Origin of the sequence: Bacillus cereus group sp. BfR-BA-01347 (genome assembly GCF_022663835.1) — a bacterium.
In the GTDB taxonomy this organism is placed as follows: domain Bacteria; phylum Bacillota; class Bacilli; order Bacillales; family Bacillaceae_G; genus Bacillus_A; species Bacillus_A thuringiensis_K.
This window is the reverse complement of record NZ_JAKUGG010000007.1, coordinates 173015-230685: the sequence shown is the minus strand read 5'-3', so window position 1 is coordinate 230685 and position 57671 is coordinate 173015. Positions and strand designations below refer to the sequence as shown.

Below are 57671 nucleotides of genomic sequence, written 5' to 3'. Positions count from 1 at the left end.
TAAACAGCTTCATATATACCTCATTTCTAATCTATTCCCAGATAAAAACGCCTCTAGTTCACATGAATGCTAGAGACGTTTCGTCCATTTTAATTCTCTTTAGAGTCATCTGTTTTTGGCGCTTCACCAGTTAATCGCTTATTTTTCAAATCAAAATAAGCATCTAAAACTTCTTTTCCAATATCGGAGTTAATGCCTGATTTATCATTTTTAACCCACGGTACTACAACAGAAAATGCTACTTCTGGATCATCATATGGCGCATATCCAGCTAATGTTAAATTATAACATTCTCTACGGTCGCCTTTCTCATTTCGCCCAATATCATTTTCTCCACCATATACAGTTTGTGCGGTCCCTGTTTTACCAGCTGGTTTATATGGTGCTTTTTGGAACGCTCTTACTCCCGTTCCATCTCCTTCTTGAAATACTTTTCTAAATCCTTCTTTTACTTGATTAATATATTCTTGTTTCATATCAATTCTATTTAAAACAACGGGTTCTATTGATTGTACTACTTTACCAACCTCATCTTTTTGAACGGTTTGTTCTCTAATCTCTTGAACAATTTGTGGTTTCATTCGATACCCTCCATTTGCGATAGTGGAAATATATTGTGCAAGCTGAAGTGGTGTATACGTATCATATTGTCCAATAGAATAATCTAATAAGAAACCAGGCTGATTATCTTTTCTTCCAATTTGTCCTGCAGTTTCATTTGGTAAATCAATACCAGTTTGTACGCCTAGTCCAAATTGCCTGAAATAATACCTCATTTTATCAAAATATTCTTGTTTAATATCTAGTGAACTATTTTTCACATAATCCACGCCAGCAATTTTTAATGCTATATTAAACATATAAACGTTTGAAGAAACTTGTAACGCTCTTAGATCGTCTATATCACCAAAATTTTTCCAAGACTTCTTCTCCTTAGTTCCTTTAAACTTCATAGGTGCATCATAAAAATGTGTTCCAGGAGTTATTGCATTTGTTTCAAACCCTGTTAACACTGTCGCACCTTTAACCGTTGATCCAAGCTCATAAGAACTAGTCAGCGTGCCTAAAGCATAATCTTCTACTTCCATTTTCCCGTCTTTTTCTACAAGCTTTTTCCCAGCCATTGATAATACTTGGCCATTTTTTGGATTCATCATCACTACGAAAGCACGGTCTAACATTGATTCTGATCCTTTATATTGTTTTAATATTTTTTCTATACTCTCCTCTACTTTTTTTTGCAATTCCATATCTATTGTTAAAGTTAAATTTTTACCGCTTTTCCCTTCAGTAACAGTTTCCGTTCTAATAGTATTTCCTTGTTTATCAGCAATGCTTCTTACTTCTTTTTTTGTACCATGAAGTACATCTTCGTATTGCTGTTCTATATAACTTTTGCCGACCCTATCATTTCGGCTATAATCACGCACTAAATAATAATCTAATCTTTCACGTGGCAATCCTTCATCAGCATTTGAAACGTTACCAAGGACAGAACGGAATAACCCATCATTTACATAGATTCTCTCCCAATCAACTGATGCATCTACCCCTGGAAGGTTCGCTAAATTTTCACTAATCACCGCATATTCCTGTTCACTAACGTTCTTTTTAATAATTTGAGGTGCCATTTGAAAACCTGAGTTCATTTTGCTTTTAATAGCTAACACTTCTATATCTTTAGCCGTTAATTCTTGAAGATTTTTATCTGTAACGCGCTTCCTTTTTAAATCTTCTATTTTTTTGTCTAGCTCTTTTCCGGTAATATCCTTATCTCGGAACTTATCTATTTCTTTTTTTGATACTAAGTCTTGAGTAAGTTCTGGATTTAATTGCATCCAAAAGTCTTTCTTATCAGTCTCCGTTAACTTATCTATATCTTCTTGTGGCATTTCAATAATATCTGCAAGTTGTCTTGCTGATTTTAATATTTCTTCTTGTTTTACACCTTTCACCTTTGTATATGTAATTGTACGTAAAGACTTATTATCAACTACTGGATTTCCTTCACGATCAAATATTTTCCCACGTGGTACAGAAAGACCCACGGTTGTATTTTCTCTCTTCTCTACTTCATTTTTATATGTTTCTCCATCAAAAATTTGTACTTTCCCTAACTGAATAATAATGCCAGAAAATAATAAAAATACACAAAGGAATAAAATATTTAACCGGAGAGGTACTACTCTCCCACTTTTCTTCTCTTGCTTTTTCACCTTGTCATAATCTCCTCCTTACAATATTCCAAATAATAATCACATTTCTATATTAAAAGTAATGTACAATTTCTATACATTGCTTTGTACAAATATTAATATAATGTTTAAAACTTAATAGAAATTAAAACAAAGGTAAAGAAAAGGTAAAGTTTACTAAATTAAATATAAAAAATACCCAATAACAAAAAGCTTAGTTTTCACTAATCGCTTTGTTATTGGGTATTAATTCATTTAAGAATTACTACTAGTGGGTATCGTTATACATTTGTCGTCACAATTAGAAAGAGATTGTTTACTTAGTACTTTCGGTAAGTGAATAGTTACTGTTGTCCCGACACCAACCTCGCTCATGATACTAATTGTCCCTTGATGACTTTCAATAATTTTATAACTTAACATTAATCCAATACCAGTCCCTTTTTCTTTCGTACTATAAAAAGGTTCACCTAATCTCTTAATTCTTTCTTCAGGTATTCCTATTCCTTCATCTATTACATGAATGATGACACCATCATCATTTATTTCTTTTATGTGAATTGAAATTTCCCCACCATTTGGCATAGCTTCGATTGAATTTTGCAAAATATTAATAAATACTTGTTTCAATTGATTTTCTGAGCATTCAATAATTATATCTTTGTCATCCGTAAATAGTTCAACTTGAATATTTGTCATAATTGCTTTTGTATTCATTAACGATACGACATTTTTAAAAATTTGATAAATATTTTTCTTTTCTGTATTTATCTCATCTGTTTTAGCAATTGATAGAAATTCTTGTAGGATTGCTTCTATCCTTTCAATTTCAGAAAGCATAAGATCAAAATATCTTTCTTGATCTTCTTTATTAATTTGGAATAACTGTATAAAACCTTTAATTACAGTTAAAGGATTTCTTACTTCATGAGCCACGCCAGCTGCTAATTGACCAATTGCTGCAAGTGTATCTGATTTGTTTAACAATTCTTCTGTCTTTTTTCGCTCTGTAATGTCGCGTACAATAATCATAATTTTATCATGTAATAATGGTAAGCACCTCGCTTCAAAGAAATCAATACTTCCATTAAGTGTGAGTGGATATTCTACAATTACATTCGTTCCTTTTTCCTTCACTTGATTAATGGCTTCCTGAAACTGCTGTGCTACTGAAGATGGTAATACTTCGTAAAACTTTTTTCCCATAAAAGCTTCTGCGGGTACGTAAAACTTTGTAGGAGATCCTGCCTTGTAATCTATAATTGTACCATCATCTTCTGTTAAGAAACATAAATCCGGTAAAGCTTTAAAAATTAATTCCAGTTCAGATGTTTGTTGTTTTAACTGCTCTTCTATCGCTTTTAAATGGGTAATATCTACACCAACAGCCCAATAACTATATCCTGTTACAGGAAACTGTTCTGATATATTCGACCACATTATTGTTTTGATTTCACCATTTTTACATGTTAAGTGCATTTCCCAATCTCTGAAATTTTTTCCACAAGTTAAAAATTTCTTTTGTATTTGATGGCGATAATTATGATTAGGATACAATAATTGCAGTGCATTGGGATTTCCAATTATTTCTTCAGCGGTATAACCGGTTACAATTTCACATTCTCGATTCCACAAAACAAAATCTCCATTATAATCAAGCGCATCGACCATAACAGGCATGTTTTGTAAAATCGTATGTAGTTCCTCCTCTTTCCGAGAAAGCAACGTTGTATTTTTACTTTGAAATATTTTTATTGCACCATCTAAAATTAAATTCGAGAGCATTTCAAAGTATTTTTGACAACTGAAAATTTCACTTTTTTTGGACCATACAACAAAAGATCCTAAATGTTGATTGTATAAGAAAATGGGGATTTCAATCTTTGGAAGTTTACTCTTTTTTATCTCATTCATTCCGAATGAAAAAACACACTCTTTTTCAGCATCAAGAAGTTGATGTGATATGTTAGTTAATTTATAAAATTGTTCTGCCATGGTTTCTATTGTACTCACATCAATAAGTTCCATTAGCCGCGAATTCATTCCTTTTTCACCTCAATATGTAAAATTAATACAAATGTAAAATTCATACTTCTCCATTATACGAAGAAAGCTAGTGTAGGTATATAGCTGTAGAATAATTATTCGAACAAATTTTATTTTTCAATTAAAATAAGAAAAGAATATATATACTGAATATACCTTTAATTAGTATATATTTCGTTGATTCCTCACTTATTGTCTAGGTAACTTGAATTCATCCTTATATTCACTGAATTTTCACTTGAGAGTCATACGTGTCACTAATAGCGGTATAAACATGCAATAAATATAAAGTTCATAAAATATTCACAATTTTTATGAAAAATATAAACATTTATTCCAATATATTCTATATAATAAAATGTAATAAGGCTTCTATGAATCTCATAGAATACCTTACCCCTAATAAAAAGAAAAAAGAATCCATTTGGATTCTTTTTTCTTTTTTAATTACATTACATATTTATATAAAGCATGTGCCACACCATGTTCTTCATTTGATAACGTTTCGTATTTGCACATTGCTTTTATTTCTTCAACTGCATTCCCCATTGCAATTGATATGTTTGCTTTTTCCATCATAGAAACATCGTTTAGCCCATCACCTATCGCTACAGTGTTTTCAACCGAAATATTAAGATGTTCTGCTAAAGTATATAATCCATTCCCTTTTTGAGCATCTCGATGATTAATCTCTAAATTGTGCCAATATGAAGATGTAATTGCTAAATCTGTATTATGAAGAAATGTTTCTTTTAGTTTTTTTAATTTCTCAATATCATAAGAAAATGGTAATAGTTTATGCACATATATATCTGTTTCTACAATTGGTTTACAACTTTCCGCACTATGAAACGCTGTATGCTCAAGATATAATGCTGCGATTGTTTCTAACTCTTTCAAGTCGAAATTTTCTTTTGAATTCTTCACATACTCAATTTCATTACGTACACTCTCTACTCCATAATCCGGCACATACACACCTTTATCAGTATAAAGCTGATAATATAAACCATTCTCTTCAAGATATTCTACAATTTCAAGTGCCTGCATATTTTGAATTGGATATCTCTTCATCATTTTTTTATCTTTATATATAAGGGCGCCATTTTCCGCAATGATTGGACACTCTAAATCAACTTCTAACAATAATCGCTCAATGTCAACAATAGAACGTCCTGTACAAATTGCTACAACATGACCAGCTTCTTGACATGTTCGAATTGCTTCTGCATTTTCTTTACTTATCATTTTATTCCCCGAAAGAAGAGTTCCATCTAAATCAATTGCGATTAATTTCATTATTTCTTCACCACTTTCTATAAATACACGAGTTTTAATTAATTATTAGGTATCGTTTTCATACAACCCTCGTGAGGTACTTCTTATTTATAATTTATGAAAAGCGTTTCAGGTCAAGAAATAATTAAAAATAAAATCCAAAGCTTTTCTTTTTAAAAAAGCTTCGGATTTTAAACTATGAATTATAACTAATGTATTTTGTCTCACACATGTACACATTTTTTTCTTCAGTTGGGATATATACTTTAAACTTTTCTAACCGTTTTCCATAGACATGAATCGTAATAACGCTTTCATTTTTGCTGATTTCAAGAATATGACAATCCGCTGGTGGAATTACTTTATCAGTTTCTCCTTCTCCCAAATAAAGATTTCCTGTATGTGTTAAATAAACAAGTGAATTTCCAAGTTGTTTCGTTTGTATAAAGTTCTGCACCATTATCCTTCCTGAAAATACGCCTTCTACTCCCCATGTGCCGTCATGATCATGTAAAGGTGTAGATTGTCCATCTTTCCATACGAGAGCTAGTACTTCAAAACGTTTGAGCGGATCTTCATACAATAAATGTCGTGCATATTGAGTCAAATTGGCCTTCTGTTTATCTAACGGAAGCCATGTTTTCTTTTCTAAAAGTTCTTCTAATAATTTTTCAATGCCACACACTATTTCTTCTTCAAATAAACTGTTTTCCATAAGATCTGTAACACCTTTAATAAACTTTTGAAATGATTTACTTCCATTACAAGTCAACATAAGAATCCTCCTCTACGCTTTATATAATTCCATATTAAGGTAATTTTCGAAAACTCACAATTGAGAAACAAAAAAACAAGATGCAAATGTATGCACCTTGTTATGATTTTTATTTGGCTTTCAATCGAATAGGTAAGTATTTTAATGTTTGTTCATTTTCTAATATACATGTTTCTAAACAGAAAGATGGAGATAGCTCTATTTTTTCAAAAGCATTTATAAAGGTAGTTAATGCAATCTCAGCTTCTAAACGTGCAAGTGGTGCTCCTAAGCAAAAGTGAGGACCTTTCCCAAAGGTTAAATGTTTTTCATTTCCTGTTCGATGTACATTAAATTGAGAGGCTTGTGAAAATTTTTTCTCATCTAAATTCGCTGCACTAACCCACGCAACAATCATCTGATCCTTTTTCATTAAAGGACCAAATATATTTGTATCCTCTGTAATCCTCCGGGCCAATGTAACAGGAAAGCGATAGCGTAATACTTCCTCAATCGCTTTTGAAATTAAGTTAGGTTCTTTTCTTAACTCTTCATAAATTCCAGGTGAATCTACTAAAAAGCAATAAAAGCTATTAATAATTAAATTTGTAGTGGTTTCATTCCCAGCCGCTAGTAAACCTAATGAAAAGGTTACAATTTCCTCATCGGTTAATCTTTCGCCTTCATATTCAGCTCGAATTAAATCAGATATGATATCATCGGTTAAATGATATCTCTTTTCCTGAACAATCGGTAGAAGGTATGCTTTGAATTCATTTAATGCTATCCCTTTCTCGGCATCCAGATCATTAAACTTTTCTTTACTATACGGCATAAATAAAATATCAGACCATTCTTTAATTTTTTTACGATCTGTTGTTGGGACTCCTAATAAATCAGAAATAACGGTAACAGGTAAAGGTGCAGCAAACTGTTCAACGATATTAACTTCACTACATTTTTCGATATGTTGTACAAGTTCATCTGCGATAGCCTGTATTCGAGGTTTCCACTGTCCTAAACTTCTTGGAGTAAATGCCTTAGAAACAATGGAACGTACATTGCGATGTTCTGGTGGATCTGTAGAGTTTATATTTATTCTAGTTTCTAAAGGAGGAATTGAGAATTGTCTGCGCTCCCTTCTACTTGAAAATAAGCGATAATCTGATAAAACACGATTTACATCATCGTATAAAAAAACATTCCATACATCCTGCTCTTCATCATAATGAACTGGGTGATTATCCCTCATCAAACGATACCATTCATATGGATTCCATAACTCTTCTTTTGTTTTCAGCTTTGAAATTTCATGAACTAAAATAACATTTTCAGGTGAAGCCATAGTTCTTTCCTCCCTTTTCTTTTACAATAAAAGTGATAGGTCGGCAGTTCAAAGTTGTATAAACTATCATATGTTATTTTAACATATACAAAAGGAGAGTTTTCATTAGAAAACTTGAGAAATATATAAGGGGGAGTTTTATGTACGTTGACATTTTACTGCTAGCTGAATTAACGACAGGACCAAAACATGGATATGAAATCAAAAAAAATGTTCAAAATCGTTTAGGTGAGAATTTTGAATTAAATCACAACATGCTTTACCCTGCCCTTCGGCGCTTTGAAAATATGGGTGCTATAACGAAAAAAATACATAAACAAGTCGGAAAACCAAACCGAAATATGTACGATATAACAGAAACAGGAGAAGAAATTTTTTCTGAAATGTTACGAGAGTTTCCTGAAAAACTTGCGACAAACAATACAGAATTTCTAGTTCGTATTGCGCTATTTGAAAAACTTGACTATGAGGATAGAAAAGAGATTTTGACTGTACGTCAAAACGTACTACATAATCAGCTTACTGCTATTCAGACTCTAGATGTCACCTCATCTTTTATTACTGAAGTCATTGAATTTAGTAAATCACGAATTGAACATGAATTGAGTTGGATTACATCACTTATGAAAAAAATATGAAAAAATAACAAGAAAAGTTAAAAACAATGAATGAAAATGATATTTATTATCAATACTATGATTAATAAAAGGGCAACCACGATTTGGCTACCCTTAAAGAAATTACACTTCTGGATCAAATGTTTTGCAATCTGTTTCTTCCGTTGTAGATGCATGTTTACCTTTATGACTTACTACGTAAATTGCCTCTGCACTACATTTATTACCGTTTGCCCAAAATTTACAGTTGTTTACTTCACATAAAACGTCTTGTGCCATAGTATCACACCTCCTTGTTCTATTATCATTAACAAAATTCGGAGGTATGATACTATTTGTCATTCATTTTTTATTCCCTTTTTAGCTTTCTTAATGGTTCAATATCTCCTCGGACAATAGCATCAATATTTTCAGTTATTTTTTCAATGTCAAAATGCCACCATTGAATTTGCAATAATTCTTGGATTATTTCATTTGAAAATCTCTCTTTTATTTTATTTGCAGGGTTTCCACCAACAATTGTATATGGTGCAACGTCTCTAGTCACAACAGATTTAGCTGCAATGATTGCACCATCCCCTATTTTTATTCCGGGCATAATTGTTGTATCCATACCAATCCAAACGTCATTTCCTATAACTGTATCACCTTTATAAGGTAAATCAGACAAACTAGGTGTATACTTCTCCCACCCATTTCCAAATATATTAAATGGATATGCTGAAAATCCATCCATTCGATGATTCGCTCCGTTCATAATAAAGTTAATTCCAGATGCAATACTACAAAATTTTCCAATTGTAAGGCAATCCCCTAGAAATTCATAATGATGTAATACTCGATCTTCAAATGTTTCTCCATCTTTCGTATCATAATAAGAATAGTCACCAACAAGTATATTAGGTTTTGTTATTGTATTTTTTATAAATTGAACGTTTTGATTCCCTTCAATAGGGTATTTAACATTTGGATTAGGATTCATTTTGTACAGCACTTCCTTTACCACTTATTTCACTTTCCACCACTATTACTGGCTTTAAATTGTATATAGGTAAAATAAACAATAATCCAATTATAAAAAGTAAAGCCGTCCCTTCATACATCATACTTAATGAAAACATCTCTTTTAAAGAACCGGCAATACTCATCGTTACCACCATTGAACCAGTAAAAAGCGGACTTAAAATACCATTTACACGACCTATAAAATCAGTATCGCTATTTTGAATAATAAGCGTATTAATACCAATTTGGATACAAGGAAGAGCTAAACCACTAAAAAGCTGCGCTGTAAGTGTCACCCATAAATTTGTAGAATATCCTATAATGCCAATACCAATTGCTTGACCAAGCATACCGATAATTAACATCTTTTGCGGAGCAACGTTTTTCGCAAATACCATCGCTAATGCTCCGCCAACAATCATTCCTGCACCATTTACTGTTAATAGCCACTGTAAACTCTCTTTTGATAACCCTAACTGCTCAGTCACAATAAATATACCTAATGGCTGAATTAATCCTATACCTAGTCCTGCAGCCATAAAACAAAGCCCTAGCAAAGTTAATGCTTTTTTCTTTTTGACATACTTAATACCATCCTTCATCTCCTGCAACAGAGTGATATCTTTCTTTTCTACGTCGTTTTCAAGATCTTTTGGAAGAAATAACAATACAACTGCCGCAAGTAAAAACGAGATACCTGTTATGATGATTGAAATATAAATTCCAAAACTATGAAAGATAAATGTCCCTAGGATTGGTCCTAATACCATAAATATTGCAAATATCGTTTGATATATAGACATTGCTAATTGAATTTGTTCCGTTGATAAATGTTGTTTAAACAACTTCATTCCAGATGGTTGTGAAAACTGTGAAAGGATTGCAGAGATGAGTGTCACAAAAAACACAATTTTCCACGTTCCAAACATAAGCGTAATTAATACAGCGAATACTGAAATGGAACTTAACGTTTCACACCATATCATTGTCTTCTTTGGCTTCCACCTATCAGCAAAAGTACCGCCAATAAATGAAAAAATAAAAATTGGAGCGAATTCAGCAACTGAAATCATCGAAATAGCAAAAGCATCACCTTTTGTCATTTCCATTACATATAGTAATACCGCAAAGTTTCGAACCCATATTCCTATTTGTAAAAATAATGCTGATGCTAAAATCCCTTGAACAAACCGATTTTTTAATACTTGTGATACCCCATTGTTTTGTTTCGTTACTACATTTGTCGACATAAAAAAGCCTCCTATTTCATGTTCTGAACAGGAGGCAGCACAAATCATATAAAAAGACTATATATTCGCAGAGCGAAATACATCCCTTTTCTATAAATGTACAGACTAACCCTATTCAGAAGAATATTTCGTTTTTTAACGAAGATCTCTTATAAATAGAATTAGTAGATCATCGGGATGTCTTCACCCTTCCGTTTCGAATTTAAATAATACATACATACTCTATGTAAATCATTTTCGATGTATGCATGTCTCCTTTTAACTATTCTAGAAAGTTAAAGGTAATTCCTCTAAAGAACGCATTAAATAGTTACCTTGCCATTTAATTTCTTCACGATTCCCTTTTATTTGTAGTTCAGGCATTCGATTAAACAAAGTAGTAATAGCAATCTTTGCTTCCAACCTAGCAAGTGGGGCACCTAAGCAGAAATGACTACCATGACCAAAGGCAATATGACGATTATTTTCCCGAGTAATCTCGAATACTTCTGGGTTTTCAAATACAGTTTCATCACGGTTTGCAGAAGCTAAGGCAATGACAACCATATCTCCTTTTTCGATTGTTCGGTCGTGAATTTGAAATGGCTCCGCTGCCCATCTTGAAGTTGTAACCTCAACTGGAGAATAATATCGTAATCCTTCCTCAATAGCAGCATCAATTAATTTTGGGTTTTCTTTTAATAACTGTAATTGATTTGGATTTTCAAGAAGTGCTAATACCGTATTTGTAATTAAATTCACTGTCGTCTCGTGTCCTGCTACAATTAATAGCATTATCATTGAATATAGTTCCCGAGCGCTAAGTTTATGCCCTTCACTCTCTGCAAGTATTAAAGCACTCACCAAGTCTTCTTTTGGCTCTTTTCTTTTAATATCAACTAAATAATGAAGATATGTAATAAACTCAGATAGTTGCTTTTCAGTTTCTCTTATTTCTTCTGGTGTTTCTGGGTAAGCAATGACAGCATGAGACCAAATTCTAAATTTCGCTTGATCTTCTTTTGGAATACCGAGCATTTCACTTATTACAATGATAGGTAAAGGGAACGAATAATCATCAACAAGATTTAATGAACCCTTTCGCTCGACTTCATTTAACAAACCATCTGCAATATCCTGTATTCTTCCTTCCAATTGCGTGATCATCTTCGGTGTAAAAGCTTTTTGTACGAGTGATCGTAGACGATTATGGTTAGGTGGATCTGAATTTAACATATGAGTAGTTAAATAATCACTATTGTCAACCGTAAGAAACACATTCAATGCATCTTGAGGAAATATATTGGCTGGATCTTTTTTTAAGCGACTGTCTTTTAAAAGCGGCAAGGCATCTTCATATCTTGTGACAAGCCATTCCGCTCCTAGTTCAGTTTTATTCACAAATAAGATAGGTTGCATTTTTCTAGATTCTTTATAAATTTCATACGCATCTTCTTTAAATTGAGCTGAAGCTAAATTAATGCCATCCTCTATTTTTAGTCCAACTTTGTTTTTCATTGACATTGTATTCCCTCACTCTCATTTGTTTTTGAAAACCAACCCAACATATGCATTATACTCTAATAAAAACGTGAAAATTGTAAATTTTTAATCAAAATCTTACTTCGTATATTGAAAAATAAAAAAGTGAGAGAGTAAAATCGTTTCACTCTCTCACTTCTCTTTATGCGAAGCACATAAAATTACTAATTTGTTGATAGCGATAACTTACTTTACGACGACGACCACCTTGCCACGTGTAACCTGACACTCCATTTCTTCTCACTTCAGTCGGGAAGAACCATAAATCCCTTCCGAAAGGACCAGGACGATGTAAGCGTAAATAGCCCCATCTTCCTAGACAGTTACACATCCATGATTTCATATTACCTGGTTGTGCTGGAGAAGCAAATGTAGACGGTAACGACGGCGCTTGTGACGGTGGTGGTGACGTTGGAGCATCTTCCGCATCATCTGGTCTGTAATCTTCTTGTTCAATATCTCTCACTTCATTTGTAGGTTCATACCCGTAGTTTTGTGTATTGTAATACATCGCTTGATCATATGGATAATTTTGTTGATTATACATATTAACAAATCACCTTCTTTTCATTCATTACCTTTACCATTCATATGTGATATGCCCTCGCTGGGAAGCTTATGTATAGCCCAAATTCAACTTAAAAAGCTCGTATTATTAAAAATACGAGCCTTTCAAAAATAGAATGTGTTTATTATTTCCTTAACTTCACACTATAAAAACGCATTTCATCTAACGTACCTTCAAATTCAAATACTTCTTGTTTAATTAATTGTTTCAAGCGATATTCTAAGAAAGTATCTCCAACCAATTGTTCAACAAGACCAAGTGCTTCACCAATTACTCTAGGAGCTTTGAGGAACTCTCGATCAGCACCCACACTTTTCGCGCATTCAATTATAAATTGATCAAAATAATCTTCTTGTACAGAATGCACTTCATTTTCTTTCCACACTCTTAAACATTCTATGCTTTCCGATAATCTATCCCACTCATGTTCAAACTTCATTCGCTTCTCTTCAGTTAAATAAGGTAACTTTATAAAACTTTTTTGGAATAAAGCTAAACTTTCAGGTGGTAATTCTCCCGTTCCACGAATATCATACTCTTGTTTTAATATTTCTCTACTTGCTTCAGACGTATTAACAACTCGAATGTTTTTCTTATTCTTTAATTGTGCTATTACAAAACTTAGGCCTACATGTTCATGTGCATTATCAGCCTTCCAAATTGTAATAGGCGTTTCAACAGGAATAGTATGTAGTTCTTCTATAGTTGCTATAAATCTTGATAAATATTCTTCTTCAAAATAACTATCATAAGCAGTTAAATTATTTATTAACCACTTCTGTCTTGCTAGTTGCCCCTCATTCGTATGCAACTTATATATCGGTCCAATTGAAAAGAATTCAGAAAAAGCAACAACACTCTCTTCATATAACTCTTCTTGGCTTAACATATATTTTAAGCAACCAGCCGTTGAATCATCAAAAGCAATATGTACGTGCGTACTTTCTATTACATTCCTTTTATAAGTAGGATTACTCGTTAATTGTTTCGGAATATCCATCAAATTTTTAATTGTATCTTCACTATAGTTTTCTTCTAATAAGTTTAACTGTATGAGAATACTTTGAAGTAAATCTTTAGCCTCATCTTCGTACATATCCCCTACAGCATTTTTAATTTTATCTATCACACAAATCCCTCTATTCATTTCAAAAATAACGTAGATTATAGTGTATCATTTTAGTATAGTTCTTTAAAGTCAAATTCACATTGCTACAGCAATCTGGATTTTCAACAAAAGCTCTCCTTATATTTTTGAATTGCTAAATATTTTTACTTTGAAAATCCTTGTATCTAAATGTATAATTATATAAAAACAAAAATATAGGAGCTATATTTATGGATAAAGTACTTACAAATTATAAACATTACTTAAAAAATTGGAGATTTATATTTATTTGCATACTACCTACTATTGCTTTATTCGTTACTTTCGATGTCATCTTTGAACTATTGTTTCATCAAAATTTCTACTTATCTAACTTAATTTCTGCTATCATATTATTTTTAATATTTATTAACATTAAAGATAAATTTAAAATTAAAGGCTAAAGAACAATATTTCAAAATAGCCTTTTATTATTGCATCCTACTATAAAATAAAGCTCGTAGTAGATTTTTATAAAAAATAAGAGCACCCTGCAATTGGATGCTCTTATGTGATTAGAGGTTTTTTCTGAGTATTAAGTAGGACACAAAGATCTTGTCCTACTACATAATATATGCTTATACTTATTATTTCGTGCATGTATTAAGCACCATGTTCAGGTACTTAATATATGCATAGTCATTACTAAAAAATCTACTCAAATATTCACTGTACAATTTCATATTTATAAATTAAAAAACATCCTCAATGGATGTTTTTTATCTAACGATTTTAAGCTTCCATAAACTTAGCCGGTACACCAATTTTTTCAACTACAGAAGATATATTAGTAGGATTAATCATTACATTTTCAATACATACTAATTTATTTTCTAATATCCCATTCTCTGTAGTAATAAGTTCTTCAAACCGATCTAAAGTCATTGAGAATTTGTGTTCACTTCCACCATTCATACTAACTTTTACATACTTCATAGTGTCACCGCCTTTCATAATAATTTACATTTCGACAAGAAGGCGCTTACATCCTTTTATTTACTCTTAGATTTCTCACGTTTACATGTATTTTGAGAAAAGAAACTACTATTATTTACTCACAAAGTTATTGCTAATAAGAAAGATAAAGATAACAATGCACAAAGTGGAATATATAAACAGGTATCCATTCTAGCAAAGTGCGTATTTTTTTGTCGTTTAAAGATACCAAAATAATTAAACTCACCAATTACTCTAATAGAAAAGATGATCATACAAATCTAGGAACCGACTTGAATAATAAAATTAGGAACTGCAAAATGAACAATTTTTGCTTGTTGCAACAAAATTATTGCTATCATACTTAATAATAATGCAATGAACATTGTCATTCCGGCGCGAGGTGTAAACGCCTTTTCCCCTGATTTAGTTGGAATAACACTATTTGTCCCCCAATTACCTCCGAAAGCCCAATATACATGTAAAAAGCTAACTAAGAATAATATACAAGCAGATATATATGTAATGATAAGCATTTTATCCTCCCCTTATTTTAGTTCCTATCTATAAAATATGCTATTCCTCTCCGCAATAGCAACTTTCATTTCATTACATAAAAAAACCGTAATGATTTATCAATATTAAGATAAGTCATTACGGGGTTATTAAACTTCATTATGCATTATACCTATTTCTTCGGCGTTCCATCCTTGTTTGACCTTGAACTGCATTTTCTTTGTATGGATCTATTTGCTCTGTCATTTCATATGTTGCAACTGGTCCTTCGTACTTATGCTCATTTATCTTTTCTGGCATTTTACTTTTGGATTCTTTCCCACCAAACTTAAATAGTTTCATCTTTAATTTCGGTAATCTTGGAAGACGAATCTTAAATGATAATCTTTTGCGTTTCTTTTTTGGTCCAAGTAGATTTATATTTTCTTTATTATTATCTTTCTCTTTGCGGTGAATGAACATCGCAAGTAATCCTCCTATTACAAGTCCTCCAATTAATAGTAATATATATACATAATGGCTTGTCATTAAACTCGTTATGCGTTCAAGTATGACTAACGACTGTACTTCTTTTATATCCCATAGTAAAGCGGCCCATAATGAGAATAAGCCCAAAGTAAGTCCATATGTACGAAAACGGAATAAACATGGTATTAACGCGACACATGCTGCAATTTTCGCATTTGCTATGATTGAGCTTGTTGAAATATCCTGATGCCAAATAACTAACAGTAATGTTATAAATGGCGCATACGCTATCCAGCTACATATACGTGAATACATCTTTTTAGCAAAATAACTACCGAAACTAGTAAAAAATAAAAGTCCTCCAATATATATAGATTGTTCTAGAGGGATTTGCTTTATAAGTCCTGCAATTGGAAAGAGGACGCTCAATAGCATTAAGAGCACATCTAATTTCTTCACAATTCCCCATTCCTTTCAAATTTTTTCAATTAATAAAAATCGTTTTTCCATATGATATAGTTTTTGTATTTCTAAAAAACATATTAATCCTGTCTGCACATAAAGTAAATATGTAAACGAAAAGATACTTGACAAAGGATATCCTTATTTACATAAAAAAATGACAAATCCTAATCGATATAACGAGCAGGATTTGTTTACTAGTATTTAAAGTAGTGTAATTGAATCTTACTTTTCTACTTTTACTACATCTACATCCAATTCATCATCAAATTCTTTGAACTCTCTTGCGTCTATGTCAGTAATATAACTCTTTATTACCTTTTCCATATGCATGGAATATGTCATGTGTACATTCTTTTTCGAAATCATACTAGAATTACAGCACATGTAATGTATCATTTTAGCGATATAATCCCTTTCTACAGGTTTTACACCTAATGGTAGAATTTCAAGTATATATCGATGAAAAGTCCCACTACAATTAAGTGAATATTCACCAGTGCTATAATACATCCCTTTTTGATCTGCATATAAGCCAATGCTATCTAGAGCATCATCGCGTACTATTACACCGTAACTTGGTACATCAAAACCTGTATTTATTCTAATAATATTTAAATTTGGAACCTTTAACACCTCTGGAACAATATCAGGTAAAATATCTGTATTAATTTCTTTATTTTGTAACTCTTTTATCCAATATTTTCTCAAATTTGCATCTACAATGAAGTAAACTTGTTCATTTTGTTCTTTTGCATATTGTACAATTTCCATTAATGTTTCGAAAACATATTGTTTAAAAAGAGCCCCCATATCATTTCTCTTTGATGGTTGTGGTAAAAATGCATTATGTTTATTTATATTTAATATTACGTAATCAATCGTTTGCCACTCTGTATTCCCATATAATTTATATAAAATTTCTTTTCCTTTTATTTTTGAAAAAATAGGTAAGAAATCAAATTTCGATATTCGTTCAATTGATAAACTAACATATGTACAAGGTAAATTTATCTTATTCCAACTACGCTTCAAAAATCCTTTTTGTTCTAATAGACTAAAAATACTATTTACAATTGTTTTACGAGATACACTTTGGCCTATAAATAAATTAATAAATGTTGAAATACGGTTTGTTCGTGCAAATCCCTCTCTAATGATTTGTTTTGGATCAATTTTTTCGCGTCCATCACAATTTTTCATTGCGATTAATGCTAATGTCGCATCACTGCGCTTACCCGCGGTAGCATAGACAGCTTTCTTAACATCATCTACAAGATTTGTTTTATATTTTTGGCAATATTGCATTTTATATGGATTTTGTAACACCTTTTCAATATTATATCTCACAATCTTTAATAACACTGGAAAATCTGTATTCAATACATAAGAATTTTCACCAACTTTAGTCAAAACAATTTCACTCTCAAGTAATGCTTGTTCTATTTCCAGCGCTATATTTTCAGACCAAACTTCTAATGTTAATGCCTCTAATCCTTTTGGTGCAAATAAAGGAAATAATTCATTTTTGTTATTTGTTGCTATCTTTTTACATTCTGGAAGTATTGTGAAATAAGAGAATTTACGCTGAAATTCTTTAAATAAATACTCTCTTTCCTTTACCTTTATACCCGGTTCTATTTTAGTACCTTGAACTTTATAAATTCTCTCATTGTATGGAAATAACACCCTTTTATTTTCTCCTACAATATAATCTTTCGGATATTGGAGAATATGGTCTAAATCCACCTCTCCCCCTATTTGAAAATCATCTTTTAAATTTCTAAATATCTTAATCCATTTCATACCGGTTGTAGCTTGTTGTATTTTTAGCTTTACAAACCGGATTTTTTTATTATTTGACGCAAACTCTGAGGTAGAAATCAATATCATGCCTCGTTTCCGTCTTAAAAGTAAAGGAATATCTGGATGATTATATTCTTGATAAAATCTCCGGATCCCTATTGAAATATTTAATAATGGAGCGTTCTCACCACCGCGGGTTATGCATTCGAATCGATATACATAGGAGAAAAAATCTTCTGTTTTTTCATCTTTTATCGGTCCTGACATCGCCTCACAAATATTTTGTGATCTAAGAGGAGAAAAATAGATTTCTTCTTCATTTGTATTTTCTAAATATATAGGGCGCTCACAAAAAATATGTGAGATTAAAGCGGGCACCCACTTAGAATACGTTTCATTATCATGTAGTACTGGCAAATTAGAAATCAAATCGGATTGCCATTCATATTTTGGTGGCTCTACTAATCTATTTGGCTTCCAATCATGAATAATCTCATACCAACTTTGAAAAATATAATCGAGCTGCTCTTGTTTAATAGGTTCTTTCGATACAATCCATGGTGTATTTTCATTTAATACGTACGGATTATGCTGAATAAACAATATATCGGAAAACATATCATACAATCTTTCATTTAAACGTTTCAACTTACTCGTTAATAAAAACGTCTTATAATGTATCTCTACGATGTCAAGCCATTCAATAGGAAAGTATATAAATGATACCTCTTCATTTAAAAGGGGTTCTACTATATTTTCAAATGTTAACAGCCTTAATTTTTTCATAAAATGATTCCTTCCTTTCTGTAGTTGTCTTGATTATCAAAATGCTAGAACAATAGTTACTTAATCTAATCCATTCAAACCAAGTATTTAAAAGAAAAGTAAAAACTGTTTATATAAATAAAATTTTATCAAAACAACTCTTTTAAAAATTTAAAGTAATTATCATTTACAACACCTCTGTATATTTGTATTTCAATACATTTAAATTATACATTTTATGTGATGTATTGTACTTATCATTTACAATAACTTTACAGAAAAACAAAAAAGAACACCTTAAATCGGTGCCCTTTTTACAAATATTAACCTTTATGTAATTGAACATATAGATAACATGAATCCTCCAAATGAAATTGCTCCTAGTAAACCTACTACAAATCCTGTTAAACAAATACAATCAGCAAGACAAATAGAAGACTGCGATAATGGAACAAATGACCTACTTGTACTCGACCCATATTGTTTTATTTTCTCATAATTCATATCTAACATTAAATGTAGACATGTTACACCATCCTCAATAGTATGTAGAGATTCTTTTTCTAACCGCTCCAATAATTTACTATCAAAAGCAACTGCTAGAGGGTACTGCTTATCTAATTTCATATTTTGATAAATTAGTTGCAAACGAGATAATATATTGTTTTTCTTCTTTTCAGATGTTACTGTACATTTCATATTATTAAATTCATTTAATAATAGTGTCAATTCATCTCTTTTTCCGTATAAATCTTTAGCTATTTTTCTCTTTAGTTTATACGAATGGATAATAGATTTTAGTTCAATCATATTCATACACTTCCTAATTACATATTATTTACCCAATTATTTTATAGATAAACAGTACTTTTTAATCTTATTTAAATTACACTCAAGCATCTTCATTTACTATCGATTAACATTACATTAACCTTACAAAGTTGTAATAAATTCATTAGCTAGAAGAAATCAATCGCTAATCTAGACAGATATTTGATAGTAAAACCATAAAAAAAGCAATGATTAGATTTTAAATCTAGTCATTGCTTTATCCATCACATCTTGATTACACCTATATATCTTATTGTTACTCTTTCACTTGAATGATTGAATATATCCATTAATAATGGCTATATTCTTTGTTGGCACGTACATATATAAAACTAATGTTTTTTAATTGATAAAGTGAAACTTTAATTAGTCCTCACCAATCGGGCTTTTACGGACAGCCCGATTGGTGGGATAAATAAAAATTAAAAAATATAAATTCTAGTTTCATATCTTTATACTTACTAAGTTCAATTAATTTCTCAATAATTATGGTGCCATTTCCTATATATTTCCGTCTGCCGCTTAGATTTTTCTGTACTATAAATGCCAACACCTCCTAGTAACCGGTTTCTATGATGGTTAAGAAATTTCTACAAAAAAAGCCCTGATTAGGGCTTTTTTTTCTATTTCTCCAGCAAAGCTCTCTATGAAATTGCTAATCAAAAAAGACACACTTAGATTGATGCGTCTTTTTGTGATGCCTCTTTTGTGAAATCATATAAAGCAATTGCGCCTAAAAGGACAAGTATACCTTGAGGAACATCTAGCAAAATAGTTTTCCAAATTTCTGGAATTACCCATTTGATATCTGCTGCTGTTTCAAGATATGTTTGGAAATAGCTTATTGTAAAATTAATTATCCCTAAAAACACAAACAAAGATAAACCAAATCGAATTAATTTCTTATTTGTAAACATATAACACCTCTCAAAATTCATTGGATATTCCTGCTTTTGCTTCTTTATATTTCCATATCCCTATATTTAATTTTAACACATAAAGAACTCAAAAAGATACAATATGCATATTTGCATATTGTATGAACAGCATTCCATGATGATTTAGAAATTCCCGTAAAGAAAAAGTAAATCCGTTACAATTAACAGAGCCGGTTTCTTTTCTTATTTAACTTCATACCACCAATCTTTACGTTCTTTGATTGTAAAATAAGTGTGACAGAATTTTATCCAGTTAATTCGTAGACAATTAAATGAGCTAACTTATCGATATTCTATTTCGCCATATCCGTAGCACTAATGACTTTACGCAAATTTGACAAGAAAAAATATATAGCTAGGTATGATCCATACCTAGCTATAACATTACTTCTATTCTTTATCCAATTACATCTTTTACGTCTGTATCCACTGGCCACTTTTCTAATGTATAAGCCATTTCCCAAAATGAATATTCATATTGACTGCTAATAATAAAATGCTGTTTCATACGCTTGCGGTCTGCCTCTGTTACTTTTTCAGCGATAGTATCTAAACGTGTAATTTGTTCTTCAACTAGCATACGGAACCAATCAGATCCATAAGCAGAAATCCATTCGTTATAAATTTGCTCTTCTGGCTGACACTCTTTTAAACGCTCACCAATTTCATAATATAACCAATAGCAAGGTAAAATTGCTGCAATGATATCTCCTAAATGCCCTTCATACGCAGCACGATACATATGTGAAGTATACGCATATGCAGTTGGCGCAGGAATAAAATTATCTTTTTCTTCTTTTGTTATCCCTAGCTTTTTAGCAAAATTCTCATGTAAAGATAACTCGGCCTCATATGTATTTTGAGCATGATGTGCCATACGAGCTGTCGTCTCTAATTCAAGAGCTTTTGCAGCTCCTAAAGTTTGTACTCTAGCAAAATGACTCAAATAATATGAATCTTGAAGCACATAATAACGAAAACTAGCTAAATCTAACGTTCCTTCACCAAGTTTTTTTACAAAAGGATGGTTAAAACTCGCTTCCCAAATTGAATCTACTTCTTTACGTAATGATTGTGAAAAAGTCATTTAAATCCCTCCAATAATGTATAAAATATAAGTATTTATCCACAATTATTAAAGCTGTAAAATAAAAAAACTTTCTTTACAGGCGTAAAGAAAGTGAAATTGACAGTATTTATTTACTCATTAAATAGCAACGTCTTTCCCACTTCCCTACGCTGGCATTAACCAGATCAGGTACTAAGAGTCTCAAAATCACATTTGATCTCAGCCTATAAAAGGCCCCCCTAGTGGATAAATATTTTGTTTTTATAATGTATTCATCATAGCATACTTCGTGAAACTGTCAAAAGAATTCGTTATATGATTCCCTTAAAATCCTTCTTCTTTTCTAACTTTTAATGATGTTTCAATAATCATATCTAATAGTTTGCTATAACTAATTCCCGCTGCTTCTGCACTTTTTGGCAATAAACTTGATTGTGTCATCCCTGGTAATGTATTAATTTCCATTACATATGGAATTCCGTCCTTCACCATCATATCAACTCTTGCATAAACACTACATTTTAATACTTTATAACAAGCAAGTGACGCTTTATTTACACGTTCATTAATTTCTGCTGGAAGTTCGATAACTTCCTCAACTGTACTAGTATCATCATATTTTGCATTGTAGTCAAAGAACTCGGCTGCATGTCGAATTGAAACTATAGGTAACTGTTTTCCATCCAGAATTGAACATGTAATTTCATCACCTTTTATATACTTCTCAATTACTACTTCAGAATCCCATTCGAATACAGTTTCTAGCATTGAGATCAATTCATTTTTATTATAAACGATTTTCACTCCGACACTCGATCCGCCAGAGTTTGGTTTTACTACTAATGGAAATCCTAACTTATCTAACTCATCAAGATTTAGATCCTCCATTTTTGTAAGTTCAATCCAATCTGGTGTTTCTACACCTTCATAACGTAAAATCTTTTTCGAAATATTTTTATCCATACATATACTACTAGATAACATATTACTTCCGCTATAAGGAATCCCTAAACTCTCCAGTGTTCCTTGAACTGTCCCATCTTCTCCGTATTTTCCGTGTAACGCGAGCAACGCAAAGTCAATGTCTTTCGCTTTTTCAATTAAATCCACTTTTTCATTTAATGTAATTGGAACTATTTCATACTTATTTTTATCTAAATGAGCAATCATTTCATTCCCCGTCATAATTGAAACTTGTTTTTCAGACGATACCCCGCCCATAATAACACCGATTTTCATTTTCTCAACTCCAAATTTCATTTTTTAATGTATCACCAATTATTTTAATTCCCCGAACTATTTCTTCTTCTTTCAAGCGCGAAAACCCTAATCGGAAAGTGTTCGCTCCTTCTCCATCAGAGTAAAAAACATCTCCAGGTGAAAACGTAACGCCTTTCTCATAACACTTTTGTAAAAGTGTGCGGGCATTCATATGCTCTTCTAGCTCTATAAATAAATGAAGGCCACCATCTCCAGTCATTCTTTTGAAATGAATGTACTGGTTACATGCCCCGACAGCTAACTCATATTTTTTCTTATAAACCGATCTTGCCTTTTTTAAATATTTTTCAAAATATCCCTCATGTAAATATTGAAACAGAACAGCTTGATCTAACGTAGATGTGTGGATCGTTCTTGCTCTTTTTACGCTTTCTAAATAATGAATCAGCTCTTTATCTGCAATAATCCAGCCTACACGTAAACCAGGGAAAAGTACCTTTGAAAAGCTACTAATATAAATCACATTATTGCCAGCCCCAGCAAAAGTTAATAATGGAGCTAAATGTGAACCTGAATAACGTAATTCTTCATTAAATCCGTCCTCTATAATAGGAACCTTGTATTTTGAGAATAACCTCATCAATTCCGTTCTTTTCTCTGAACTCGTAACAATACCAGTTGGATTATGATAAGAAGGAATTAAATAAGCAAAATCAAAATCTTTTTCACGCAAACTTTTTTCAACTTCATTCGTATCAATACCATCCTCATGCATATCAATCCCATGAACTTCAAGTCCATGTAAACGGAAAAGCTTAAGTGCAGCGTGGTGAGTTGGATTCTCACAAATGACACGACCGGATTTTTTTGATAAAGAAGAGAGTACAATATCCAATCCTTCTGTAAATCCATTTGTAATTAGAATATCTTTATTTGAAATGTCTACACCTTTCATTTCCATGTAATGAAGTAAATAATTCATTAACGGTCTATATCCCTTTGCATATCCGTAGTTCAATACGATGTCCCCTTCAATGGACATACGAGTAAGAAAAGCTCTTTTGAAATTTTCAACATCAAATAGCTTCTCATCCGGGGCTATACTATTAAAAACAATCATTCCCTTTTCCCAACGAACACCATGTTTCATTAAATCTAATTCATCCGCTAATGCGGTCACTGTATTAAGTTTATTTTTCCAATCTATTTCAACAGACGAATTGTTAGATATATCCACCTTCTCAACAAAGTTCCCTTTTCCTTTAACTGCATAAATGAGTCCTTCTTGCTCTAAATCTGCATAAGCAGCGAGTACAGTGTTTCTACTCACACTTAGTAATTCACTTAGTTCCCTTGTTGATGGGATTTTTTGATCCCCGAGCAAATGCCCTTTCATAATCATCTTCTTCAAATAATCTTTCAATTGAATATAAACGGGACGATCTTTAACAACTTTAAAATCCTTAAACAATTCCTTACCCCCTGCAATCATTTTTGCATATTTATTTCATTCTCAAAAGGTCCACGACATATGTATTTTTTATAAAGGGCGGTACGGTCTTACAAATCTTTTCGATATAAGTTAATTACATCTTTTAAAGCTGCAGCTGCAGCGCCTCGTGGATTAGAAGCCCCGCCAATTGTAGTAACTTGCCCCATCGTATCTGTAAAGAACGTAATTCCTTTTTCGGTCCCATTTACTTTTGCTAACGGATGATCTTTTTCTATTTCGCACGGTTCAACATTTAAATTCACATTGCCACCCTCATCCTTATATATTGATGCTATTAATTTAATAATTTTATGTTGTTTCTTAGCATTTTGTATTTGCTGTTTTGTAACGTGCTCGATTCCTTTTATATGTATATCAGTAAGTGTTTTCTCTATTTCCATTAAGCTGTTAGTCAAAAGTAACAATTTACACGCACTATCTGAACCACTTATATCTAATATAGGGTTTGTCTCAGCAATCCCTTTATTTTGTGCTTCTTTCAGCGCTTCTTCAAATGTCATATCTTCCTCATACATTTTCGTAAGAATATAATTAGTTGTTCCATTTAATATTCCTTCTATTTTATCAATACTGCAACCGGCTAAACTAAATTGTCCAATATCTAGTGTCGGTAGTGCAGCGGCTGTTGCACCGCTATATCGAATTCGTACATTTGCGCCTCTTGCTGCTTCATTTATTTCTCTCCAGTTTGTAACGAGCGCACCTTTAGAAATTGCTACTATATCCATCTGTTTCTCAATCGCTTGTTTCATATATTGTTTCCCTGGATTTCCATCTTTAAGATTTGTAACCGTTGATTCTACCAATACAGTACCACTTATGCTAGTTATTGCACGTTCCTTCGGATGATACTCTAAATATTTTTCAATTGCAGCGGTACCGCCACCATACATCAATAAATGATGAAGAGATAAGCCTTCTTCATTATGTATTGCAATATTTCTCCCTAATACGCCACTTACAACTAATTGAATCCCATATGTTTCATATATATATGAATATTTTTCATTTAATAATTTTATAAACTCTCTGCCTACTGTTCCGTATCCTGATAATACAACTTGAATTTTCATAATATCCCCCCATATTTTTCTACCAAATCCCTCTTTCAATATAATATAAAGCGCTCTCGAATTCCATCGAGAGCGCTTTATTATTACCTATTTCGGTAAACGTGATAGCTTTTCAGCAATTGTTCTATAAAACTCTTGAATGCTAGAAAAACCTAACGAGTCTGAAACACTTAACCCTACCATGTCGAGATGGTCCCAATTCGCTTTCGTTTCGATATGATTCCATTTTCCAACCTGTAATGACTCATTATTATTTACAGCAACATTAGAAGTTGGTGCGATCATAGAATTTGTATTTACTACACCATCATTTTGCCACCAAGAAGTATCAACTAACGGACGGTTTTCTTCATATCTCGCATAAGAACCTAAGAAAAATGCATTCCCCATCAACACTTTATTCATCGTAATATGCGGTAAATGTAAACCTGTTATAGGTGCTGCTTGTGATGCATGTCCACTATAAGATAAGTAATACACATCCGGTTGCGTCTTTACCCAATTATTTAACTCCTTTGCACCATCTGTACTTAAATCCCATTGACTTATATCTTTTGTATTTTTCCAAAGTGAACTATTTAGAATACGATTACTATATTGGAAAAAGGACTCTCCAGCATTTTTCTTTATACCCCATTGATCCAATTTAAAATCATATAATGATAAATTATTGTTTCCTCCAAAGCTTGCAGCTGTAATGAGTAAATCTTTAACGAACGGCAGTAGAAGACTACCATCCGCAAGTGTTGTACCGTTGTGAGGGGTTGCTAATGTTGTAACACTATGAACATATGATTTTCCGCCTTCAAATAGTGGTGATATTTTGATGTCTGGGTCATTTTTCACATAATTCTTTTCTTCAAAACTACCTTCTTTTAATAGCTGTACTAATGTTCTAATCGTTTGTCCACCCATGCTATGTCCAACTAAATGAACTTTATTTGTTTCACTCCAATTCGGCGCAAAACCACTATAAGTTCTGCCAAAACGATTATGTCCATGTTTCTCAGCATGTACTGCACCATAGTCTACTGTCCCACCGCTAATTTGTGCATACAATTCACATGCACGATCCCAGTTACTAGAAACAGGTCCAACAGCTGCGGTATGTACCGTATAACCATTGCGTTTCAAATCTTCCTGTATATCATGAACACCACCCCAATATTTTACGCCAAGCATTTCTTCTCTACCCCATCCAGCAAATCCATTCACCAATATGATAGGATAATTATTTTGTTGCCTCTCTTCAGCGTATGATATTTTTGCTGCGAATGAACATACGGTCACTAATGCGAAAAAACATATTTTTAAAAATAACTTCCCCATACTTCCTCCCCCTAATAAAACGTTTACATGTTTCTTTTTTAAAAAATAACAGAATAATTTAACAACTTAAACATAATGTAAAGTATTTTATATACGTTGTATATATAGAAAACACATACAAATGTTGATAAATATTAATTCAAGTAAATATTTACTTTTTACAATGCAACTTGTAAATCTATTTATTTGGATTTATAATTAGATATAGTTTCCTCATGTTAAAAAGATTTAAAAACCATAAGAAAACTAATCTCATTGCTTGAAAAGGAGGAAAAAGCATGCAAATCGGATCAAATATTCATACATTATCTCAACCTACTAAAATAACTCCATCTACTCTTGAGCATAATACTATCTCTTCTACTAAACTTGAAAGTACGAAAGTAAATGATTCTATCAAGTTTGATATTCGTTCATCTGAAAAAGAAATGAAACAGCCTGAGCATAAATTTAATGAATTAGATTTATGGAAGATGTTAAAGGATAAAGGTGTTCCTTTATGGATTATCCTTGAAATGCTACAAAAGGCTCGTAAAGAAAAAGAATCCCAAAATAATTCAGTTCAAAATTCAAATGCGATTGAGGAAACAAACGAGACTCGATTAAATGAAGTAATGTAAAGCATAATAATTGATTTGTCTATAGACTAAAAAGAGTTCGAAGCTGATGAAATTTTTATCAACTCCGAACTCTTTTTTAAGGTTTTTCGCCAATCGTTACAAATTGAAAAGATACTTCTCTTTCCAAACCTTTAATTAACTTTTTTACTTTGACATTTTCATTAATCAATGTATTATCTGTCGACATTTTAGGTTTTTCGTCACCTAGAGATTTTTTCAAATGAAGAAGATGCATTTTCATTTCATTTGCCTTTATTTCTTTATAAACACTATTTTTTGCTACAATCATATACCATTCCGTTGAATATTTACGATTGTTGCCTATCCAAGCATCACTATCGTATGTAACAGGAATCTCTTCCCCTCCTATTTTAATACTTTTCATAGTCTTATCGGCTTCACTTGTAAATAATAGTGCTCCTTCTTTTGGGAATTTCGGTAACGTATCTATAATATAATTGGAGCCATTATCTTGTTTTCGAAAAAGTTTTTCTTTAATCAATGCTTGTGCTGTAGATTCATTTAAAATTAAGACATTTCCAACTTCCCCTTTTTTCACAGAAAACACTTCATTTTCTTCCGTAATTCCCTGATAACGATTAATAATTGGTGAAATATTATTTTCATCTCCAATAATTAATACACCGTTTGCAGGAAATGGATTCTCCTTTTTAGAACATGCACTAAAACTTATTAATAGTAGTATCGTTAACATAAAAATAGTTAAAGTTCTTTTCATCTCGTTTCCTTTCATCATACAGTTCATTTTTCTACATACTTTATTGTAGTCTTACAAGCTAATAAATTCTATTGCTCCATAACCTTATAAAGCTTTTGCAGATAACGCCAACGGGTTATAAAGAAATATAAAACTTGTATACATATAAATGAAATTAAAATAACGATAGAACTATTTATGATAGAAAAATCGACTAATTGCTGTAATGCTATATAAGCGACTACAGTATGAATCACTGCAACGACAATTGGTAAAAAGAACATTAATAATAACTGTCTCGTTACAACTTTTTTTAACTCACCTTTACTTAATCCCATTTTCGAAATCATTTTATATTGCTGCTGATCGCGATCCAAATCTGTATATAATCGGAAATAAATAAAACTAGCAGCGAATGTAAAGAAGACGATTCCGACTAAAATACTTACCATAAGTAATAAACCATTCTTTTGCTTTGCTTCCAACAAGTTTAATGTTAAAGCTTCAAAGTAGAAATCTCTGTCCCTAAGATCTTTATCGAATATACTCTTTAATTGATTGGAAATCTCTTTCGTTTTTATCCAATCATCTACAACAAATCCGTAAGTACGATATGGAATTTCTTTATTAACTGGGTCACTAGTAAGAGGCATTCCATCATATACCTGATCTTGAACAGCGATATAAATAGTTCTAGAATCGTGTGGTAAAACTAAATTTTCTACAGCTTTTTTCACATGAAATGTCTTTGTCCAGTCACCTTGAATGACTTCTATATTCTTTTTATACTCGCCATTTTTAAATTCTTGTTTTTGTGATACGACTCCAGGAATTAATAAAATTTCATCTTCTTTTTCAATTGTTTCTTGTTGATAACCTAGTGCTTTAGCAAGATCGTTGTATTCACTTAACTTCATTACATTTACGCCATTTTCTGTGTATATATATGAAGATGAAGCCATTCGATACGGAATATTAGCATCAGAAAGGTGCTTTTTTATAATAGAAAGATTTTTATTCAATACTTTGTCATTTTCAAGACTTCCATACAAAAATGTATACGGATTTGTCATCCTTACCAAATCCCTATTTCCAATTGCGGCTGTTGTACCAATTGCTGTAAATGCAACTGCTGAAACAATAGATACTATAAAAAACATCGTTGCATTATCTTTCATACGGTAAATTAATTCAGAAAATGTTAATATATTTGTTCTCTTTAAAAAGAAAGAGTCCCTCCTTTTAGCAAGGCGCAATATATACACGCTACACTGTGTATATAAAAAGTACGTTCCTATAATTACTAGGAGCACACCTATTCCAAGCGTAATAAAATTGGTACTTGGTATGAAGCGAAATACTGAAAAATATCCATACCCTATACTAATTAAAGAAAGTAGCGATAATAAAACTGAAGATTTCGGTTCAGGTTTTGGCTTTTCCTCTGCTCGAATAAGTTCCACAAGTTCCGTTACTTTTATCATTTTAAATGTAAATAATGAAACAATTAAAAACAAGAAAAGAAATGTGATAACTGTTAATAATACAGCCCGCACTGGTATATAAAAAGGTAAACCATTATTAATCATTAATACACTTGCACTTATCAATAAGACTAGTTTAGAAAATATGAGTCCAATGAAAATCCCTATACAAATTGAACCAAGTCCAATCAACATATTTTCAATTAATAATAATTTCTTAAGCTGTCTCATTGACATACCTTGCATCAATAAAACGCCAAATTCTTTCTTACGCGTTTTTAAAAACGAACTAACTGAATATAAAATGAAGAAAAATGAAAATACAAAAATCAATCCTTGCGAAACTGAAAATCCCAATGTACCAAATGCACTTATTGTTGCACTTGTCGATTTCAACTCACCTTGTAAATCAGGATGAAATAATAAAAGAGCATACGTAAAGAAAATCATAATAGAAAATGCACTACTTAAAAAATGGGCAGCATATGTACGCTTATTGCGAAAAATATTATTAAATGCGAACTGACGAAAAGTCATGCCTTTTCCCTCCTAACAAAGAAAGGACATCCATAATCTTTTGATAAAAAGTTTGCCTACTTTCACCACAATAAATTTCGTTATATAGTTGACCATCTTTAATAAAGATTACTCGGCTGCAAAAGCTCGCTGCATACGGATCATGTGTAACTAACATCATCGTTGCTTTTTCTTCTTTATTTAGAGTATCAAGCATCTCCATTACATCATTTGAAGATTTAGAGTCTAAATTCCCTGTTGGTTCATCTGCAAGTAACAATTGCGGCTTATGAACGATCGCACGAGCGATTGCTGTTCTTTGAGCTTGTCCCCCTGATATTTCAAACGTTCTTTTATTCAATATATCTGTAATATTTAACTTCTCTGCAATCTCTTCCAATCGCTTGTTCATTTCTTGCACGGAAACACCATCTAAAGTCATCGGCAATACGATGTTTTCTTTTACAGTAAGTGTGCTAAGAAGATTAAATGATTGAAAAACAAATCCTAATTGTTTTCTGCGGAATAACGCTAATTCTTCTGATGATAATTGAAAAGGATTTGTGCCATTAATAAATATTTCTCCCGATGATGGAGAATCAATAGTAGATACCATATTTAATAACGTTGTTTTCCCACTACCTGATGGACCCATAATTCCTACAAATTCACCTTCTTGAATTGATAAATCAATATCTACTAATGCTTTATAAGGTACTTTCCCTTTATATACTTTACTAATACTTTTAGCCTGTAAAATTTCCATGTATATTCTCCCTTCATTTCCACTACTCACTATAAAGTGTAAATGAATTATCTTACAGCTCATATTGATTCATCTTTCATTTACCTTACACGCTTGTAAGATTTCTAAAAAAACTGACAACATAATTATTTCAAACTAAAATTAACGCATAACTATCTTATAATAATTGTATAGTAGTAGGAAATATAATGTATAATAAATCTTTATTATATAAATGAGAAAAGACCGATTGCTATCGGTCTTTTACTACCAAACGTTATATTTTTATCCACTCAGATTTTCTCAATATATAATGATTATATATTTGATTTTCTATCCTCTGTTGGCTCTTATAAATAAACCCGCATTTTTCAATAACTTTATTTGATGCTACATTGTTAATTAAAGCAATTGCGTTAAGGACATTTAAATTTGTTTCTTTAAACAAATAGTCAATTAAACCTTTAGTCGCTTTTGTAGCATGGCCATGATTTTGATATTCATTTGAGATAGCATACATTATCTCTCTGTTTGGTGAAGCGAGTTCTTCTTTCATACCTGTGCAGCACCATCCAATGAGTTCATTTGTAGCTTTCTTAAATATTCCTAGCTTTAACATATGATTATCTATGTTATTCGTAGTTTTCACTGCATCAAGAAATGCTTTGTTTGCTGGTATTTCATAATCTGCAATCCAATCCACCCTTTGTTCTTTCGTTGATTTCCAGTCTGGTAAAAATTTTGCTATTTCCGGTTGATTTGCTATTTTATAAATACTCTCTGCATCTTTGACAGTAAACTCTTGCAAGTATATATCTCTACAATCTATTTTAAATAACTTAGTGAATCTCTCTTCTCCCATGTTAATCCCCCTTACTTACGTTATAGCTCCTTAATCTGCTTCGTAAGTTCCATAAACCGTTCATCCAGTGCTTTATATTCTTTGTCTTTAGAAGTTAAAAAGCTTAATTTTCCTAATACTTCTTGTCTCTCTGTTTCTAACGTTAAACGTAGCTCTTCAATATCATCTCTTGTTTTAGTAGGTTCTTCTAGCTGCTTTTGTATCGTATTGTTTGAAAACACGAGTTTTGTGTTAGTTGTTTTCTCCAGAAAATATCGATCGTGAGATACAATTACTAATGTTCCGTTATACTCAGCTAATGTATTTTCAAGTTGTTCACGTGAAGGTAGATCCAAGTGATTCGTCGGTTCGTCTAAAATGAGTACATCTTTTTCATCTAAAATATAAGCCATTAGCTTACACTTTACTCTTTCTCCCATACTCATATGCTCAATCGGCTCTTTCCATTGAGACGCTTGGAATCCTAAATGTTTCATTAAATTTTGGACTTTTCCTCTTTCTTCAAACGTCTCTTTAAAAAATAAATTTTCTGGTGTTTTATCAAGCGGTAAATCAAAAACTTCTTGTGTTAAATAGCCGATGTTTGCTGAAGGTGAAATCCATATTTCTCCTTCAGCAGTTTCCGTTCCCATAATCATCTTCAGTAATGTTGTTTTCCCACTACCGTTTGGTCCAACAATCGCAACTTTCTCACCGTGCTGAATTGTAAAATTAACGTTTTCAAATAATACTTTCCCATGAAAGTCTTTTTTTAATTGCTTCACTTCTAAAAAACGTTTTCCTACTTTTTTGTTCGCTTGAATAGAAAACTCAACTGAATACTCTTCTTTCACACGTTCTACTTTCGCTTTCTCCAGCTCTTTTTCAAGTCGTTTTCGTTTTGACTTCACTTGTGCATCCATTCGCTTCGCTTTTACACGATAGAATTCTTTCACACCTTCTTGTTTTGTAGACTGCGCGTGTGCCTTTTGTGACCATGAACTCAATTCTTTTATATGTGTTTCTACTTGTTCTATCTTTTTTTGCTGCTTTTCATATTCACGCTGCTGCGACTTCCTTCTTTGCTCACGTGCTTTCATGTAGCTCGTATAATTACCACTATGCTCAATTAATTTTTTGTCCTCAATTGACCATATTTTTGTTGCGACAACATCTAAAAAATATCGATCATGCGATACAACAATAACTGTACCTTTCATGTTTTTTATTTGTTTAATGAGAAATCCCGTACTGATCTCATCTAAATGATTTGTCGGTTCGTCTAATATTAAGACATTAGGATTTTCAGCAAATCCTTTTGCTAATCGAATTTTCAGCTTTTCACCACCACTTAAAGTATGAAAATCGTTCGTTGGCACGCCCCATTTCGCAAGAAGTTCTGCTTCTTTTGCAATTACATCATTACTAATAAAAGATTCTATTTCTTGCTCAACATATGCGGTTGTCATATTCATTTGCTGCCATTCAACAATCCCTTTTGAAGGCTCAATCTTTCCATTTATTAATTGAAGTAACGTTGATTTACCAGCACCGTTTTTACCAATTAATCCGATAACATCCCCTTGTTTTACTGTCACATTCATTTTCTCTAACAACATATTTTCTTTTATTTCAACATAAACATCATTTAATTTTAATAGTTCTTTCATAATACCTATCCCTTTCATTAAGGGAGAATAAAAAAATCCTCCCAAATAAATTTGGCAGGATTAGTCGTTAAAATATTTACACCCAAATAAGCTATTACGTAACATAAATAGCAATACCGTTCTATGGAAATTGGGCAGACTAATCCTATTTTTTAGAAATTGAAATTTATTGAATTTCAACATTTAAAAATAAGATTAGTTAATCATCGTCCACCCATCATTCCTTTCCGTCATTAGTAACCATATTGTACCATGATAATACTGTATGCGTAAATATTATTATTTGTACTACAAAAACCATTATTTTTCATTTCTACAATTTCATGTGCTCGTATCTTTAATTTTTACTAATTTGTATCGTTTATTCATATGAAAACTTAAAAAAAAATACAAAACAAGGCTAAAAAACTTATCTCCAAAGTTCTTTAGCCTTGATCAATTTTTACACATTAAAAAATATTACTCGTACTGCCGTACCTTTATCAACTTCTGAATGAATCTCTACACTATGACCTAATTGTTTTGTAATTTCATATACAAGATATAGCCCCATTCCTGTTGATTCTTTAAAACCTCTACCGTTTTCTCCTGTAAAGAAAGGTTTGAAGACTCTTGGTAAATCTTGCTTCGGTATACCTACGCCATTATCAGCAATTTCAAGTATAACGGTATTACCTTCATTACAAGCTTTCACTTTAATCTTTTCTCTACTTCCTGATGAATATTTAATCGCATTCGATAGTATTTGCCCAATTAAAAATTGTAACCATTTCACATCACTTTCTACAGTAATGCCTTTATCAATTTCAAGCTCTGGATATACAAAATTCCGGATAAAGAACCGTTTATGCTCATGTACCGAATCATTTACTATTTTATGTAGTTGTACTCTTTCTACATAAAAATCTTGTGTAAATGCTTCTAAACGTGCGACATACAGAGCCATTTCTAATCCCTTTTTTAATCGATCAGTTTCCTCATTTATACTTTCAAAACGTGAATCTACTTCATCCTGTGTAATTAATTCTATTACAGATAAAGGTGTTTTCATTTGATGGATCCACTGATTCATAAAGGTTAAATGGTCATTATTTTTTCTCTCTTGCATTTGCAGCTGATTTTGATAATGTCGATATTGCACCTCAACTAGTTCTTGAAGAGCAGCCGATACAGCTGCAAAATCAGATTTTTGAACAGATTCATCCAAAGATTGCATCGGGTTTGCTAAGCGCTCATAAAAAGAACGATGTGTAAAATAACGAAACACTAAATAACTTCCCATAAAGAAAACCCCTAGAAACATTGCATATAACGCCGTTGTAATGTGATTATGCCCATCAAACCAATATACGAGAAATATAGCTAGTAGTTGAATTATAGTAAAGCAAATAAGTGGTATATGATCACGTATAAACAACCTTATCATTTTTCTATACCAGTATCCCAAGTAATATGCAATCTATATCCAACACTACGAATCGTTTCAATCGCACCTTCTATATGTAACGTTTGTAACTTTTTACGCACACGTGTTGTATTTACACTTAATGTATTATCATCAACATAAGATTCGCTATCCCATAATTTATTTAACAACACTTCCCTACTCACAACACGCGGATAATTTTTCATTAATGTCTCTAATAAAATAGCTTCGTTTCTCGTTATATCAATCTCTTCGTTTCTAAGTTTCAATACAAGTCTTTCAGGATATAAACAAAGGCCTTGTTGCTCAATCATTCGCTCTTCTAGTTTCGGTGCATAATCTCCATATGCACGTCTTAAATGACTACGAATTTTCGCCACTACAACTTCATAATGAAAAGGCTTCGGAATAAAATCATCGCCACCGTTTTCTAACGCCATAACTTGATCCATCGTACCTTCACGAGCCGAAATGAATAGTATCGGACATGTAGAAACACCACGAATTTGACGACACCAAAAGTAACCATCAAAACTCGGTAAATTAATATCTAATAAAACTAACTCTGGTTGTTCATCTAAAAAAATGTCTAATACATTTTGAAAGTCCGATACAATAACTCCTTGATAACCATATTTCGCAACATATGTTGATAATAGTTCTGCAATTTTCATATCGTCTTCTACAATCATAATTTTGACCATTATTGAACTCCTTTTTAATGCACAATCTCAAATATACTTATATAAAATAAATACTACCTCTTTTCACAAAATCCGTAAATTAAAAAAAGGATGCTTTTATACAAAAGTATCCTTTTTCGTCCCTTATCTATTTAATATGAAATTTACTAAAAGTAAATCCTAGTTTCTCCACATAATCCATCCCTAATTCCATACGCGCCGTTTTCAACGGGTCCACAACTTGGCAAACTTTTAAATTACCTGCTGCCGATAATAAAAGAGTTGCATCAGCTTTAGACATTGCTAATTCTTCATGTAAAAATGTCACCATATTATGTACAGCACGACTTGCTGCATCATCTAACAATTTCTCTGAAGCAATCGTCATCATTTTTTCTTTTTGAATAGCCATTGGTAACGGCCATTTCTTTTCTTTTATAATTTGAACTGTTACAGTTACCTCACCAGCAACCTCTACACCACTAACACCAATTTCACCATCCCCCATCGCTGCGTGTAAATCGCCTAATGCTAATAGAGCACCAGGAACATTTACAGGTAATAGCAATGTCGTCCCTTCTTTTATCTCTTTACAATCCATATTTCCACCATGATCATGCGGGGTGCCACATGAAATGCTCTCTTCTTTCGGCGCAGTACCAATAACACCAATCATTGGATTAATCGGGATTTGTAGTTCACTTGAAAACAAAACATGTTCGTTATGTATTGGGACAATTTTCACTGTATTTTCATTTAACTCATCCCCCATTACACCAAGGTTTGCACCTGTAGTTAAAACGCCCTGCTCTGCAATTTTAATTTTTTCAATCGTTACGACTAATATATCACCAGGTTCTGCACCATTAATAAATACTGGACCAGTCGCTGGATTAATTCGGTTCCAATCTAATTCTTGAAACGCAACATCTTCAGAATCAATTTGATTTTCAAAGCAATCATATGTTTCAAATACAAGACGACTCCCTATTTCTACTTCGATACAAGGCTGATTATCTGGTGACATTGAGTAAATGATATGGTCTTTATGAATTCGATACATAATACCTCTCCCTTTTATATTTATCTACTATTACTAATTAGCTTTTTTTATACAAGCTCCTCTTAAAGTTAATATTATTTTTATGTAAAAAAGCACGCAGATTGTTTTATAACATACAATCTTTACTATAACAGAAAGGTGGTATTGCTATGCCCCTTATTCCATACAACGAAAGTGATGTTGATTTACTAGCTCGTTTAATTCGTGCTGAAGCTGAAGGCGAAGGTCGCCAAGGTGAGGAGTTAGTTGGATGCGTTGTAGTAAACCGTGTATTTTGTGATTGCTTAGATTTCAAACAACTCCGTACCGTACGCGACGCTGTATATCAAAGCCCCGGCGGATTCGAAGCAGTACAATACGGGTATTTTTACCAACGCGCTCGTGAATCAGAAAAAGAAATCGCACGAAAAGTTTTGCAAGGTGAATGGCGCTGGCCCGCACGATGGGCACTTTGGTATTTCCGTCCAGTTGGAGCTTGTTCACCTGAATGGTATAACCAGCCATTTGTAGGACAGTTTAAAAGCCATTGTTTTTATGAACCAAGTGGTGATGAATGTCCGAAAATGTATTCACGATAGTAAAAAAGAAAACACTGAAAGTACCTGCTTTTATATATACTTTCGGTGTTTTCTTTTTATTCAAGTAATCTAATAGTAAGATAAAATATTTAACTCCTATAACATTTTATTAATTGAATATTCAACATGTACTGAAGTTTCTTAGACTAATAGAAACCAAATGGTATATAAGAGATTATCACTAAATAACAACTTTTAGTTTTAATATATATATTTGTTTATAAAAAAATGATAAACTAATTTACGCATTGGAAAAATTTTATAATGATAAAAAGGGGATCACTATGAAATTACTACGTTTATTTCTCATTCTAACTCTTGTTGTATTATTAAGCGCATGTGGTAATACAGCAGTAAAAGTCACCAAGGTTCAAAAAAACGGCGAAACAACTTTAAACATTGGCTCCCTGAAAGGGTATTACGATGTACAAACGATCAAAACTGAACAAGGAAATGTACAATTCCCTTTTGATGCAACCGTTGAAGAGGGTACAATTTTATTACAAATCACTAAAGACGATAAGGTCATTTACGAAGAAGAAGTCACTTCTCAAAAAGAAGGTTTACTTTCTTTTGAAGCACCAAAATCTGGATCTTATAATTTAATTGTACGCGTAAAGAACGAAAAAGAAAAAGCAAAAGGTATACAAATACATACAAAACTATAAAAAAACGGCAAGCGAATTCTAGCTTGCCGTTTTTTTTATAACTCAATTTTCATAATATATACTTATCGATTAAACGAATTGTTTTGTGTATACTTCATCTTTATTTACATTCTATATTTAGACATTATTCTTAAAAAATCTTCTAAAATAAAAATTAAGTTATGATTTCCGGAATTTTAGTTTAATTACCTAAAAAAATTCTTTATCGCTTCTAATTGAATTTTGTGGCTACACTCATCACAACAATATGCCCCTTTTGGTTTCTCTTTAAATCGCTTATATTTTTCACTACCTTCGTAAACACGAAATATATTCTTACAAGAAAAGCAAACAATTTCGTAAAACATCATATGCATTTTCCTCTCCTTGTTTATACACTTTTTTAATCACTTGTGAGAAGGTCATTTTTCTACAGTATAAATCTTAATATCCTCTGACTAAAAGGTTTACCTCTATTCTTATCGAATTATATTAATATCTTATAACGCGAGGTGAACATCTTGTTCAGTGATATAGAATTAGTTTTAGATGCTAAAGCAAGTTTAGCTGAAGGACCATGTTGGAATGAAAAAAAGCAACTTTTATATTGGGTTGATATTATGGAGAGAAAATTATGCATATACAATCCTACCGCTAATACGAACCGAGTAATTGCTCTCAATCAACAAATTGGCTGTGTTGTTCCATATTTAGAGGATGTACTATTCTTAGCTATGGAAAACGGCTTTTATTCTATTAATGTAAATACAGAAAAACTGACACATATTTTTGACCCCGAACAACATTTAATAGAAAATCGTTTTAACGATGGAAAATGTGATCCCGCTGGTCGTTTCTGGGCAGGTACTACAGATACATACGGTATGAATGCTGCAGGTTCCTTATATTGTTTACATAATAATTTAAGTGTAGAGAAAAAAATTTCACATGTAAATACTTCAAACGGAATGGCTTGGTCACCTGATCATACATACCTTTACTTTATAGATACACCTACTAAAAAAGTGGTTCGCTATCAATATAATATACGTACTGGAGAAATTCATAATCCAAGTGATGTAATCATTTTCTCTGAAAATGACGGTCTACCTGATGGTATGACAATTGACGAAGAAGGTTGTTTATGGATTGCACATTGGGGAGGTTCAAAAATAACTAGATGGAATCCCTCTACTGGAGAACAAATATTAAGTATTCCAATTCCTGCGTTATATGTAACATCATGTACGTTTGGTGGGCCTAACTTAACTGATTTATATGTTACAACAGCCAGAACAAGAATGACGGATGACGAATTAAAACAGTATCCACATGCTGGTGGTATTTTTCGAATTCAAACAAATGTTAAAGGCTGCCCCACCTATTCATTTTGTAATGAAAATATTGGAACTGACACAATATGAACCGTATCGATTACATAAGACAAGAAGAAAAGGAATATCACGATCTTTGCTATGAACAATATAAACTATTTGAAACTGGATCTTGGCTTCACAAGCCGGTTAAAACAGTTATTGATTTAATGGACTACTTTGAAGAGAAAAACAAATTACAAGTGCTTGATCTTGGCTCTGGCGTCGGTAGAAATAGCATTCCAATTGCACAAAAGATTAAAAATGCTAGCGGAACTGTTACATGTGTTGATTTACTTGATTCCGCTTTAACAAAGCTACAAATTTATAGCAAAGAACATGACGTATTCGAGGTTATAAAAACAGAACAAGCAGCAATTGAAAACTATCATATTAGATCTAATACTTATGACTATATCGTTGCAGTATCAAGTTTGGAACATGTCAAATCAGAAGAAGATTTTAAAAATGTACTCCAATCTATGAAAAGAGGTACAAAAAACGGCGGTATTAATTGTTTAATTATTAACTCTAACATACAAGAAATTGTTTTAAAAACGAATGAAGAAGTAAAAGCTTTAATTGAAATTAATCTCCCAACCGAAGAAATGATACGTCTATTAAAAAGCATTTATAAAGGATGGAAAGAAGTAAAAGTTGAAATAAAAGAATTAGCTTATAATATAGTTCGTAATGAAAGACACATTCAATTAAAAACAAATGCTATAACGTTTGTAGTTCAGAAATAATCGTATAATAAAGATATGGTTATTTCTCTCAGATTTATTTTTATTGCACGAAATTTGCAAGTATAAATATTTATGAAACAAAAAAATAAAAGAGCACTTGTTTCCGCAAGTGCTCTTTTGGGGATTTTGAGATACCCTATTAACGAAAGTTAAGGTTACTTAAAGTTAAAAGGTATTTATATTATATGCTTGTCCTTTTTATTTGTGCATAATCAATATATAAACATCTTTAATCATTCTTAATAACTTTTAGTTATCGTTCTTTCTTACATTTTATCATTAAGAAATTGATTGAAGGTTTATTTACTATGTTCTTATTTGGTTCATCAATTTCCGAAACTTGTACTAATCCATATTGATTAAAATCTTTTTTTATAGATTCAGAATCATAGAAGAACATTTTTACACCTTCCATTATCTCATAATAATCTTTATCCAACTGTTTTCCTTTTCCGTACATGGGAGCTTTTTTAGAAACAGTTGTAAAAACCATATATCCACCTGGTTTTAACTGATTATAACAATCTTCAATAAATTTTTCTCTTTCCTGTCCATTCAACAAATGAAGAAGTGCATGACTAAATATCCCATCATACAGTTTATTATCAAAAGGCATTTCGTTTACTGAACCGTGATACATACTAACATCTTCTAGTCCGTTTTCTCTTGCTAAATCGATCGCTGTTTTCGAAATTTCAATACCTGTTACATTTATACTATTTTCGATAAATACCTTTGCGTTTCTACCATATCCAATACCGGGAACTAATATGTCCTTAATGTTCTTTTCTAGAAAAAAATCTTTTGTCAAAATTGCAAATTCTGTAGGTTCAAATCCCCACATTGTTTGTTTCTCAATAAAACTTGATTCCCAAAATTCCATTATGTTTCTATCTCCTTGTTTTCATCTCATTTTTAGTATCACATTAAAAACTTATCAACTTTTACACTGCGGCTACCTATGCCAAATTAATTTTTTACCACATTCACTTTAGGTCCATTGAATATAGCATAATTATAAGTCTATATCTATTATAATGACTGGTTTAAAATCCACCCTATTTTATTAATCCTTACGCTTGTAGAAAATAAAAAAAGCCAATGCTACTTCCATTTAGAAATTGTTCCACCTCCCTTGATTTCAATTCAAAGAAATGAATGATAAGTAGTATGCTTGCAAATATGATGGCCGCGAATATAGATGGGACTACTTTCCTACTTAATACAGGCTCTATAATAATACGCGCAATTGATACTACTATAATGATTTCAACTCTTGTCATTTGGCTAACAGATTTACTACCTGTCATTTTTAATGCAAGAATCCCAGTGAGAATTAAAGTAATGCTTTCAACAATAATATGCATAATAGCCCAATCCTTTAATGGTAAATGTTATTAGCATGCTAGATGCACTTTAAACTTTTTGGTGAAAATTAAAACTTACATATATAGAAAATGGATCTATTTAGATCCACCTTTTTTCAATAAGAATTTGATGATCTATTTTCTATTGTCAAAAAAACAAAAGCACCCAAATGGATGCTTATAGATTAAACTTATTCATTATTACTTTCTCCACTTTTATCATCAACTGATTTCAAGTCTAACATGCTGCCTATATCAGGCGGTAAAGCTAGCTCTATACCAGCTACTGGTTGATTATCTTCATTAAACCATTGTTTCTTAAATTTACTCAATTCTTCATTTTTCTTATTTCCATCCATATTACCCCGCCTTTTATGTACGTGATATTAAATACTTTACTTAATATGTACATTGAGAAAGATAATATACGATTTGTACATAATGAAAGAGCAACAACCCGTTGTGCCTATTAAAAATTAACACGTACATGCTACTCCTCGTTTTATTATCATATTAATGACAAAATATATGTAAGCTACGTGACAAGTACGTTGTCATTTTATTCATATGAGACAAATACTTTTAAAGGAGTAATTATTCCTTGACTTAATTCCTCAAAACATTTCTCAAGTGCAGTATAATGAATTTCATATTGAAAAATCTCTTCTATCCATGGCGTCTGTTCTATTTGACTAAAAAACCAATCTGCATGTTTTTGGTAACCATATCCATCACTTGAACCAATGATTTTCAATTCTTTTCGATAAAATTCGGCGGTTAATGTTAAGTCTTCTATATTACCATCAGAAAGAATACATATCGCTCTATTACTATTAATAGCCTTTTGTAATGTGTGAAACCCTCTATTTGTAGCAGAACATTCCAAACCGTAATTATATGTTTCTATTATTTGTTTTTCTGAATCAAAGAGGTTTTTCGCACCAAACTTCTTTGCAAATTCTCTTCTATTTTTATTTGGCTCAACAACATCCACATGCTCAACACCTACATAGGATTTTAAGAAATAACAAGCGAGTAAACCAATAACTCCCATTCAAAATAAATGCTATACTTTAAAGATATCATCTATTGGTAGTTTATTTCCATTTAAAACAATTATGTCCTAAACAAAAAGAGCACTCAACAATTGGGTGCTCTAAAAATTATTAACATAACACTTTTCTTCTACTTTTTATAACTCAGTTCTATCACTTTCGGTATATGATTGTTATCATATTTCCTTTTATAGAGGTAACGTCAGGAAAATACGAATATACAAAGTTAAGGAATTTTCATTACTTTATAACCATTTTTAAGTTATATTCAATAACCATGCTTTGACATTGTCTAGAGCATGGTTACTATTTAAACAAATATAAATCTGCTTAGTTGATTTTTTAGTTCATCAATTTATTGAATTCATTAACTGAAAGAAGTATTCAGGTTTGTGAGTTTTATTTAGGTTAAACCATGAATGTAATGTATCTGGTGCAAATACATCTAATTTTTTCAGTACTTCCATCGCAAATTCCAGAGGAGCTATTCCTGATGCAGTAACTAAGTTCGCATCAGATACCGCAGATCTCAACTCATAGAATTTTTCTCCTTTATAGTTAGGACATACCATTTTAGTGTATTCTAAATTATTAGTTGTATGCTTTCTAGTATCTAAGTATCCCCTATTTGCAAGGGCCTCAGTTGCACCACAAATTGCACCAACAATAGTACCAAACTTTAAAGCTTGGCCAACTCTTTCCAAGATAGGTTGATGAATCTCTTCACTCCAAGTAGTCCCTCCTGGTAAAATTAAAAGATCTTTACTCTCAAAAGTACATTCATCAAGGGAAATATCTGGTTTTATGCTCAGTCCCCCCATAGTAGTAATCATTTCTTTATTAGCTCCTACTGTAATTACTTTTAAAGGTACTAAATCTTTTTTAAAATATCTTCCTGAATTTAGTTCGGTAATTAAATATCCATATTCCCAGTCCGACATTGTATTAAATACATATAGAAAAACTTTTTTTGTTTGCATCCCATATCACTCCAATCACAATTGATATGGATATTATAATATAACTTCCCTGACAGTTAACGTCAGGGAAGTTATCATACTTCATGAAATTTTATTAATTCCGACAGAACTTCAATAAGTCTTTTCTTAAGACTTATTGGCTCAATAACTTTAATAGATTTATTGTACGGTAAAAGTAAATAAGGTACATATGTATGTATCATATCTTTTTCAAGAAGAAAAACTGCTTGATTTGAAGTTCGCACTTGTAAATAATGCCCTAAAAACCAATGTTGGCAAATATCATCCAATACACTTTTATCCCCACTAATAACCAAAGAAATAATCCCTTCCTTATCTTCTATAGTTGGAAGAAGATTTTTTATAAAAAAGTCACGTGCTGAAAAATTTTCTGGCCGGTTAAACTTATTTTCGGTTAGCATTAAATTTTCAATTCGATCTACCCTAAAACTACGGATATCATTCCTAAGATGACAAAATCCAATCACATACCACTTATTATTCCAATAGATAATTCTGTACGGATCGACCAATCTATAATTTAATTGCTTTTTCCCACTTTTATAATAAAGAATTTTTACTGAATACCCATCAGTTACGGCCTGCTCCAACTCCTTCAAAAAATGTTCCATAGAGGATGAACTAAATCGACTTATTACTTCTAGACTACTTAAATGTCGGTTTATCTTTGCTTCCTGCTCTTGATTTGAGTATTTACTTAGTTTTGAAATGGCCCTATTTAATGCTTCACCTCCATAATATCCGGCTTCTTCTGCAAAAACAGCAGCGTGAAATAGTGAAGTTTGCTCTTCAAAATCAAAAAAAAGAGGAGCCTCAATAAAATTGTTTAATAACGTGTATCCACCGTTATGTCCTGGTTCTGAAATTATAGGTACACCACTTGTTGAAATTGTATCAATATAACGATACACAGTCCTTATATTCATCTCTAACTTTTCTGAAATTTGTTTTGCAGTAATTTTTTTATCTGAGCGAAGCATCCATAGAATCGCTAACATATTATCAATTTTAGGCATGTAATTCCACCTCTCTATGGAATTTATCCCTTATTATATATTTCTGATTTTTAGTATAACTCATCAACTGTTCCTTTCCGATAGCTTTCTAAATAATGAGGCCCTAGACACATTTGTAATTTCACAAATTTCATTTACATTCATATCTACCTCTTCATAAAGCTTTACTGCATAATTCATCCCTGCATGATTTTTATGGTATTTCTTTAACCGACCTTTAAATTTTCCTTCTTTCTTATTCAGCTCAATCCCTTTATGTTTCCACGTACGGATCAGATCACGTTCTAATTGGTTTACACCCGCCATAACCTTAATTAAGCATTGGCTTTAGGAATTATCTTCTAATAAATCGTGCCATGTATCTTTGAAGGATTATAATTATCATCCTTATTATAATATTCAGTTACAAAAATAAATTCAATTATTATAGCGATACACACAAACAAAAGAATTATTTTGCGTCTCACAACAAAGCTACTTATTCATTTTTTTCTTTTTTAAATTGGAAGGTTATATGTTCCAATTGTTTGATTTCCTCTATTATTTTACGAATTCCTTCTTCAATCCTATCTTCCTTTACATTCGATACGTTTAACTTTAATAGTCTTTCTTGCGGAAAACCTCTCACATAATTTTTATCAATTGTATCAATACTTATTTGTTTTTCACTTAGTCTTTGGAAAAACATTTCTGAAATACTCGTTTTATGTAATTTTAAACAAGTATGAATTCCAATTGTATTATGCTTTTTATATGTGAATAAAAGTGGGTTTTCACTATGAGTTCTTTCTAGTGTTTCTGCTAATTTTTTAGATCTATCGTGATAGGAAGATTTAATTTTATTTTTATGACGTTCAAACATGCCACTCTTTATATAAATTTCTAAAGCAGCTTGAGATATCATTGGGCTATCAATATCTAAAATTTTTTTATATGTATAAAAAGCATTCGCAATAATCGGTGGAATAACTGCTACACCAACTCGTAAACCTGGAAAAATAATCTTCGAATAACTTTTCAAATATATGACATGATTATTATGATTCAAGCTATATAACGGATCAGCTTTCGAATCCGTTTCTAAATCTGCTAAGTAATCATCTTCCACTATAAATACATTATATTTCTTAGCCAATAATACGATTTTTTCTTTCTCATCTTTAGAATAAGAAGTTCCAAGCGGATGATGATATCTTGGTATTGTATAAAAGAATTTTATTTTACCTGTTCGAAAAATACGTTCCAACTCATTTAAGTCAATCCCTTCATTCGTACGTTTAATACCAATTACAGGAATTTGGTTTATTTCTAGATATTCAATATATAGATGATATGTTGGTTGTTCAATTAATATCGTTTCATTTTCATTTGGAAATGGTATAGAAGTTAATATTGCTAGCGCCTGCTGTACACCTGACGTTATAAAAATATTTTCTTCTTTAGTGAAGACTTGATAATTTGCTAATTGTTTTTGAATGACCGGAATTAAAGACGGTAAACCTTTTGGCGTCCCATATACGAACAAGTCATTTTTATATGTATCAATGGCTTTATTAATACAATGTTGAAAATCTAAATATGGAAAAACATCTGGATCTGGTGCTGAAGAGGCAAAGTCAATTATCTCGTTACTTTCTATGGTACTCCCTGATTTTTTAACAACGTAGTATCCACTCTGAGGCACGGAATAAATAATATGACGCTTTTCTAATTCGTGAAGTGCACGTATAACTGTTGCCTTATTACACTTATATTGCATAACGAGTGACCGTATAGACGGTAATTTCTTTCCTTCTTTTATCTCTCCATATTGAATCATGTTTTCTAAATCATTTAAAACATGTAAATACTTATACATTATGACACCTCTTACGTTTATTTTGTACCGGTACAGTTTGTATTTATTCACATTGTAGCACTAGATCAGAAAGATTAATATGTACGTATACTGGCCAGTAAAAAATCAGTTACTATGAGGTGAAATTATGAAACTTACAACAAAGGCATATTTATCAGCTTTACTCTATTCATTTATTATTGGATTTTCCTTTTTATTCGTGAAACTAACACTAACCATTACAAGCCCTCTTGATACTCTGGCTCATCGTTTTACAGTTGCTTTCATAGCAGCAAATATTCCGATTATTTTTGGATTCGTAAAGTTAAATATATCATTAAAAAACATACTTTCTCTTTTACCAATTGCGTTTTTTTATCCAGCACTTTTTTTTGCTTTTCAAGCTTTTGGCTTATTGTATACAAGTTCCTCTGAGGCGGGAATTATACAAGCGGCGATTCCTATATTTACAATGATGTTAGCTTCCTATTTTTTAAAAGAGTATACAAATACATGGCAAAAAATCTCTGTACTCATTTCTGTCATTGGTGTCATTTATATATTTATCATGAATGGTATAGGAACTCATGAAACTAGTTTCATAGGTGTTATTCTTATTTTGCTATCGGCATTATCATCTGCTTTCTATAATGTGTTAGCTCGAAAAATGACGAAGAAATTCAAACTAATGGATTTAACTTACACTATGACAGTAATCGGTTTTATTAGCTTTAATTTAATCGCAATCGCCAGCCATATAAGTAAAGGTACAATAACGGTATACTTTAAACCTTTTACGAATGGAACATTTCTTATCTCAATTTTATATTTAGGGTTACTATCGTCCTTGCTGACGGCATTGCTATTAAACTATTCCTTATCTTATATTGAAGCAGCTAAAATAAGTGTTTTTAGCAATTTATCTACACTTATTACAATTATCGCGGGTGTTGTATTCTTACATGAACAAATCGCATACTATCACATCATCGGAACAATTTTGATTGTTCTTGGAGTAGTGGGCACAAACTTCTTAGTAAAAAAAGGGATTGTAGTAAAGAAGAAGAATACTTCCTTAAGTAAATAAAAAGTGAGGGATATGTCATGCAGCGCTTAAATACAATTGATATTAGTAACGTTCTAGAATTAGAAAAGACTCTTTTTACTTTATTAAATAAAGAGATTTCTTCAAAGCTAGAGCTTGAAAACTGGTTAAAAAAACAATCTACAGTCATTTGGGAAATTGAAGAACAATTAACATCGCACTATATCGCGTTTCAATGTAATACAAATAATAAAAAAATAAAAGATACTTTTGAATATGATCAACAATATGTACGCCCTCTTTTGAAACGTTATCAAAATTCATTTGATAATAAATATTTAGAGTCACCTTTTCGAATGGAACTTGATGTAAAAAAGTATAGCTTACTAGACAAAAGAATTAAGAATGCGCAAACATTATTTTGTGAAAAGAACATTGATTTAGAGATAACTGAAGATAAACTAGTAACCGAGTACTTCGAAATTACAGGTGGTTTAACTGCACAATGGGACGGTGAAGAAAAAACAGTTACTGAACTACAGTCTTACTTACAAGATCCAGATCGTCATATACGAAAAAAAGCAAAAACGCTCATTTCTGCAACATTCTTATCTGTTGAAGATACATTACAACATATATTAAATGAATTAATCGCAATCCGTCATCAAAAGGCTAAAAATATTCAATTAGATAATTATCGTGATTATATGTTTAAAAAACATGAACGTTTTGATTATACGCCTGATGATTGCTATGAGCTTGCTGAATCTATTCGTAAATACGTAGTACCACTTATCGATAAAATATTTAATGAGAAAAAATCTGAACTTCAAGTAGATAGTCTTCGTCCATGGGATTTAAAAGCAACCGCACCAAATCAAAAAGCATTAAAACCAATTGAAGACGCGAGTGAATTAATCGAAAAGAGTTCTTATATTTTACATAAACTAGACCCTGAATTTTCTATACTACTGAATCGTATGCATGAAAATAATTGCTTAGATTTAGAAAGTCGTAAAGGAAAAGCGCCAGGAGGATTTTGCGAATATTTGCCTGCTTCTCGATTATCTTTCATTTTCATGAATCTCAATCATACACATGATGATGTTACTATTTTTCTCCATGAAATGGGTCATAGTATTCATAATGAATGTATGAAGCAGTTAGAGCTACAAAAATATTTAGAAATCCCTTCTGAATCAGCTGAACTCGCTAGCATGACGATGGAATTATTTTCGATGGAATATTGGGGTACATTTTATGATAATAGTGAAGAATTTATAAAAGCAAAATTAGATTTCTTTAAAGATATTGTTAAATATTTACCCCCAATGCTTATCGTTGATCAATTCCAGCATTGGATGTATGAAAATCCTAATCATACTGCTAAGGAAAGAAACGAAAAATATTTAGAATTACATAACACTTACCAATCAAACGTCGTAAATATCGAAGGGTATGAAAATTGGATCGCAACTGGCTGGTTACCTGTATTACACATATTCGAAATACCATTCTATTACATCGAATATGCTATTGCACAGCTTGGTGCGTTGCAAATGTATAAACAATATAAAGAAAATCCTAAACAAGCAATAGAAAATTATAAAAAAGCTTTATCATTAGGTAGCTCTAAATCTTTACCGGAAATATATGAAGCGGCTGGAATTCGTTTTGATTTTTCTGGAGAAACGATTAAAGAACTAATGTTATTTGTAGAGGACGAATTAGAGTCACTTGAACAATTGTAAGAAGTAAGCTGTTCCTATATTTTAGGTTCAGCTTTCTTCTTTATTTTATTTATCAATTCTATGTACTGAGTATCACCATATCCGATTGTTGGAAAAAGATAAAACAACTTTGTTAATAATTCTTGATTTGATAAACCTTTATTTTTAGAGATGAATTTCATTACGATATTATCTTCTTTTAGCATTTCTAAATATAAATCTATAGCTTGATACATTACAGGTGGTACTTTATGATAAGTCTTTTTATGGTTTACTAATACTTCATTGTATATAGTAGAATTATCCCCCAATTCAAGTTCAATTTGATTTACTTTAAATTCATCCTCCCTGAAACTATTTAAGTATACTTTCCCTTCATAGCACGACTGCTCAAGGTATGAAAGTAAAGTAAGTAGATTCATTTGGCAAAACATATCTTCACCGAACCATAAAACAATACATTTATACTTTTTCGCAAATAGATTTTCTAACGGATCTATAACTTTTTTTGCATAATTTTCGACTGAACTGTTATGACCTTCTGCTCTTATTTTAATAAACTCTTCATCAAAAACTTGTGCAGTAGCGCTATTTACACACATGGCCTCGTTAAATGGAGCATAATCAGACTCACCCATTAGCTCCTCCGTTTTAAATTCTTCATACATCATTTGACCATTCAATATGTTAAGTACATCTTTATCAAATAGCTCACTATTCTTATTACGTAACTGTTCAACCTCTAATTTTCTAGAAATATTCATTTTGAACTCCCCTTCTTTATTTATATTGAGTTTAACAAATGATTGAATAGGCATGTTGTTCGTTGGTATTCTCTTGGATTCATTCCAAAAACATTTTTACATATTCGATTTAGCCGTTCCTATTTATAGTGCGATAGAATATTCATTTGCTGGAAATGGGAATATCATTGACTATGAACATTCTATTACAAAAGCACTATTTGAAGGCTACCAAGAGGAAAATGAACTACCAAAAGAGATGATAGACAAGTTTCCATTATTTATTAAATTAAAGGAGATTTTTGAATATAGCTTAATGCATATGTATTGGGATAAAGAAGAATTAACGGAGGAACAAGTACGGATTATGAACCTTTATAGGATGAAGATCGAAAATAAGAATACCTATATCAATATTTAAGAACGCTGTTGTTTAACTACAAGGAAACTTTGGTTAAACAACAGCATTTATTAATTAGCTGACAACCTTTTTTATGACTTATAAATACTGATTCAATAATCTTTTCAAATACACTTCATTTTGCGGTGATACTTTTTCAGAAAATCTAGCTGCAATAATAATAGGAGCCCATTGAAAAACTTCATCTCTTGATATGCCGTTACGACTGCAATATATATGTAAATACATTTCAGCTAATTCTACCGAAGATTGTGAGTACAACAAGTATGTTCGAAATACATCTGCGCGAATATCACCTGAACTAGCATCTACCCAATCTATAACTTTCACTTTCTCTTCCTTACTCAAAATCAAATTAAATGGATGGAAATCTCCATGACATAGCCTAAAATTAAATGTAATAGAATCTAATTTTTGTAATATATTCTTCTTTTTGCTTTCATCCAATTTTTGTACAGATTTAATTTGACGCTCTAACCTTTTCCTCATTAACTCCATTTCATCTGTATTCACACGTATAGCATGGATCTTTTTTTGCTCATTAACACAAAGGCCGATATAACGCTCTGCCTCATTCAAATTATTAAGCAGGAGATCACCAATGTTCTCTCCTTTTACATATTCCATAATAATTGCCTGTCTATCGTGTATCTTTGTCACTTCAAATACGTTTGGAACTGGCAGCCCGCATGAATAAGCATATTTTTGTTTTTTTGCTTCATTCATAGACTCTGTACCTGGAAGATATTCTTTAAATAACTTCACAATCTTATTATCATACAGATAAATTTCCGCTGTATTTCCTTTAGCCATTGGCTCACCTAAGTTCAAGTTTCACCCTCCTTAAACCATATAGTATTCTACACCCCTATTTTAAATTCACTGCAATGTTAGGAAATCCTTCTACTCACATAAATCCTATTATTACAAAAATCTTTGAAATGCTAAAAGAAAAGTACGCATCGAAAACAGCCCTATAATTTTTTAGCATAATTATAGGGCGACTTTAATGATGTTGATAATGTTTTGTTTCGTTTGACTTAAATAATTGTTATTTTTAGTAGAAATTAATATACCAATCGGGATTTTAGAATTAAAGTCCTTAATCTTAAAAGATAGTATTTCTTCATTCAAAATTGTACCTTTCGGGATAATTCCTATCGCATTTTCAAAAAGCATTTCTGGAATGAGGTTTAAAGCACTACAATTGTAAATTCTTTTAAAAGATAAATTGTTTTCTACCAAGAAAGAACTTACAGATTGATAGGAATAACAATTACTTTCTCCTACAATAACTGGATAATCTATAATATCAAATGCTTCAACGGATTCTTTTTGTAACAAAGGATGCTTGGGATTATTCACTATAAATTCAATCTGTTCATCACATATTGGGGTGAATTGTACCTTTGATTTATTTTCATTATTTCCGCACACCGCAAAATCAATCTTATTATGTTCTATCATTTCTGATAAAAGTGCTGTATTTCCCACTACAAAATCACAATGTATGTATGGTTTTTCAGCATTTAAAAACTTTAATATTATCGGTATTAACCTTTTAGCAACGGATTCTAATAGGCCTATTCTCAAACTCCCTTTCTCTTCATTACTAATACGTTGTGCTTGAGTTATTGAATATTCCCAATGTGTTACTAAGTTTTCTACTTCCTCTGCAAAAAGTTTTCCTTCTTCTGTTAATCTTGCATCCCATCCTCTTTCAAATAACAGAAAACCAATTTCATTTTCCAGCTTTTTCATATGTGTTGTTACTGTTGATTGTGCATAGTTTAATTGTTTAGCAGCTTGTGAAAACGTTCCTTCTTCAATAATTTTTTTAAATGTAAGTAACTCTTTCATTTCCATTTCATACACCATCTTCATCGATTTTATTGATAATTAGTTAATATATTTTCAATTATACAAATGGAAACATTGGAAGTAAAATGAAATCAAAAGGAAAGGAGTCCTCTATTATGCCATTTGTCACCGTTTATCATCCTGAAAAATTATCCGATAATAAGTTATTAAAAAATGTAAGCAATCAAATTCACCATTCGTTAATTGAACATTTCAATATTCCTGAAAATGATTATTTTCAAATGTTTTTACCTTATCCTTCTCATCAACTTTTTTATAATTCATCTTATCTTTTAGAAGGTTCATTAAAACGATCCAATAATATGATTTATGTTTCTATTACATGTGGACCTGGAAGAACAATTAATCAAAAAAAAGATTTATATAAAGCTATAGCCACTAGTACAGCTAATATTCTACAAATCTCTACTGCTGATGTTTTCATTACACTACACGAGACACCGATGGAGAATTGGTCATTTGGTCAAGGAATAGCTCAAATGTTAAATCAACATAATAACTAGACTTTAATTTTCCTTAAAACAAAATAAACTTACCGCTTTCTATAACTATATAGAAAGCGGTAAGTTTATTTGTTTAGGAATATCTGAATGAAACTCTGGTATATACACAATAGAAAATGTATATCCCTGCTCAATAAATGACACTTCATTATGTTTACATTCAAATGGAACATTATTTTTCTTAAAGTTAATTTGGATTCGCTGTAAAAATGCGGGATCCGGTGTTCCAAAAGAAACGTGCACTTTCGGTGGTAAAGCTTTCATCGCGATTGGAATCCAAGGTCTCTGCCACCAAGTCGCGACGATATATGCAGTGCCACCTATAACAAAGCTGAAAATATCCCCTTCTTCCATCGTTTTCATATTTAAATTTAATTTCAGCCATTCTCTAAAAATAGGTACACTTTTAACAGGAAGACCAATTTCCCGTACGTATAAAATGTTTAAAGGTGAGTGTGGTACTAATACATCCTCTTTAACATAACTATGTGCAATAATTTCAAGAAGATTTCCATCTCCGTCTTTAAAGTATAAATTGAATCGACCATCCTCTTCATCAATTATATGACCATCTTTCCATTTCGCAATGAGTAATCCAGACTCCTCAAGCCATCTTGCTGTTTCATGAAATTTTGAATATGGGATTTCAAAAGCAAAATGTGCAGGTACAATTGGTTCATACACTTCTTGAAAGCTAATTGTTGTATAAGGTGTTACTTCAAATTGAATGAAGGATGCTGTTTCTTTTTTTATTGGAAAAGATAATATGTCCTTATAAACTTGTTTTACCCCTTCTATGGAAACCGTTTGTAGTTTTATATCTGATATATGTGTAATCACTTTACATTCCCCCTCATTTCTTATTATCTATTCGTATTGTATTACACTTATAAATAGATAAAATCAAACGGAAGGGTGGATTTTTTATATAGAAACTACAACTTTAGTATGAATATGTTAGCTCCAATTATTTTTTATTTCTACTATAACAATTTCTGGTTTATCCCCGTGCAACATGTGTGTAGTATCAGGAATTACTTTTACTATACTGTCCGTTTTCTCTTTGAAAACATTTACTGTCTTATCTCTATAATCCGCCCAAACTTGTGGAACTGTAGCTCGAAGTAATACAATATTAGCCGGCAGCTTCTCATATATATCTATCGTTTCATCTTTATGCATACCTCTTATTATATTACTAGCTGTATTCCCCCTGGCATGTCACCATACTTTATTATCCATTTCGACCCCTAGGTCCTTTACAGCAACTTCTAACAATGAAGACCACCTAGTATAAGCTTCTTTTTCACTTTTGAAAAATTCGTCCCAATTATTAAAAACGTATTCATCAAAGTCCTTTTTATAATAAGCAATTTCTTCTCCCAACGTTTCTTCTTGAAGCCTTTTTGTTTGATATCCACCATCAATAAGAATACTTCCTTGTACTTTTTCTGGATGATGTAACAAATAAAATAACGCTACAAAACTTCCCCATGAATGTGATAGAAAATAAAAGTGTTCGATTCTCAATTCATTTATTATTTCATTTAACCAATTTGCTAAATTGGGCATCTCATAATCTTCCGTTCTTTCAAAGGGCGGTGTTTTACCATGTCCAGGTGCATCAACGGAGATAAATCTATACTCTTCTTTTAATTCCTCAGCAATTTCTATAAAACTTAAACTCGTACTTCCTAATCCATGTAAACAAAAAATAACAGGTTTATCCTTATTCCCCCATTCAGTAATATGTACGTTTAATTTTTCATTGTTAATATAGTAACGTTTCAAAACCTTCATTTCCTGCATTCTTTTCCACACAAAAAGCTGCTTTTCTTTAAATGAAAAGCAGCTTTTACACTAAAATATATTATAATTTAACAGCGATAATCATAAATCTTTTTGAATTTGTACGAATCCCTTTTTCAGAACTATTCGTTTCAATGAACTTTTGTAAAATAGTAAAATCCTCTTCCTCTTCTCCAAATCTAGGAATAATAGGTGTATGTTTTAATAAGAAAATAAGATCTTCAGGCGTACTGTAATAATCAGTAACATCATATTCGCGTACTTGCACGAGATCAAATCCTGCACTAATAAGTTCATCCATATACTTTTCTTTTAAAGTGCCATCTCGTTCACCTAAGCATTGTCCTCTGCCAAATGCTTCTTTCAGGTTTAATTTATCATTCTCACTTACTTGTTGTGTTAAGAAAAAGGCACCCTTTTTCATTACTTTTGCTAACTCAGATGCTAGAAACGGAGCATGACAACTTGAAGCAATATCAAAATGGGCATGCGGAAATGTTAAAGCTTCAGAACCCATTTGAAGAAACTCAACATTTTGTACACCTGATTTTTTCAAGTTAGAATGTGCCGTTTCAATCATGCCGTTAGAATTATCAATTCCAATTAACAATTTAGCCGAAGATGCTATGTTAAGTACATTTTCTCCTCCGCCTGTACCAACATCAAGTAAAATATGTGATGGTTTACACCTTTCTTTTACCTCACTATAAAAGTCCCATGTATCTCCTACAGTTTCACATTTTATTTTGCTAAAATCCCATCCATTTAATCTTCCTACTTTATCATAGAAGCTTTTATACTCTAATTCGTTCATCTTATTACTTCCCCTTTGTAAAAATAAATTAAATATGTAATATAACCTACAACACTGTTTAATTATATATTATAAAATAAAAATTATTAAAACAACATTTAACTTCGCACTACATTTGGTTTACATAATAATTTTATAGTTTATCTTTAACTATATGTTCTAAATGTCTTCTTCCCCAACTACAAATACTATCCAAAACAGTACTGACTGTTTTTCCATGTTCAGTTAAGCTATATTCTACTTTAGGTGGTATTTCTTGATAATGCTTATGAATCTTATAAATCTCTTTCTCTTGTAAAAAGGCCTGGCCATAATAATGAAATTGCACATACTGTTCTATATTTAATGCAAAATAGTTTTACTACGGGTAATGTATTATTTCCAGATGGAGGGTACACATATCATTAAATTATTAGCAACAAAAGCCCCTTATTACAGTGGCTTTTGTTGCTAATTTAAACATCGCTGAAGTAATATAGGATTCTCTTTTATTAGTTCTGCTAAAACAAAAGTTGTGGAAAAGGTCGTAAGATTAACTCTTTATCCAGCAACCCCTTTTGTTCTCGAATCATTCCGCCTCCTCGCATAAAAACCGCCCTAATTTCTATTCCCTACAATTTTATATAAAATCAATATTATAAAGTAGGATTCAACAACTTCTTACAGAATTCTATATTTAATACGTATTGGACGGATTATTTTCAAGTTCCTCTATAAAAAAGGGAGGTCATACAATTGTGAAATTTGTACAAGAACGAAGATTAACTATCAAGACAACTTTTTCAAAAGAATACAAGATTTTTATTTTTGGTTTACTCATTTCACGAATCGGGGATTCACTATATACTTTTGCACTGCCTTGGATTGCCTATCAATTAACTGGTTCAGCTGTAATTATGAGTTCTTTATTTGCTGTTAACGTATTGCCAATCGTTTTATTTGGCCCTTTAGTTGGTGTACTAGTTGATCGATATGATCGAAAAAAGTTACTTTGGATGGCGGATATTACCAATATTATTTTAGTAAGTTTCGTACCAATTTTACATGCATTACATCTATTAGAAGTCTGGCATTTATACGTAATTACTTTTATCTTAGCAGTTATGTCCATGCTTTTTGATGTAACAACTGTTACAGTCATTCCACACATCGCAGGTGCATCATTAACGAAGGCTAATTCTTTATATCAAATGGTTAATCAATTGGCTAGTTTGTTTGGTCCAATCATAGCTGGGCTTTTCATATCTTTTATTGGCGGCTTTCAAGTACTTTGGATTAATGTTCTTTCATTTATTGCTACATTAATTGCTGTGATTATATTACCTTCTATGAAAAACTTAAATAAAAAGAATACTGATAAAAAAACATTGCAAAATGTACTAAATGATTTGTTTGATGGTTTTAAATGGCTCAAAAATGATCGGTTAAATATAGCTTTGTCACTTCAAGCTATGGTAGGTAACTTTGGAGCAAGTGCTGTTTTAGGTGTACTTATGTATTATTTATTATCGACATTAAATCTTACCTCCGCACAAAGTGGCTATAATTATACTTTAATAGGAATAGGTGGGCTTTTAGGAAGCTTAATTGCCGTTCCTTTAGAAAAGAAATTTCGACGTGGTGTACTTATTCCTTTACTCCTATTTTTAGGAGCGCTTGGGTTAACATTTGCTTTGTGGAGTACATATTGGCTTGCTCCCGGAATTGCTTTCGGAATCGCGATGACATGTAATATCACATGGAATACGATTGTTACATCAATTCGGCAGGAAACTGTTCCATCCAATTTGCAAGGACGTGTTTTAGGTTTTTCTCGTGTACTTACACGATTATCTATGCCATTGGGGGCATTAGTAGGTGGAATTATTTCAGCCTACAATCCTGTATTTATATTTGCTTTAGCTGCTTTTACTAAAATAATTGAAGTCTTTATTGCCTTATATAGTCCGATACGAAAACTGTAAAGATTAAGATTTATATATTTAGAGATATTAATAAAATAAAAAAGGCATAAAACATGCCTTTTTTTATTACTTATTTGTTTATTGGATAACAAACTTCTGTAACCCACTTATTAGGATCGGATTCCATTGCTGGGCTCACATGATAAATATTAAACATCGGGCCTGCTAATTTGTAACCCTCTGTCTCAATCCATTTTGCTGCAGCCTCATTTACAGCTGTCATCTGTTCATAACTTCCATTAACTGTTATAGAAGCTACATTGGTTGATTTCATATTTTTAAATGTAACGTCTTTTGTATTTTCGTGCTTACCAAGAATACTTAGCTGTATTTCTATATCTACATCATTTTCTTTGTATTCACGATCATGGAAAACCGCAATACTATAACTCGGATGGGCAATACTAATATTTTTCATTTGAATTTCTTGCATTAATATACTCCATAAATCACCTTCGCAATTATACGATGGAATAATCTTTCTAACACTAGCTACAGTTCTTTCTGGAATTTCTTTTATGGAAACATGATAATTCATCTCAACAACATCCTCTCTCATCGTTTTCATTGAGTCTTCGAGGAGACGTAATTGTTTTTGGAGATTATTCATGTCTTCTTTAATTTGAGCACTACGATTAAAAAATTGCTCTTTTATGGTATCTATATTATCGCATTCTATTATTTCTTTGATGGTAGCAATATTAAACCCCATAGCTTTT

Annotated in this window: 53 protein-coding genes, 8 pseudogenes and 1 riboswitch (1 of these 62 cut by a window edge); of the genes and pseudogenes, 13 read left to right on the top strand and 48 right to left on the bottom strand. The window is 31.6% G+C overall.

From position 1 onward, the window contains the following. Nucleotides 1-89: 89 nt before the first annotated feature. The 5 genes from MR143_RS13840 to MR143_RS13820 all read right to left on the bottom strand — a co-directional run bounded on the left by MR143_RS13840 (nt 90) and on the right by MR143_RS13820 (nt 7618). On the bottom strand, nt 90-2216 hold the full coding sequence (locus tag MR143_RS13840; RefSeq protein ID WP_000743782.1) for a peptidoglycan D,D-transpeptidase FtsI family protein: 2127 nt from the start codon (nt 2214-2216) through the stop codon (nt 90-92). A gap of 234 nt (nt 2217-2450) precedes the next feature. Then, entirely contained in the window at nt 2451-4238 is a 1788-nt protein-coding gene (locus tag MR143_RS13835; protein ID WP_001088548.1) for a PAS domain-containing sensor histidine kinase, read from the bottom strand. Between the two features lie 450 nt (nt 4239-4688). Then, on the bottom strand, nt 4689-5540 hold the full coding sequence (locus MR143_RS13830) for a Cof-type HAD-IIB family hydrolase (RefSeq protein WP_000766388.1): 852 nt from the start codon (nt 5538-5540) through the stop codon (nt 4689-4691). Nucleotides 5541-5715: 175 nt separating this feature from the next. Next, nucleotides 5716-6294: a cysteine dioxygenase family protein gene (locus MR143_RS13825; protein WP_000954441.1), complete on the bottom strand. Its 579-nt coding sequence runs from the start codon at nt 6292-6294 to the stop codon at nt 5716-5718. 109 nt (nt 6295-6403) lie between these two features. Next, nucleotides 6404-7618: a cytochrome P450 gene (locus tag MR143_RS13820; protein WP_061884232.1), complete on the bottom strand. Its 1215-nt coding sequence runs from the start codon at nt 7616-7618 to the stop codon at nt 6404-6406. Between the two features lie 140 nt (nt 7619-7758). Here MR143_RS13820 and MR143_RS13815 point away from each other — a divergent pair, with 140 nt between their 5' ends. Continuing rightward, nucleotides 7759-8256, top strand: coding sequence for a PadR family transcriptional regulator (locus MR143_RS13815; RefSeq protein ID WP_000289125.1), 498 nt, complete (start codon nt 7759-7761; stop codon nt 8254-8256). A 102-nt stretch (nt 8257-8358) separates the two neighbouring features. Here the strand turns inward: MR143_RS13815 and MR143_RS13810 are convergent, their stop codons facing one another. From MR143_RS13810 to MR143_RS13785, 6 genes are all read right to left on the bottom strand, one after another. After that, nucleotides 8359-8514 (bottom strand): DUF1540 domain-containing protein, encoded by a 156-nt coding sequence (locus MR143_RS13810; RefSeq protein ID WP_000046095.1) that lies wholly within the window; start codon nt 8512-8514, stop codon nt 8359-8361. 70 nt (nt 8515-8584) lie between these two features. Continuing rightward, on the bottom strand, nt 8585-9217 hold the full coding sequence (locus tag MR143_RS13805; protein WP_001069256.1) for a Vat family streptogramin A O-acetyltransferase: 633 nt from the start codon (nt 9215-9217) through the stop codon (nt 8585-8587). Beyond that, nucleotides 9207-10490: an MFS transporter gene (locus tag MR143_RS13800; RefSeq protein WP_000106397.1), complete on the bottom strand. Its 1284-nt coding sequence runs from the start codon at nt 10488-10490 to the stop codon at nt 9207-9209. Before MR143_RS13800 ends, MR143_RS13805 begins: the two co-directional genes overlap by 11 nt. A 267-nt stretch (nt 10491-10757) precedes the next feature. Next, on the bottom strand, nt 10758-11993 hold the full coding sequence (gene cypA / locus MR143_RS13795; protein ID WP_000062091.1) for a cytochrome P450: 1236 nt from the start codon (nt 11991-11993) through the stop codon (nt 10758-10760). 160 nt (nt 11994-12153) lie between these two features. Continuing rightward, the gene (locus MR143_RS13790) at nt 12154-12558 is read right to left on the bottom strand and encodes a hypothetical protein (RefSeq protein WP_000282694.1); all 405 of its coding nucleotides are present in this window, start codon (nt 12556-12558) and stop codon (nt 12154-12156) included. Nucleotides 12559-12703: 145 nt separating this feature from the next. Then, the gene (locus MR143_RS13785; RefSeq protein WP_000565702.1) at nt 12704-13708 is read right to left on the bottom strand and encodes a DUF1835 domain-containing protein; all 1005 of its coding nucleotides are present in this window, start codon (nt 13706-13708) and stop codon (nt 12704-12706) included. Between the two features lie 209 nt (nt 13709-13917). Here MR143_RS13785 and MR143_RS13780 point away from each other — a divergent pair, with 209 nt between their 5' ends. Then, the gene (locus MR143_RS13780) at nt 13918-14130 is read left to right on the top strand and encodes a hypothetical protein (protein WP_000362071.1); all 213 of its coding nucleotides are present in this window, start codon (nt 13918-13920) and stop codon (nt 14128-14130) included. Between the two features lie 328 nt (nt 14131-14458). Here the strand turns inward: MR143_RS13780 and MR143_RS13775 are convergent, their stop codons facing one another. From MR143_RS13775 to MR143_RS13720, 12 genes and pseudogenes are all read right to left on the bottom strand, one after another. Next, complete coding sequence (locus MR143_RS13775; RefSeq protein ID WP_000878369.1) at nt 14459-14662, bottom strand: hypothetical protein; 204 nt, start codon at nt 14660-14662, stop codon at nt 14459-14461. A 119-nt stretch (nt 14663-14781) separates the two neighbouring features. Then, nucleotides 14782-15198: pseudogene (locus tag MR143_RS13770) on the bottom strand (DUF3995 domain-containing protein). Nucleotides 15199-15337: 139 nt separating this feature from the next. After that, nucleotides 15338-16105 carry a DUF3959 family protein gene (locus MR143_RS13765; RefSeq protein ID WP_000732212.1) on the bottom strand — a complete coding sequence of 256 codons (768 nt, stop codon included), beginning with the start codon at nt 16103-16105 and terminating at the stop codon, nt 15338-15340. 228 nt (nt 16106-16333) lie between these two features. Then, nucleotides 16334-18700: an RNaseH domain-containing protein gene (locus tag MR143_RS13760; RefSeq protein WP_151522672.1), complete on the bottom strand. Its 2367-nt coding sequence runs from the start codon at nt 18698-18700 to the stop codon at nt 16334-16336. Between the two features lie 309 nt (nt 18701-19009). Beyond that, complete coding sequence (locus tag MR143_RS13755; RefSeq protein WP_002164034.1) at nt 19010-19495, bottom strand: hypothetical protein; 486 nt, start codon at nt 19493-19495, stop codon at nt 19010-19012. A 207-nt stretch (nt 19496-19702) separates the two neighbouring features. Beyond that, nucleotides 19703-19834, bottom strand: a pseudogene (locus MR143_RS13750) (site-specific integrase); the annotation flags it as partial. A 350-nt stretch (nt 19835-20184) separates the two neighbouring features. Next, nucleotides 20185-20448, bottom strand: coding sequence for a DUF3937 domain-containing protein (locus tag MR143_RS13745; RefSeq protein ID WP_002082716.1), 264 nt, complete (start codon nt 20446-20448; stop codon nt 20185-20187). Between the two features lie 397 nt (nt 20449-20845). Next, nucleotides 20846-21535: a thiaminase II gene (tenA, locus tag MR143_RS13740; RefSeq protein ID WP_000144512.1), complete on the bottom strand. Its 690-nt coding sequence runs from the start codon at nt 21533-21535 to the stop codon at nt 20846-20848. A 127-nt stretch (nt 21536-21662) separates the two neighbouring features. Beyond that, nucleotides 21663-21768, bottom strand: a riboswitch (TPP riboswitch). A 73-nt stretch (nt 21769-21841) separates the two neighbouring features. Next, a complete protein-coding gene (locus tag MR143_RS13735; RefSeq protein ID WP_016098569.1) occupies nt 21842-22756 on the bottom strand; it encodes a D-alanine--D-alanine ligase in 915 nt (304 codons plus the stop codon). Between the two features lie 4 nt (nt 22757-22760). Next, nucleotides 22761-24209 carry a MocR-like pyridoxine biosynthesis transcription factor PdxR gene (gene pdxR, locus MR143_RS13730; protein WP_199717853.1) on the bottom strand — a complete coding sequence of 483 codons (1449 nt, stop codon included), beginning with the start codon at nt 24207-24209 and terminating at the stop codon, nt 22761-22763. Nucleotides 24210-24298: 89 nt separating this feature from the next. After that, on the bottom strand, nt 24299-25324 hold the full coding sequence (locus MR143_RS13725; RefSeq protein WP_199717854.1) for a homoserine dehydrogenase: 1026 nt from the start codon (nt 25322-25324) through the stop codon (nt 24299-24301). Between the two features lie 87 nt (nt 25325-25411). Further along, nucleotides 25412-26653: an esterase/lipase family protein gene (locus tag MR143_RS13720; protein WP_199717855.1), complete on the bottom strand. Its 1242-nt coding sequence runs from the start codon at nt 26651-26653 to the stop codon at nt 25412-25414. A 278-nt stretch (nt 26654-26931) separates the two neighbouring features. On the opposite strand from MR143_RS13720, the gene MR143_RS13715 reads away from it, so the two are divergent. Further along, on the top strand, nt 26932-27273 hold the full coding sequence (locus tag MR143_RS13715) for a DUF3914 domain-containing protein (protein ID WP_001165521.1): 342 nt from the start codon (nt 26932-26934) through the stop codon (nt 27271-27273). Nucleotides 27274-27349: 76 nt separating this feature from the next. Here the strand turns inward: MR143_RS13715 and MR143_RS13710 are convergent, their stop codons facing one another. The 8 genes from MR143_RS13710 to MR143_RS13675 form a co-directional block, all read right to left on the bottom strand. Then, entirely contained in the window at nt 27350-28030 is a 681-nt protein-coding gene (locus MR143_RS13710; protein ID WP_000975423.1) for a lipoprotein BA_5634 family protein, read from the bottom strand. 50 nt (nt 28031-28080) lie between these two features. Next, on the bottom strand, nt 28081-30012 hold the full coding sequence (locus MR143_RS13705) for an ABC transporter permease (protein ID WP_000144157.1): 1932 nt from the start codon (nt 30010-30012) through the stop codon (nt 28081-28083). Next, nucleotides 29987-30757 carry an ABC transporter ATP-binding protein gene (locus MR143_RS13700; RefSeq protein ID WP_000404440.1) on the bottom strand — a complete coding sequence of 257 codons (771 nt, stop codon included), beginning with the start codon at nt 30755-30757 and terminating at the stop codon, nt 29987-29989. Before MR143_RS13700 ends, MR143_RS13705 begins: the two co-directional genes overlap by 26 nt. Nucleotides 30758-31013: 256 nt before the next feature. Next, on the bottom strand, nt 31014-31598 hold the full coding sequence (locus tag MR143_RS13695; RefSeq protein WP_000503533.1) for a GNAT family N-acetyltransferase: 585 nt from the start codon (nt 31596-31598) through the stop codon (nt 31014-31016). 20 nt (nt 31599-31618) lie between these two features. Next, on the bottom strand, nt 31619-33247 hold the full coding sequence (gene abc-f, locus MR143_RS13690) for a ribosomal protection-like ABC-F family protein (protein WP_002164032.1): 1629 nt from the start codon (nt 33245-33247) through the stop codon (nt 31619-31621). 442 nt (nt 33248-33689) lie between these two features. Next, nucleotides 33690-34673 carry a sensor histidine kinase gene (locus MR143_RS13685; protein WP_002181525.1) on the bottom strand — a complete coding sequence of 328 codons (984 nt, stop codon included), beginning with the start codon at nt 34671-34673 and terminating at the stop codon, nt 33690-33692. Then, nucleotides 34670-35377, bottom strand: a complete 708-nt coding sequence (locus MR143_RS13680; RefSeq protein WP_000239007.1) for a response regulator transcription factor — start codon at nt 35375-35377, stop codon at nt 34670-34672. Before MR143_RS13680 ends, MR143_RS13685 begins: the two co-directional genes overlap by 4 nt. A gap of 127 nt (nt 35378-35504) precedes the next feature. Continuing rightward, nucleotides 35505-36419, bottom strand: a complete 915-nt coding sequence (locus MR143_RS13675) for an acetamidase/formamidase family protein (RefSeq protein ID WP_000285656.1) — start codon at nt 36417-36419, stop codon at nt 35505-35507. A 149-nt stretch (nt 36420-36568) separates the two neighbouring features. Here MR143_RS13675 and MR143_RS13670 point away from each other — a divergent pair, with 149 nt between their 5' ends. Together MR143_RS13670 and MR143_RS13665 are read left to right on the top strand one after the other, a co-directional pair. Continuing rightward, on the top strand, nt 36569-36997 hold the full coding sequence (locus MR143_RS13670; RefSeq protein WP_001128399.1) for a cell wall hydrolase: 429 nt from the start codon (nt 36569-36571) through the stop codon (nt 36995-36997). Between the two features lie 284 nt (nt 36998-37281). Continuing rightward, a complete protein-coding gene (locus tag MR143_RS13665) occupies nt 37282-37665 on the top strand; it encodes a BA_1872 family lipoprotein (RefSeq protein WP_000771814.1) in 384 nt (127 codons plus the stop codon). A 185-nt stretch (nt 37666-37850) separates the two neighbouring features. On the opposite strand, the gene MR143_RS13660 is transcribed toward MR143_RS13665, so the two are convergent. Continuing rightward, nucleotides 37851-38021 (bottom strand): DUF2197 domain-containing protein, encoded by a 171-nt coding sequence (locus MR143_RS13660; RefSeq protein ID WP_000551042.1) that lies wholly within the window; start codon nt 38019-38021, stop codon nt 37851-37853. Nucleotides 38022-38165: 144 nt separating this feature from the next. On the opposite strand from MR143_RS13660, the gene MR143_RS13655 reads away from it, so the two are divergent. Next, the gene (locus tag MR143_RS13655) at nt 38166-39068 is read left to right on the top strand and encodes an SMP-30/gluconolactonase/LRE family protein (RefSeq protein WP_242280803.1); all 903 of its coding nucleotides are present in this window, start codon (nt 38166-38168) and stop codon (nt 39066-39068) included. Continuing rightward, nucleotides 39065-39766, top strand: a complete 702-nt coding sequence (locus MR143_RS13650) for a class I SAM-dependent methyltransferase (RefSeq protein ID WP_001079444.1) — start codon at nt 39065-39067, stop codon at nt 39764-39766. The genes MR143_RS13655 and MR143_RS13650 overlap by 4 nt, the downstream gene beginning before the upstream one ends. 253 nt (nt 39767-40019) lie before the next feature. Here the strand turns inward: MR143_RS13650 and MR143_RS13645 are convergent, their stop codons facing one another. From MR143_RS13645 to MR143_RS13610, 8 genes and pseudogenes are all read right to left on the bottom strand, one after another. Next, nucleotides 40020-40649, bottom strand: coding sequence for a class I SAM-dependent methyltransferase (locus MR143_RS13645; protein WP_000397581.1), 630 nt, complete (start codon nt 40647-40649; stop codon nt 40020-40022). Nucleotides 40650-40866: 217 nt separating this feature from the next. Next, nucleotides 40867-41133 (bottom strand): annotated as a pseudogene (locus MR143_RS13640) (DUF421 domain-containing protein); the annotation flags it as partial. A gap of 191 nt (nt 41134-41324) precedes the next feature. Further along, nucleotides 41325-41492 (bottom strand): hypothetical protein, encoded by a 168-nt coding sequence (locus MR143_RS13635; RefSeq protein WP_000348946.1) that lies wholly within the window; start codon nt 41490-41492, stop codon nt 41325-41327. Between the two features lie 200 nt (nt 41493-41692). Then, nucleotides 41693-42187, bottom strand: a pseudogene (locus MR143_RS13630) (MDR/zinc-dependent alcohol dehydrogenase-like family protein); the annotation flags it as partial. A 351-nt stretch (nt 42188-42538) separates the two neighbouring features. Next, nucleotides 42539-43168, bottom strand: coding sequence for a type 1 glutamine amidotransferase family protein (locus tag MR143_RS13625; protein ID WP_001193607.1), 630 nt, complete (start codon nt 43166-43168; stop codon nt 42539-42541). Between the two features lie 74 nt (nt 43169-43242). Continuing rightward, nucleotides 43243-44205 carry a helix-turn-helix transcriptional regulator gene (locus tag MR143_RS13620; protein WP_001124115.1) on the bottom strand — a complete coding sequence of 321 codons (963 nt, stop codon included), beginning with the start codon at nt 44203-44205 and terminating at the stop codon, nt 43243-43245. 63 nt (nt 44206-44268) lie between these two features. Further along, nucleotides 44269-44577: pseudogene (locus MR143_RS13615) on the bottom strand (helix-turn-helix domain-containing protein); the annotation flags it as partial. Nucleotides 44578-44683: 106 nt separating this feature from the next. After that, complete coding sequence (locus MR143_RS13610) at nt 44684-46063, bottom strand: aminotransferase-like domain-containing protein (RefSeq protein ID WP_000280140.1); 1380 nt, start codon at nt 46061-46063, stop codon at nt 44684-44686. Nucleotides 46064-46190: 127 nt separating this feature from the next. On the opposite strand from MR143_RS13610, the gene MR143_RS13605 reads away from it, so the two are divergent. After that, nucleotides 46191-47129, top strand: a complete 939-nt coding sequence (locus MR143_RS13605; protein ID WP_000779453.1) for a DMT family transporter — start codon at nt 46191-46193, stop codon at nt 47127-47129. Between the two features lie 17 nt (nt 47130-47146). Beyond that, nucleotides 47147-48838: a M3 family oligoendopeptidase gene (locus tag MR143_RS13600; RefSeq protein WP_001189358.1), complete on the top strand. Its 1692-nt coding sequence runs from the start codon at nt 47147-47149 to the stop codon at nt 48836-48838. Nucleotides 48839-48852: 14 nt separating this feature from the next. Here the strand turns inward: MR143_RS13600 and MR143_RS13595 are convergent, their stop codons facing one another. Then, a complete protein-coding gene (locus tag MR143_RS13595) occupies nt 48853-49581 on the bottom strand; it encodes a hypothetical protein (RefSeq protein ID WP_002181532.1) in 729 nt (242 codons plus the stop codon). 52 nt (nt 49582-49633) lie between these two features. Here MR143_RS13595 and MR143_RS13590 point away from each other — a divergent pair, with 52 nt between their 5' ends. Further along, nucleotides 49634-49981, top strand: a complete 348-nt coding sequence (locus tag MR143_RS13590) for a hypothetical protein (protein WP_000899728.1) — start codon at nt 49634-49636, stop codon at nt 49979-49981. 78 nt (nt 49982-50059) lie between these two features. Here MR143_RS13590 and MR143_RS13585 read toward each other — a convergent pair whose 3' ends face one another. Together MR143_RS13585 and MR143_RS13580 are read right to left on the bottom strand one after the other, a co-directional pair. Next, nucleotides 50060-50812: an aminoglycoside phosphotransferase family protein gene (locus tag MR143_RS13585; RefSeq protein WP_001048448.1), complete on the bottom strand. Its 753-nt coding sequence runs from the start codon at nt 50810-50812 to the stop codon at nt 50060-50062. A 162-nt stretch (nt 50813-50974) separates the two neighbouring features. Continuing rightward, nucleotides 50975-51847 carry a LysR family transcriptional regulator gene (locus MR143_RS13580; protein WP_000425265.1) on the bottom strand — a complete coding sequence of 291 codons (873 nt, stop codon included), beginning with the start codon at nt 51845-51847 and terminating at the stop codon, nt 50975-50977. A gap of 110 nt (nt 51848-51957) precedes the next feature. Here MR143_RS13580 and MR143_RS13575 point away from each other — a divergent pair, with 110 nt between their 5' ends. Beyond that, complete coding sequence (locus MR143_RS13575; protein ID WP_001117409.1) at nt 51958-52365, top strand: tautomerase family protein; 408 nt, start codon at nt 51958-51960, stop codon at nt 52363-52365. A gap of 45 nt (nt 52366-52410) precedes the next feature. Here the strand turns inward: MR143_RS13575 and MR143_RS13570 are convergent, their stop codons facing one another. From MR143_RS13570 to MR143_RS13555, 4 genes and pseudogenes are all read right to left on the bottom strand, one after another. After that, complete coding sequence (locus MR143_RS13570; protein ID WP_000627937.1) at nt 52411-53205, bottom strand: VOC family protein; 795 nt, start codon at nt 53203-53205, stop codon at nt 52411-52413. Between the two features lie 117 nt (nt 53206-53322). Further along, nucleotides 53323-54156 (bottom strand): annotated as a pseudogene (locus MR143_RS13565) (alpha/beta fold hydrolase). A gap of 79 nt (nt 54157-54235) precedes the next feature. Next, nucleotides 54236-54988: a class I SAM-dependent methyltransferase gene (locus MR143_RS13560; RefSeq protein WP_001003875.1), complete on the bottom strand. Its 753-nt coding sequence runs from the start codon at nt 54986-54988 to the stop codon at nt 54236-54238. A 133-nt stretch (nt 54989-55121) separates the two neighbouring features. Beyond that, nucleotides 55122-55256, bottom strand: a pseudogene (locus MR143_RS13555) (winged helix-turn-helix transcriptional regulator); the annotation flags it as partial. Between MR143_RS13555 and MR143_RS13550 the strand changes: the two are divergent. Both MR143_RS13550 and MR143_RS13545 read left to right on the top strand, forming a co-directional pair. Continuing rightward, a pseudogene (locus MR143_RS13550) lies at nt 55253-55396 on the top strand (SDR family oxidoreductase); the annotation flags it as partial. The pseudogenes MR143_RS13555 and MR143_RS13550 overlap by 4 nt on opposite strands. Before the next feature lie 329 nt (nt 55397-55725). Next, a complete protein-coding gene (locus tag MR143_RS13545) occupies nt 55726-56952 on the top strand; it encodes an MFS transporter (protein ID WP_000673888.1) in 1227 nt (408 codons plus the stop codon). 70 nt (nt 56953-57022) lie between these two features. Here MR143_RS13545 and MR143_RS13540 read toward each other — a convergent pair whose 3' ends face one another. Further along, a protein-coding gene (locus tag MR143_RS13540; protein WP_000472626.1) for a MerR family transcriptional regulator crosses the window boundary here: on the bottom strand, nt 57023-57671 show its 3' portion. The gene runs 164 nt beyond the window's last position; the window shows 649 of its 813 coding nt (coding positions 165-813); its start codon lies beyond the right edge, outside the window; its stop codon occupies nt 57023-57025.

What these genes read in the sequence shown, in the direction of transcription:
- MR143_RS13710 (WP_000975423.1), bottom strand. Translation starts at nt 28,030, where the DNA reads ATGATGAAAGGAAACGAGATGAAAAGAACTTTAACTATTTTTATGTTA.
- MR143_RS13675 (WP_000285656.1), bottom strand. Translation starts at nt 36,419, where the DNA reads ATGTATCGAATTCATAAAGACCATATCATTTACTCAATGTCACCAGAT.
- MR143_RS13720 (WP_199717855.1), bottom strand. Translation starts at nt 26,653, where the DNA reads ATGGGGAAGTTATTTTTAAAAATATGTTTTTTCGCATTAGTGACCGTA.
- MR143_RS13745 (WP_002082716.1), bottom strand. Translation starts at nt 20,448, where the DNA reads ATGAATTTTGAGAGGTGTTATATGTTTACAAATAAGAAATTAATTCGA.
- MR143_RS13605 (WP_000779453.1), top strand. Translation starts at nt 46,191, where the DNA reads ATGAAACTTACAACAAAGGCATATTTATCAGCTTTACTCTATTCATTT.
- MR143_RS13700 (WP_000404440.1), bottom strand. Translation starts at nt 30,757, where the DNA reads ATGGAAATTTTACAGGCTAAAAGTATTAGTAAAGTATATAAAGGGAAA.
- MR143_RS13800 (WP_000106397.1), bottom strand. Translation starts at nt 10,490, where the DNA reads ATGTCGACAAATGTAGTAACGAAACAAAACAATGGGGTATCACAAGTA.
- MR143_RS13810 (WP_000046095.1), bottom strand. Translation starts at nt 8,514, where the DNA reads ATGGCACAAGACGTTTTATGTGAAGTAAACAACTGTAAATTTTGGGCA.
- MR143_RS13755 (WP_002164034.1), bottom strand. Translation starts at nt 19,495, where the DNA reads ATGAATATGATTGAACTAAAATCTATTATCCATTCGTATAAACTAAAG.
- MR143_RS13695 (WP_000503533.1), bottom strand. Translation starts at nt 31,598, where the DNA reads ATGGGAGAAGAGAGATTCACTAAGTTATTTAAAATAGATTGTAGAGAT.
- MR143_RS13650 (WP_001079444.1), top strand. Translation starts at nt 39,065, where the DNA reads ATGAACCGTATCGATTACATAAGACAAGAAGAAAAGGAATATCACGAT.
- MR143_RS13645 (WP_000397581.1), bottom strand. Translation starts at nt 40,649, where the DNA reads ATGGAATTTTGGGAATCAAGTTTTATTGAGAAACAAACAATGTGGGGA.
- MR143_RS13820 (WP_061884232.1), bottom strand. Translation starts at nt 7,618, where the DNA reads ATGGCTTCACCTGAAAATGTTATTTTAGTTCATGAAATTTCAAAGCTG.
- MR143_RS13815 (WP_000289125.1), top strand. Translation starts at nt 7,759, where the DNA reads ATGTACGTTGACATTTTACTGCTAGCTGAATTAACGACAGGACCAAAA.
- cypA (WP_000062091.1), bottom strand. Translation starts at nt 11,993, where the DNA reads ATGTCAATGAAAAACAAAGTTGGACTAAAAATAGAGGATGGCATTAAT.
- MR143_RS13625 (WP_001193607.1), bottom strand. Translation starts at nt 43,168, where the DNA reads ATGCAAACAAAAAAAGTTTTTCTATATGTATTTAATACAATGTCGGAC.
- MR143_RS13670 (WP_001128399.1), top strand. Translation starts at nt 36,569, where the DNA reads ATGCCCCTTATTCCATACAACGAAAGTGATGTTGATTTACTAGCTCGT.
- MR143_RS13560 (WP_001003875.1), bottom strand. Translation starts at nt 54,988, where the DNA reads ATGAACGAATTAGAGTATAAAAGCTTCTATGATAAAGTAGGAAGATTA.
- MR143_RS13780 (WP_000362071.1), top strand. Translation starts at nt 13,918, where the DNA reads ATGGATAAAGTACTTACAAATTATAAACATTACTTAAAAAATTGGAGA.
- MR143_RS13575 (WP_001117409.1), top strand. Translation starts at nt 51,958, where the DNA reads ATGCCATTTGTCACCGTTTATCATCCTGAAAAATTATCCGATAATAAG.
- MR143_RS13805 (WP_001069256.1), bottom strand. Translation starts at nt 9,217, where the DNA reads ATGAATCCTAATCCAAATGTTAAATACCCTATTGAAGGGAATCAAAAC.
- MR143_RS13590 (WP_000899728.1), top strand. Translation starts at nt 49,634, where the DNA reads ATGTTGTTCGTTGGTATTCTCTTGGATTCATTCCAAAAACATTTTTAC.
- MR143_RS13835 (WP_001088548.1), bottom strand. Translation starts at nt 4,238, where the DNA reads ATGAATTCGCGGCTAATGGAACTTATTGATGTGAGTACAATAGAAACC.
- MR143_RS13595 (WP_002181532.1), bottom strand. Translation starts at nt 49,581, where the DNA reads ATGAATATTTCTAGAAAATTAGAGGTTGAACAGTTACGTAATAAGAAT.
- MR143_RS13735 (WP_016098569.1), bottom strand. Translation starts at nt 22,756, where the DNA reads ATGAAAATCGGTGTTATTATGGGCGGGGTATCGTCTGAAAAACAAGTT.
- MR143_RS13790 (WP_000282694.1), bottom strand. Translation starts at nt 12,558, where the DNA reads ATGTATAATCAACAAAATTATCCATATGATCAAGCGATGTATTACAAT.
- MR143_RS13760 (WP_151522672.1), bottom strand. Translation starts at nt 18,700, where the DNA reads ATGAAAAAATTAAGGCTGTTAACATTTGAAAATATAGTAGAACCCCTT.
- MR143_RS13660 (WP_000551042.1), bottom strand. Translation starts at nt 38,021, where the DNA reads ATGCATATGATGTTTTACGAAATTGTTTGCTTTTCTTGTAAGAATATA.
- MR143_RS13685 (WP_002181525.1), bottom strand. Translation starts at nt 34,673, where the DNA reads ATGATAAGGTTGTTTATACGTGATCATATACCACTTATTTGCTTTACT.
- MR143_RS13600 (WP_001189358.1), top strand. Translation starts at nt 47,147, where the DNA reads ATGCAGCGCTTAAATACAATTGATATTAGTAACGTTCTAGAATTAGAA.
- MR143_RS13715 (WP_001165521.1), top strand. Translation starts at nt 26,932, where the DNA reads ATGCAAATCGGATCAAATATTCATACATTATCTCAACCTACTAAAATA.
- abc-f (WP_002164032.1), bottom strand. Translation starts at nt 33,247, where the DNA reads ATGAAAGAACTATTAAAATTAAATGATGTTTATGTTGAAATAAAAGAA.
- MR143_RS13725 (WP_199717854.1), bottom strand. Translation starts at nt 25,324, where the DNA reads ATGAAAATTCAAGTTGTATTATCAGGATACGGAACAGTAGGCAGAGAG.
- MR143_RS13580 (WP_000425265.1), bottom strand. Translation starts at nt 51,847, where the DNA reads ATGGAAATGAAAGAGTTACTTACATTTAAAAAAATTATTGAAGAAGGA.
- MR143_RS13610 (WP_000280140.1), bottom strand. Translation starts at nt 46,063, where the DNA reads ATGTATAAGTATTTACATGTTTTAAATGATTTAGAAAACATGATTCAA.
- MR143_RS13830 (WP_000766388.1), bottom strand. Translation starts at nt 5,540, where the DNA reads ATGAAATTAATCGCAATTGATTTAGATGGAACTCTTCTTTCGGGGAAT.
- MR143_RS13620 (WP_001124115.1), bottom strand. Translation starts at nt 44,205, where the DNA reads ATGCCTAAAATTGATAATATGTTAGCGATTCTATGGATGCTTCGCTCA.
- MR143_RS13635 (WP_000348946.1), bottom strand. Translation starts at nt 41,492, where the DNA reads ATGGATGGAAATAAGAAAAATGAAGAATTGAGTAAATTTAAGAAACAA.
- MR143_RS13775 (WP_000878369.1), bottom strand. Translation starts at nt 14,662, where the DNA reads ATGAAGTATGTAAAAGTTAGTATGAATGGTGGAAGTGAACACAAATTC.
- MR143_RS13665 (WP_000771814.1), top strand. Translation starts at nt 37,282, where the DNA reads ATGAAATTACTACGTTTATTTCTCATTCTAACTCTTGTTGTATTATTA.
- MR143_RS13825 (WP_000954441.1), bottom strand. Translation starts at nt 6,294, where the DNA reads ATGTTGACTTGTAATGGAAGTAAATCATTTCAAAAGTTTATTAAAGGT.
- MR143_RS13705 (WP_000144157.1), bottom strand. Translation starts at nt 30,012, where the DNA reads ATGACTTTTCGTCAGTTCGCATTTAATAATATTTTTCGCAATAAGCGT.
- MR143_RS13680 (WP_000239007.1), bottom strand. Translation starts at nt 35,377, where the DNA reads ATGGTCAAAATTATGATTGTAGAAGACGATATGAAAATTGCAGAACTA.
- tenA (WP_000144512.1), bottom strand. Translation starts at nt 21,535, where the DNA reads ATGACTTTTTCACAATCATTACGTAAAGAAGTAGATTCAATTTGGGAA.